General features: G+C 49.0%; 43 protein-coding genes (2 of these 43 only partly in view). 11 read left to right on the plus strand and 32 right to left on the minus strand.

Features of this window, described 5'->3' with window-relative positions:
* The 6 genes from BLQ82_RS14665 to BLQ82_RS14695 all read left to right on the plus strand — a co-directional run.
* Nucleotides 1-334, plus strand: the 3' end of a protein-coding gene (locus tag BLQ82_RS14665; RefSeq protein ID WP_062527397.1) for a bile acid:sodium symporter family protein. It extends 635 nt beyond the left edge of the window; 334 of the gene's 969 nt are visible here — the last part of the coding sequence; its start codon lies off the left edge, out of view; its stop codon occupies nt 332-334.
* A 627-nt stretch (nt 335-961) separates the two neighbouring features.
* Nucleotides 962-2,584 carry a spore germination protein gene (locus tag BLQ82_RS14675; RefSeq protein WP_062527393.1) on the plus strand — a complete coding sequence of 541 codons (1,623 nt, stop codon included), beginning with the start codon at nt 962-964 and terminating at the stop codon, nt 2,582-2,584.
* A gap of 13 nt (nt 2,585-2,597) precedes the next feature.
* Nucleotides 2,598-3,821, plus strand: a complete 1,224-nt coding sequence (locus BLQ82_RS14680; RefSeq protein WP_062527391.1) for a Ger(x)C family spore germination protein — start codon at nt 2,598-2,600, stop codon at nt 3,819-3,821.
* Between the two features lie 33 nt (nt 3,822-3,854).
* A complete protein-coding gene (locus BLQ82_RS14685) occupies nt 3,855-4,973 on the plus strand; it encodes a GerAB/ArcD/ProY family transporter (RefSeq protein WP_062527389.1) in 1,119 nt (372 codons plus the stop codon).
* A gap of 161 nt (nt 4,974-5,134) precedes the next feature.
* Nucleotides 5,135-6,508, plus strand: a complete 1,374-nt coding sequence (locus BLQ82_RS14690) for a helix-turn-helix domain-containing protein (RefSeq protein ID WP_062527387.1) — start codon at nt 5,135-5,137, stop codon at nt 6,506-6,508.
* 445 nt (nt 6,509-6,953) lie between these two features.
* Nucleotides 6,954-7,712 carry a YqjF family protein gene (locus BLQ82_RS14695; protein ID WP_062527385.1) on the plus strand — a complete coding sequence of 253 codons (759 nt, stop codon included), beginning with the start codon at nt 6,954-6,956 and terminating at the stop codon, nt 7,710-7,712.
* Here BLQ82_RS14695 and BLQ82_RS14700 read toward each other — a convergent pair.
* The 7 genes from BLQ82_RS14700 to BLQ82_RS14735 all read right to left on the minus strand — a co-directional run bounded on the left by BLQ82_RS14700 (nt 7,693) and on the right by BLQ82_RS14735 (nt 14,884).
* Nucleotides 7,693-7,899, minus strand: coding sequence for a hypothetical protein (locus BLQ82_RS14700; RefSeq protein ID WP_062527383.1), 207 nt, complete (start codon nt 7,897-7,899; stop codon nt 7,693-7,695). The two genes, BLQ82_RS14695 and BLQ82_RS14700, sit on opposite strands and share 20 nt — an antisense overlap.
* An 11-nt stretch (nt 7,900-7,910) precedes the next feature.
* The gene (locus BLQ82_RS14705) at nt 7,911-8,933 is read right to left on the minus strand and encodes a LacI family DNA-binding transcriptional regulator (protein WP_208810699.1); all 1,023 of its coding nucleotides are present in this window, start codon (nt 8,931-8,933) and stop codon (nt 7,911-7,913) included.
* Nucleotides 8,934-9,002: 69 nt separating this feature from the next.
* Nucleotides 9,003-10,577 (minus strand): DUF3502 domain-containing protein, encoded by a 1,575-nt coding sequence (locus tag BLQ82_RS14710; protein WP_062527379.1) that lies wholly within the window; start codon nt 10,575-10,577, stop codon nt 9,003-9,005.
* Nucleotides 10,578-10,654: 77 nt separating this feature from the next.
* Nucleotides 10,655-11,551 (minus strand): carbohydrate ABC transporter permease, encoded by an 897-nt coding sequence (locus tag BLQ82_RS14715; protein WP_208810701.1) that lies wholly within the window; start codon nt 11,549-11,551, stop codon nt 10,655-10,657.
* A 28-nt stretch (nt 11,552-11,579) separates the two neighbouring features.
* Nucleotides 11,580-12,524 carry an ABC transporter permease gene (locus tag BLQ82_RS14720; RefSeq protein ID WP_425281146.1) on the minus strand — a complete coding sequence of 315 codons (945 nt, stop codon included), beginning with the start codon at nt 12,522-12,524 and terminating at the stop codon, nt 11,580-11,582.
* Nucleotides 12,525-13,455: 931 nt separating this feature from the next.
* Complete coding sequence (locus BLQ82_RS14730) at nt 13,456-13,689, minus strand: KGG domain-containing protein (protein WP_062527378.1); 234 nt, start codon at nt 13,687-13,689, stop codon at nt 13,456-13,458.
* A gap of 145 nt (nt 13,690-13,834) precedes the next feature.
* Nucleotides 13,835-14,884: a zinc-binding alcohol dehydrogenase family protein gene (locus tag BLQ82_RS14735; protein WP_062527376.1), complete on the minus strand. Its 1,050-nt coding sequence runs from the start codon at nt 14,882-14,884 to the stop codon at nt 13,835-13,837.
* A gap of 125 nt (nt 14,885-15,009) precedes the next feature.
* Here BLQ82_RS14735 and BLQ82_RS14740 point away from each other — a divergent pair, with 125 nt between their 5' ends.
* The 4 genes from BLQ82_RS14740 (at nt 15,010) to BLQ82_RS14760 (ending at nt 17,848) form a co-directional block, all read left to right on the plus strand.
* Nucleotides 15,010-15,387, plus strand: coding sequence for a winged helix-turn-helix transcriptional regulator (locus BLQ82_RS14740; RefSeq protein ID WP_062527374.1), 378 nt, complete (start codon nt 15,010-15,012; stop codon nt 15,385-15,387).
* Between the two features lie 189 nt (nt 15,388-15,576).
* Nucleotides 15,577-16,539 carry a sugar-binding transcriptional regulator gene (locus tag BLQ82_RS14745; protein WP_062527372.1) on the plus strand — a complete coding sequence of 321 codons (963 nt, stop codon included), beginning with the start codon at nt 15,577-15,579 and terminating at the stop codon, nt 16,537-16,539.
* Nucleotides 16,540-16,566: 27 nt separating this feature from the next.
* Nucleotides 16,567-16,881: a transcriptional regulator GutM gene (locus BLQ82_RS14750; protein ID WP_062527369.1), complete on the plus strand. Its 315-nt coding sequence runs from the start codon at nt 16,567-16,569 to the stop codon at nt 16,879-16,881.
* A 400-nt stretch (nt 16,882-17,281) separates the two neighbouring features.
* Nucleotides 17,282-17,848 (plus strand): hypothetical protein, encoded by a 567-nt coding sequence (locus BLQ82_RS14760; RefSeq protein WP_062527368.1) that lies wholly within the window; start codon nt 17,282-17,284, stop codon nt 17,846-17,848.
* A gap of 629 nt (nt 17,849-18,477) precedes the next feature.
* Here the strand turns inward: BLQ82_RS14760 and BLQ82_RS14765 are convergent.
* From BLQ82_RS14765 to BLQ82_RS14825, 13 genes are all read right to left on the minus strand, one after another.
* Nucleotides 18,478-19,635, minus strand: a complete 1,158-nt coding sequence (locus BLQ82_RS14765; protein ID WP_062527367.1) for a glycoside hydrolase family 172 protein — start codon at nt 19,633-19,635, stop codon at nt 18,478-18,480.
* 25 nt (nt 19,636-19,660) lie between these two features.
* The gene (locus tag BLQ82_RS14770; protein ID WP_062527365.1) at nt 19,661-20,494 is read right to left on the minus strand and encodes a carbohydrate ABC transporter permease; all 834 of its coding nucleotides are present in this window, start codon (nt 20,492-20,494) and stop codon (nt 19,661-19,663) included.
* On the minus strand, nt 20,491-21,426 hold the full coding sequence (locus BLQ82_RS14775; RefSeq protein WP_082722811.1) for a carbohydrate ABC transporter permease: 936 nt from the start codon (nt 21,424-21,426) through the stop codon (nt 20,491-20,493). Before BLQ82_RS14775 ends, BLQ82_RS14770 begins: the two co-directional genes overlap by 4 nt.
* 81 nt (nt 21,427-21,507) lie before the next feature.
* Nucleotides 21,508-22,944, minus strand: coding sequence for an ABC transporter substrate-binding protein (locus tag BLQ82_RS14780; RefSeq protein WP_062527363.1), 1,437 nt, complete (start codon nt 22,942-22,944; stop codon nt 21,508-21,510).
* 175 nt (nt 22,945-23,119) lie between these two features.
* Nucleotides 23,120-24,907: a cache domain-containing sensor histidine kinase gene (locus BLQ82_RS14785; protein WP_062527361.1), complete on the minus strand. Its 1,788-nt coding sequence runs from the start codon at nt 24,905-24,907 to the stop codon at nt 23,120-23,122.
* Nucleotides 24,908-24,915: 8 nt separating this feature from the next.
* Nucleotides 24,916-26,523: a response regulator transcription factor gene (locus BLQ82_RS14790; RefSeq protein ID WP_062527359.1), complete on the minus strand. Its 1,608-nt coding sequence runs from the start codon at nt 26,521-26,523 to the stop codon at nt 24,916-24,918.
* A 308-nt stretch (nt 26,524-26,831) separates the two neighbouring features.
* Nucleotides 26,832-27,200 (minus strand): hypothetical protein, encoded by a 369-nt coding sequence (locus BLQ82_RS14795; RefSeq protein ID WP_074648255.1) that lies wholly within the window; start codon nt 27,198-27,200, stop codon nt 26,832-26,834.
* A 277-nt stretch (nt 27,201-27,477) separates the two neighbouring features.
* On the minus strand, nt 27,478-28,470 hold the full coding sequence (locus BLQ82_RS14800) for a LacI family DNA-binding transcriptional regulator (RefSeq protein WP_062527355.1): 993 nt from the start codon (nt 28,468-28,470) through the stop codon (nt 27,478-27,480).
* Nucleotides 28,471-28,515: 45 nt separating this feature from the next.
* A complete protein-coding gene (locus BLQ82_RS14805; protein ID WP_062527354.1) occupies nt 28,516-29,604 on the minus strand; it encodes a glycoside hydrolase family 172 protein in 1,089 nt (362 codons plus the stop codon).
* A gap of 15 nt (nt 29,605-29,619) precedes the next feature.
* Entirely contained in the window at nt 29,620-30,453 is an 834-nt protein-coding gene (locus BLQ82_RS14810) for a carbohydrate ABC transporter permease (RefSeq protein WP_062527352.1), read from the minus strand.
* Between the two features lies 1 nt (nt 30,454).
* Nucleotides 30,455-31,330 (minus strand): carbohydrate ABC transporter permease, encoded by an 876-nt coding sequence (locus BLQ82_RS14815; RefSeq protein WP_062527350.1) that lies wholly within the window; start codon nt 31,328-31,330, stop codon nt 30,455-30,457.
* A 100-nt stretch (nt 31,331-31,430) separates the two neighbouring features.
* Nucleotides 31,431-32,765 carry an ABC transporter substrate-binding protein gene (locus BLQ82_RS14820; RefSeq protein WP_062527348.1) on the minus strand — a complete coding sequence of 445 codons (1,335 nt, stop codon included), beginning with the start codon at nt 32,763-32,765 and terminating at the stop codon, nt 31,431-31,433.
* 53 nt (nt 32,766-32,818) lie between these two features.
* Nucleotides 32,819-34,282 (minus strand): glycoside hydrolase family 32 protein, encoded by a 1,464-nt coding sequence (locus tag BLQ82_RS14825; protein WP_062527347.1) that lies wholly within the window; start codon nt 34,280-34,282, stop codon nt 32,819-32,821.
* A gap of 193 nt (nt 34,283-34,475) precedes the next feature.
* Between BLQ82_RS14825 and BLQ82_RS14830 the strand changes: the two genes are divergently transcribed.
* Nucleotides 34,476-35,354, plus strand: coding sequence for an ROK family protein (locus BLQ82_RS14830; RefSeq protein WP_062527345.1), 879 nt, complete (start codon nt 34,476-34,478; stop codon nt 35,352-35,354).
* 369 nt (nt 35,355-35,723) lie between these two features.
* On the opposite strand, the gene BLQ82_RS14835 is transcribed toward BLQ82_RS14830, so the two are convergent.
* The 12 genes from BLQ82_RS14835 to BLQ82_RS14895 form a co-directional block, all read right to left on the minus strand.
* Nucleotides 35,724-38,183, minus strand: coding sequence for an efflux RND transporter permease subunit (locus BLQ82_RS14835; RefSeq protein WP_244280792.1), 2,460 nt, complete (start codon nt 38,181-38,183; stop codon nt 35,724-35,726).
* A gap of 30 nt (nt 38,184-38,213) precedes the next feature.
* Nucleotides 38,214-39,263, minus strand: a complete 1,050-nt coding sequence (locus BLQ82_RS14840) for a putative ABC transporter permease (RefSeq protein WP_062527343.1) — start codon at nt 39,261-39,263, stop codon at nt 38,214-38,216.
* Between the two features lie 116 nt (nt 39,264-39,379).
* Nucleotides 39,380-41,038, minus strand: coding sequence for an ABC1 kinase family protein (locus BLQ82_RS14845; RefSeq protein WP_062527342.1), 1,659 nt, complete (start codon nt 41,036-41,038; stop codon nt 39,380-39,382).
* 13 nt (nt 41,039-41,051) lie between these two features.
* Nucleotides 41,052-41,351 carry a phasin family protein gene (locus BLQ82_RS14850; protein ID WP_062527341.1) on the minus strand — a complete coding sequence of 100 codons (300 nt, stop codon included), beginning with the start codon at nt 41,349-41,351 and terminating at the stop codon, nt 41,052-41,054.
* The gene (locus BLQ82_RS14855; RefSeq protein ID WP_062527340.1) at nt 41,348-42,166 is read right to left on the minus strand and encodes a patatin-like phospholipase family protein; all 819 of its coding nucleotides are present in this window, start codon (nt 42,164-42,166) and stop codon (nt 41,348-41,350) included. Before BLQ82_RS14855 ends, BLQ82_RS14850 begins: the two co-directional genes overlap by 4 nt.
* A 14-nt stretch (nt 42,167-42,180) precedes the next feature.
* Entirely contained in the window at nt 42,181-42,660 is a 480-nt protein-coding gene (locus BLQ82_RS14860) for a hypothetical protein (protein WP_062527339.1), read from the minus strand.
* A gap of 61 nt (nt 42,661-42,721) precedes the next feature.
* Nucleotides 42,722-43,399 (minus strand): hypothetical protein, encoded by a 678-nt coding sequence (locus BLQ82_RS14865; RefSeq protein ID WP_062527337.1) that lies wholly within the window; start codon nt 43,397-43,399, stop codon nt 42,722-42,724.
* 739 nt (nt 43,400-44,138) lie between these two features.
* A complete protein-coding gene (locus tag BLQ82_RS14875; RefSeq protein ID WP_062527334.1) occupies nt 44,139-45,560 on the minus strand; it encodes a glycoside hydrolase family 32 protein in 1,422 nt (473 codons plus the stop codon).
* Nucleotides 45,561-45,672: 112 nt separating this feature from the next.
* Complete coding sequence (locus tag BLQ82_RS32655; protein WP_244280793.1) at nt 45,673-51,057, minus strand: GH32 C-terminal domain-containing protein; 5,385 nt, start codon at nt 51,055-51,057, stop codon at nt 45,673-45,675.
* A 197-nt stretch (nt 51,058-51,254) separates the two neighbouring features.
* Nucleotides 51,255-53,531, minus strand: a complete 2,277-nt coding sequence (locus BLQ82_RS14885; protein WP_062527332.1) for a GH32 C-terminal domain-containing protein — start codon at nt 53,529-53,531, stop codon at nt 51,255-51,257.
* Entirely contained in the window at nt 53,528-56,005 is a 2,478-nt protein-coding gene (locus tag BLQ82_RS14890) for a PfkB family carbohydrate kinase (RefSeq protein WP_074648257.1), read from the minus strand. Before BLQ82_RS14890 ends, BLQ82_RS14885 begins: the two co-directional genes overlap by 4 nt.
* A gap of 102 nt (nt 56,006-56,107) precedes the next feature.
* Nucleotides 56,108-57,671: the 3' portion of an ABC transporter substrate-binding protein gene (locus BLQ82_RS14895; protein ID WP_062527329.1), read on the minus strand. It continues 89 nt past the right edge of the window; only the last 1,564 of its 1,653 coding nucleotides appear in the window; its start codon lies beyond the right edge, outside the window — the gene reads right to left on this strand; the stop codon is at nt 56,108-56,110.

Below are 57,671 nucleotides of genomic sequence, written 5' to 3' on the forward strand. Positions count from 1 at the left end.
TGTTATTTCTCCGTACCTGGCTGACATCAGCCTGTATCTGGTTGGCCTGGCCTTCGTCATTGTGCTCTTGGCTTCCACCGGTTATGCCCTGTGCTTCCTCACGGCGAGGGTATTACGCTGGAATGAAGCAGATGAAGTCGCTCTTATCTTCAATGGAGGCATGCGCAATATCAGCGCCGGTGCTGTCCTGGCGGTGTCCTATTTCCCCGCTCCGGTGGCCGTTCCCGTCGTACTCGGCATGGTGTTCCAGCAGCTGCTGGCTTCGCTTGCCGGCTTTCTGCTCAGCCACCGCGCCAAGGCCAGACATACTGCGGAGCAGACTACAGCGGCGTGAGTTTGGCTACTTATCAGCCGTACACGGATAATTGAAACTAGAATGTATCTTGCATAGGCAAGAGCAGACCCCGATGCTTCGTAATAACGGCACTTCTGCTGTTATTTCGGAGCACACCATCTAACAGCAAGTAGCAAGTGGAAAAAGGAAACTTATTCCTCCTCAAAACTCAACAATTGAGAGATTCAAGTGGAAATAGGGAACTTAATTGGGCGATATTACCTCGTAAGGAGCAAAATGAGCTTAATTAGTGATCCTTTTCCACCTAACCATCTAACGAAGCCCCAGCAGATACTGAAAATCATTATACTTCCTAAATAACGATAAAAAATCCACAACTCGTCAGGTTGTGGATTTTTTATGTGCAGGGCTTTGATTCAAGAGCTGGAATGTCCAGTTATCTGAAGAACCCCCAGAAAATGATTAATGAAATCATTAACGGCCTCCTGGTTCCCTGCGTGCAGGGCATTCCTGAAATGTTCGTCGATGTAAAAATACCCCTTCGTCTGCACTCCGGGGGGTTCATAGAGAAGCTTGATCACACAGCCCGGCGCATTTTTATGGATTCCTGCTATGCATACATTTGGGAATGACCGCAAATAGTATACACAGGAGAGGAGGCTAATCATGCTAAAATACTGGATAAAAAATGTGTTAAAACCATCGAAAGGTTCTAAACAGGATGCGGTAAAATCCAAGCATCAGGCCTTAAATGAACCTATAAATGCATCATTAGCCAGTACCCTGAGCACGCTTAAAAAGAAACTGGGCCAAAGCCCTGACTTTACCATCAGGGACTTCTCCGATGATCCTGAGCATGCCGGACTGCTGGCCGTCTGTTATATTGAAGGGCTAATCGACCCAGGTCTGCTGTCTGATCTTATTGAAAGCTTAGTTAAAGAAATAGCCCATACCCCCTCTGACCGGTTAGAAGAACATCTTGCAGCTTCTTTAATCAAACAAACATTGCCTTTAGGAAATATTAAAAGGATTGATTCGCAAAATCAGATCTATCAAGCGGTCCTTAAAGGCAGTGCCGTCATTCTAATAGACGGTTTACAATCCGCCCTGACAGTCTCTATTGCCGGCGGGGTCAGACGGGCCGTGGAGGAACCCACTTCGCAAGGGGTGGTCCGGGGGCCGAAAGAGGGTTTTACAGAGGATATCTCAACCAATATCACTCTGATCAGAAGGAAACTGCGGACCCCTGATCTTAAGTTTGACAGCCACATTATCGGACAATATTCACAGACCGTTGTCATTGTAACCTACATAGAAGGAATTGCCGATCCCGGGGTGGTGCAGGAGATCACTAAGCGGCTTCAGGCGATTGATACAGACAGTATCCTTGAAAGTGGCTATATCGAAGAATTCATTCAAGATGCGCCGCTTACTCCCTTTCCGACAATGTTAAATTCAGAACGCCCGGACACCGTCGCCGGCAGCCTTCTGGATGGACAAGTAGCCGTAATGGTGGACGGGACACCTTTCGTATTAATCGCCCCGGTAACTTTTTATAATTTTTTCCAGATATCCGAGGACTATTACCAGCGCTACGATATTTCATCTTTTTTGCGGATGATCCGTCTGATATCGTTCCTGGTGTCCTTGCTGCTTCCTTCCTTGTTCATTGCATTGACAACGTTCCATCAGGAAATGATTCCCACCATCCTGTTAGTAACTCTGGCCGCCCAACGGGAAGGGGTTCCTTTTCCAGCTCTGCTCGAAGCCTTGATGATGGAATTAACCTTTGAGGTGATTCGTGAAGCAGGCGTCCGGATGCCCCGTGCGATTGGTCCGGCCATATCCATCGTAGGAGCTCTGGTTATTGGCCAAGCAGCAGTGGAAGCAGGTCTGGTCTCGGGCGCTATGGTAATCGTTGTCTCCTTTACTGCTATATCCAACTTTGTCATTCCATACATCAGTATGGCCACTGCCGTACGCTTATTGCGTTTTGTTCTCATGCTGCTGGCAGGAACCCTCGGTTTATTCGGAATTATGGCAGGGATCGTTCCTATTCTGGCTCATCTGCTCTCTCTAAAATCGTTCGGCGTTGACTATCTAATGCCATACAGTCCCATGTACAAGTCCAACATGAAAGATTTGCTTATCCGGGTACCCTGGTGGGCAATGAAAACAAGACCCAATATAAAATCGGGATCTAACAAAAGCAGACAGGCTCCTCACCAATACCCTACCGGTTCGAATAACATTGCCCGCCGCGCAGACGAGCCTGAACCCAAAGCCTAAAGGAGAGATCTATGTGCACCGACGCCGGGTTATTGCCATTTTGCTTGTTGCAGCTCTAATACTTGCAGGGTGCGGAAACCGAGTTGAAATGACCGAATTAGGAATTACAACGGCAACCGGATTTGATGGGCAGCAGGGGGACTGGACACTCACTTACCAGGTCATTATTCCACCGGCAATGTCTTCCGGTGCAGGCGGATCTTCCGGCGGGGGCGGCTCTCAAGCTGCTGTGCATACCTTCTCGGCACATGGAAAAACCATCAGAGAGGCTTTAGCGGCCAGTAACCGGGAAAATCCGCGTAAACTGTATTTTGCACATACTAATGTTCTTATCATTGGCAAACAAGCAGCAAAAGCCGGAATTGAAGAAATTCTGGACACTTATTATCGTAATCCTGACGCACGGGAAACAGTGAAAGTCTTAGTAGCCAATGGCGAAGCCAGAGATTATCTGAATAAGCTGATCCCCCCGGAGAAGCTTCCCGGCAGAGCGTTATCCAATATCCTGCAAAAAAATAAGCAGTTAAGTTCATATTATCCTTCGGTATCCGTACATGAACTAGCGCTCGGTATCAGTTCCGACAGTGGCGCAGCTGGGGTTCCAGAAGTATCTATCACAGGCACTGACAGCTCAAGTCTGGAGTCAGCAAGTGTATATCAACAGACCTCGACCAGCAGTAAATTAAAAATTTCCGGGTTAAGCGTCTTCCAGAAAGCAAAAATGGTTGGAACCTTGAACCAAAATGAGAGTACGGGCATCTCCTGGCTGACCAATAAAATACATTTGACCACAATAAGCTATAACAGCAAGGATAATACCGATGTGTCGGCATTCCTGGTCCGCAAAGCGAAGGTTAAAGTTACACCAGTAAAAGAAGGCCTGCATTATACATTAAAAGTCAAGGCTAAAGTGGTTGTAGGTGAGTTTTTGGAGACCACTACACATGAAGATCTTTTAAAAACGCAAAGTGTCAAGAAGCTGGAGCAGCAGACAGAGCAGATCATCCGCTCGCAAATTCTGGAAGGATGGAAAGCCGTACAGCATCTAAAAGTCGACCTTGTGGGAGTCGGCAATAAAATTCACCGTAAATCCCCTAAGGATTGGAAAAGATTAAAAGAGGATTGGCCCGGGGATATAGCAAACATGGACATTGACATCGATGTAAAAGTGAATCTGAAACGGCCCGGTTTATTTCAGAGTTCATTTAGCCGGCTGCTCGAATCCGAAGATGAGTAATGAGTACACACACACAAACAGGAGATGAAATAAATGAGCCAACGTAATGTAATCCGGGTATCAGAGCTGGCCATCGCTATTTCATTATTCGAGGTAGGCAGTACAACCTTATTTTTTATAGGAGGGGAAGCAAAGCAGGATGCCTGGCTTGCCATGCTGGTAGGGGCATTGGCCGGCCTGTTCTTGCTCCTAATGCACTTGAGTATTCATCATCAGGAGCCCCATTTAGATCTATTCCTATTGTTTCGCCGTTATATGGGGAAATATGTGGGGACATTCGTGAACCTTCTGTTTGTGGGCTATTTCTCCTATGAATCTTCGCGGAATTTACGCGATTTTGGCGAAATCACGGTAATGACTTTGTTAAACCGGACTTCGCTATGGATTATCATGCTGATTGTCATCCTGGTTGTTTCCAATTCAATGCGTTATGGACATATAGTAATGTTTCGGATATGTGTCATTTTTTTCCCCATTATGTTAGTTAGTTATATCCTAATCAGTATTCTGATTCCTGTCACAGGCCTCTTCCACTTCGAATTCATGCTTCCAGTTTTGGAATCCGGGTGGAAGCCCGTGCTTGATGCGGCTTTACCGGAGATTGTCTCTTTTCCATTCGGACAGACTATATTATTTCTTGTGTTTTATCCCCATGTCCGCACAGGAAAAGGACTCAACAAAGCTGTGATTACCTGTTATGTCATTACTGCACTCGCACTAACATTTATAAATCAACTGAACATTTTTGTTTTGGGTCCAAAGATTGCCCTATACAGCACTTTGCCTCTTCTGGAAACCGTCCAATTGATTGACTTGGCGGAAGTATTTGAACGGATGGACGCTCTATTCACCATGCTTCTTTTTCTTGGATTGGGTGTAAAAATGGGAGCGTTTTTTAATGGTGCCATAATCGGACTCGAAAAAATAACCGGTATTGCTTATAAAAAATGGGTGGTGCCTGTAGCCATTCTAATTTACGGATTGGCCTTCTTATCTCCCAATTACACCCATCATATCGTAATAGGCAGGCAACTTGTATTAAATTACCTTTTCCCTGTTTTCCAGATCGTTCTCCCCTTGTTGCTTTTTATTATAATCCTTATCAGAAAGCGGAAAAAGCGGACAAACCGTTCAGCTTCTGAGAAAACCTGAGGATCTCAAGCGGTTGGATAGAGAAGATCTGATTTTTCGTCCCTTCTTTCCTTGTTCACTGTTTCTACCCATCTGATCTATTGACCATTGGTATATTGTCACATATTATTACATCTATAAAATAAAATTCTATTTACTGGAATTTATTCAGGTGGTGCTTCATGGTCCCTACTACAGCCACGATTCGCGATCATTTAGCGGTGTATCTGTCGCAGCAGGGGATGTCCATTAACCAATTTGCCCGGTTATCCGGAATTAATCCAGGAACACTTAGCCGGGTGGTTGGGGGCCAGCAGCCAATTGCCATGAATCATCTGGAGCGGATTACCAAGGGAATGCATTTACCGGAGGACCATTTCTACAGCTTATATGTAGACGAGTGCTTCCTTCATTCTTCACCGACCTGGCGGCGGCTGCGGCCGTTTCTTTTGCGTTCGGCAGAACTTGGCCGTCTCGACTGTATTGAACAGGTGGTGCAGAATCTGCTTGAGAATCTGACCTACGCTCCAATGCTGTTTGAAGTAGCAGAAGGGTTATTTCAGCAGGGGCAGTGGCAGGCAGCAGCGTTATTATATAAGAATGTGAGCGCCAGTGAGAAATATCAGAATTCGGAGCGGCTCGCGGTATGTCAGTTCCGTTTGTTTCGAATTGCTCTGGGCGACGACCAGACCCTTAACTTACAGGCAGCCCTCCTGTTTGAATGTTATGTGGACCGGCTGGATGAGGCGGATCAATTGGATGGATTGAAGCATCTGGTAAATGTCTATTATTCGCTGCACAAGTGGGATAAAGTAGATACACTGGCCCAGGAGATGCTACATGTGGCCACTCTCCGCTATAATCTCCAGTGCCAATCGAACCGTAGGAATAATAGTGAGAAAACCCCGGAAAAACCGCTTTGCTTCTATATTCTCTACTCCCATCTGATGCGTGCAAGTGTATGCGAAGAGCACCGAGATTACACTTCGGCATTGAAGTTCGTTGCCCGCTATATGGATATAAGCTGGATACAAGAAATTGATGAAGAAGTGAAGCGGACTATAGCTCAATTTCAAGAGTGGGGCATAGCCAACTCTTTGCTCTATCGAGTCATGTCAGGTCAGGTTGGAGCACTTACTGAATATTTGGAACATATCTCATTCCAAAAAGATGAAATATTCGTAGCCCTGTATAATATCCTTATTACAGCCAACCTATATGATTGGAATATCGATTACATTTTAGAACAATTTGCTGCCTATATCCCTTATCGAACATATCCTACAGAATTTGGAGAATACAATCAACAGATTATGACGGACCAATACGCCAAATTCCTTGCTGAATTGGTGATTTATTATACGAATAATAAAAATAAAGAGGGTATTAGCTTGATTCTGCATATTACTAGGTTCGAAAGCGAGAGTATCACAAAATGTATTGATCAACTTGAACAATATTTAATTAAGAGATTATTACAGAGTAATAAATCAGATTCTTTACCGGACTGGCAATTCATCTCTCAAACTATTAACTCAATGCGGGGATTGGCTTAGATTTAAAAGCAACCGTGGTCGATCCCTTTCGTACTTGTCGACAGTATAATCACATCTTGCTTATCTGACTTGCGATGCTTTAATATTCTGGCCAACTCCATTACCTAGACCCTCAGTCCCGGAGCTCGTTATTGAGGCGGTTCTACCCCAGACAGATCAGCTGCGGCAAGCCCAATTGGAAAAAGCGAACTTAATTTACCAACTTCCTGCTTTCCGAAAGTGCTAGTTGGAAAAAGGACAACTAATTCAGCCGATTCACACTCCTACCGGTGAATTTGTCTAAATTAACTCTACTTTTTCCCACTATTCCCTCTTCACGGGGCTCTTTGCATACAATTAAATGTATTAATTCCACTTCGTATCTGTTCAGCAGATGATTAAGGATACAGCATAAGGGTAACTTAATCGTATCGGTGAGATGGTCAATGCTAAAGGGGGGTATACCTTGAAGAATCATGAAATCCTTGCACATACAACGCATCGGCCTTTCCCTTTACCCCAAGGACCGTGGCTGATGAAGCAGACCTGGAATGACCTGCTGTTTGCACACTGGCCGGTGAATGAGGCCCATTTAACGCCTTATATCCCGCCCGGTTTAGAACTGCAGCAATGGGAAGGAACGCCTTGGATCAGTGTTTCTCCCTTCCTCATAGATCCGCTGCGGCTAAGAGGTTGTCCGCGCCTTCCTTTTGTACACCGGTTTCTGGAGCTTAATATCCGGACTTATGTCGTGAATAACGGAAAAGCGGGCGTCTTCTTTCTGAATCTGGATGCATCCAGCCGGTTAGCCGTTGGCACAGCGCGTGCGGCGGCCCATTTGCCTTACCGTTATGCCAAGATGAGCTGTCATTCGGATAGAGAATATATTCAATATAGCAGCCGAAAGCAGATTCCCGGCTATGGACAAGCCGAATTTACCGGGAGCTACAAGGCCAAAGGAGCTTCTGTTTTCCATGCAGAGCCCGGAAGCCTTCTTCACTGGTTAACGGAACGATACTGCCTCTATGCTTCCGGCTCGAAGAACCGTCTCTATGTCGGGGACATTCACCATCTCCCCTGGACATTGCAGGAAGCAGACCTACAGATTGACACCAATACTGCAACCCGTTCACTGGGGCTCATTCATGCTTACGATCCTTTACTGCTCACCTATACGAAACGTTTGGAGGTTCTATTCTGGCCGGTCAGAAGAATAATGCCCTGATTCCCTGTATGCCAAAATAGATCCCGAATCCGATCAGCGAGGCGCCTGAGATCATGGAAATTCCCATCAGCATCCTATCGCTCAAAAAACGCCTTAGCCCCGTAGTAAGCAAAGCTACAATAATATCCCAGAGCGCCAAGCCCAGAAATATCGAGGGAAGCCCTTCATAACCCTTGCCAAAATTCATTACACCGGCCCTTAACGGGCCTTAATCATCTTGCAGGAGCCGCGTTTGAGCAGCACCGCATCATACACAAGATGCTGATTGCCTGAGCGTTCGGAAATGAGGTCAAACAGGACGCCTACGCTTGATAGGGCCATTTCCGTACCCGGCTGGCTGATGGTATCGAGGGACGGATGATAATATTCAGCCATCTCGATCCCGTCAAAGCCAAGAATAGAGATGTCATCCGGGATAGACAGCCCCGCGGTAAGCACGGCTTTGGCCGCGCCAATGGCAATCGTATCGGAGGCGGCAAAAATAGCCGTAAGTCCCTTGTTCTTGTTGAGCAGTCTCCGCGCCGCATTAAATCCCGAGCTGGGACTGTATTCACAATCCTCAACCAGCCCGGCATCGTAGGGCAGACCCTGCTCTTCCAGAGCTTTTTTGTAGCCCAAAAACCGCCGGTTGCCTGTGGTTTCATCCAATAAAGGAGACTTGGCCAGAAAACCGATATTCGTATGCCCGAGGGAGATCAAATAATTGGTGGCCTTATAGGCTTCCTTCAATTCATTGATGATAACACTGGAGAAGATGGCCGGGTCCACCTCCTGTGTTGAAGTAATCGTCGTCAGCACAAAAGGAACCGTCAGCTGCTTGAACTTCTCTTCGGAATGATTATAGGTCCCGCCCATAAAAATAATCCCGCAAAGATTTTTCTCCTTAACCAACTGGATTGCCGCATTGATCTCATCCGTTCCATCCTCTACCTGCTGGATCAGAAACGGGTAACCCCGCAGATTGACCTGCCGCTCTATTTCTTTGATCATATTGGAGAAAAAAGGATTGGTAATCCCCTTGACCATGAGTGCAATGTTCTTGGACTGCGTAGTTTTCAAATTCCGTGCGTTGGAATTGGGAATGTAATTGTATTCCTTAACCACTCTTAGAACTTTATCCCGGGTAGCTTTGCTCACCAGTCCCTTATTGTTGATTACCCTGGAAACCGTGGAGATGCCGACACCTGAAATCCGCGCGATATCCTTGATATTTACGTCCACAATACGCCTCCATTTATGGGGAAAGGAGCTATATCGAACTATAGCTCCCTCACACCTGTTAACGTCCCCTTAGTTGACAGGGACAAATTCAGCTAGTTGTTTCTCTACTTCGGCAATGACCTTGTCAACTCCTGCTTTTTTCAGCTGTTCGCGGTAATCTGCAACTGCTGCTTTGGGATCTTTGCTTGTTTTGCCAAGCATCAGCTGGATGCCAAGCTGTGAATTCACGTTGGAAATGGCGGCGATTTCCGTGCTCACATTCGATGGATCAAAGCTGAAGCCATTGTAAGGGTCATCGATAGCGACTTTGTCCCATTCGGCATACAGGGAGTTGCGGATTGGGTTTTCTGTATCGCTCGGAACTACAAATTTGTCATTCCGCAGGGACCAGGCCGAGAAGCCGCCGGCATCCGTCTTTTCGTTATAGCCCGGAGGATTTTTTCTCACACCGTTATCCATAACATATTGCTTGCCTTCGATTCCGTATTGAATGAGGTTGTAGTAGCTCTCATCGGTCATGAACTTCTCAATTACCATCAGGGAGCGTTCCGGATTCGCCGAGTTGGTGCTGATTACGGTCGAGTTGTCAACGCCCATCTTGCGTTTGATTTTTTTATTGGCTTCAGCAAACGTGAAGAAGTAAGGATCTGATTCCGGCTGCGCCTTCATATCCGCACCATACTGGCCGATCCAGTCCTGGGCATGTGTCAGATAACCTGCCGAATTTGCTGCGCGGAAGTTATCCTTGCCGCCAAGCGTGGCAGACAGCACATCTTTACTCCAATATCCTTTATCTGCCCATTCACGCATCTTCACGGCCCAATCCTCGAACTCCTGGGTGAAGGCCGGATGGAAGACGGTTTTATAATCCTCGGGACTCTTGGTCACCAGGTTAAGCTCAGTTGAAGATATACCAGGGGCATTAAGCCACATATCCGTAGTATCGACCAGCATTCTGTACATATTCTGCGCATCTTCAGCTTTGCCGTTAATCGGAGGGAACGACTCATTGGCAACCACATTATCCATATATTTAACCATATCATCTATCGAGCTGATTTTATCCATACCGTATTTCTTCAGCAAGTCAGAACGGTAGGCATAACCGGTAGGCGTGTATTCGCTGTACAGACTCGGAACGCCATAAATTTTGCCCTTGTACTTGGTATTTTGCCAGACGCTGTCCGGAATTTCTGCCTTTAGCTTGGGAGCTACTTTGCCGAGCATATCTGTAATATCCACCAATGCGCCTTCACTGGCCAATGTAAAATAGGATACAGGCGCTCCTGGAGAGGCATGCGACAGATCAAACTTTTCCCCAGAGGCAAACAGCAGCGGGTACTTGGTCGCCGTATCCGGCCAGTCGATGTACTTCACTTCAATGGTGGCATTGAGATCTGCCTTCAGTTTTTTGTTAATCTCGGCAAGGATAGCCTTGTTGGCAACACCTTCACTGCCCCACAGATAGTACACCAGCTTGGCTTCCTTGGAAGTATCGACTCCGCCTGTGTTAGCAGCAGTTTCCGGTGTTCCCGACGCTGCCGGTGCATTGCCGGACTTATTGTTTTCGGATGAACAGGCAGTCAATACCCCGGTAAGCATGAGGACAGCGATTAAAGAAGACGCAATTTTTTTACCTTTCATTCGATAAGCCTCCCTTTTCTCTTCTATTTATGAGTTCCTTCATTTATAATAAACGCCCTTTGATAAGCAGACGTCCATTAACCCTTTACTGCCCCGATCGTAAGGCCCGTTACGAAATAACGCTGTACAAACGGATACAGGAGAATAATCGGCCCGGTAGCCAGCACAGCTGTCGCCATCTTGATGGATTGCGTTGGAAGATCAGCCGTATTAATGACCGCCCCCGAGTTGATCAAAGCCCCAAGGTTCGTCTGGTTGACCATGCGCTGCAAAAAGTATTGAAGCGGAAATTTATCGGGGCTGTCCATATACAGCATCCCGTTATACCACTCATTCCAAAAGCCCAGCGCTGAGAAAAGTCCAATCGTAGCCAGGGAAGGAACCGCAAGCGGAATAAAAATCCGCCAATAGATACGGAAATCGCCGGCACCGTCAATAGTTGCAGATTCATATAAGGAGTCTGGAATCGCTTTCATGAAGTTGCGCATCAGGAAGATGGACCATGCGCCAACCACACCCGGCAGAATCATGGCGAACAGGCTGTCCTTCAGGTGGAGGTGCTTGACCATGAGAATGTAGGTTGGAATCAAGCCGCCACTGAAGAGCGTCGTGAAGTAAATCAGGAAAGAAAAAAAGTTGCGGTATTTGAAATCCTTGCGGTTAAGCACGAACCCGGCCATCGACATCATAAACAATCCAAGCACCGTACCCACTACGGTAATAAAAATAGTGACCTGGTAAGCGTCCACCAGCTGGGTAGAATTGCCCAGCAGCATGCTGTAAGCCTTGAAGGAAACTTCCTTTGGCAGCAGCTTGTAGCCCTCGCGGACAATTTCCTGCTCGTTCATGAACGAGGAGGAGATCATCAGAGCAAAAGGAAATAAGCATACCAGGGCAAAAAAGGTGATGCTGACATAGCTGATCCCTTTGACAATGAGACTTCCGGAGTCCTGTTTGATGGTTGTTTTTTCCACGGTTATCACCCCTGTTTCGTATCTGAACTTAGAATAACGCGCTGTCCGGTTCGATCTTGCGTACGATAAAGTTGACCACCAGCACCAGAATCAGGCCAAATAAAGATTGGTAGAAGCCCACCGCAGCACCCATGGAGAAGTTGAATTGCCCCACTAACGAACGGAAGACATAAGTATCAATGATATCCGTCTGCGGATACAGCACGGAGTTGGTGCCAATCAGATTATAGAACAGGTCGAAGGAGCCTTTGAGAATGCCGCCCATGCCGAACAGCAGGAGCAGAATGAAGGTAGGCTTCAGTATCGGCAGGGTCATGTAGCGGATCCGCTGCCAGGTGGTGGCCCCATCCATATAAGCCGCCTCATACAAATCATGATTAATCCCTGTGATCGTAGCGAGATAGACAATCATACCGTATCCGGTTCCGGCCCATATTTTGAAAGCCACGATTATATATTTCCAAATGCCCGGATCGGAATAGAATTCGTAGCGGTCCAGTCCGGCGCCCGCAAGCATTGTATTGATAAAACCGGAGTTGAAGTTGAAGATATTGTAGGCGAATACGCCGACGATAACCATGGAGATGAAGTTGGGAAGGAGAATGACAGACTGGGAAACCTTCTTGAACCATCTGCCCGATATTTCAGACAGCATAATGGCAAACACAATCTGAATGATATTTCCCAGGGCGAGGAAAACAATGTTGTAAAGCAGTGTATTTTTCGTAATATTCCAGAGATCACCGTTCTGGACCAGGAACTCGAAGTTCTTCAAGCCGATAAAATCGCTCCCAAAAATCCCCTTGTTCAGGTTGTAATCCACAAATGCGACATAAGCACCAGGCATGACTGCATAGTGAAAGATCAGGAAATATAGCAGTACAGGCAGCAGCATGAGGAAAAGAACCTTGTTCTTCATCACTTCCCGGACAATATTCCGGCCCGCCAGCTTAACTCTTGTCAACAAGCCCACCTCCAATTTGAGCAATAAACAGCGTAGTGAGTGGCATGGAAACGTTTCTATATTCTTTTTGGAGCTCCCCTTGCGAAGAGCATACTCCCGAAATGTATGCGCTGTCAATTGAAATATTTTTTATTTTGCAAGGACTAAAATTACAATTTTCGCGTTAATTCTTGCGAATCAGCTTTTTATTGACATTTTTTTATCTTGCCGCTAAGATCGAGATAAATCAGCAATGAAAACGTTTCTATATCATTTTTTTTGTGAAAGCTCCCCCCTTTTTATATGATCTGACTGTATGGTTAACTTTTAGATTTCAATAAACAGTAACATTTTTCTGCCAAAATCACTGGAGTTACTAAAAATTTTAGATTAATATAATGCTATACTTTTCGATAAGGCAGGTTGAGGCAAGCTGGAAGACCAATTATTTAATCAGACCGTCAATGAGCTGCTAGCCCTCTCAAACAGCAAGGTACAGGTAATACTAGAACCCAGGTTCCAAGATAACCGGTTAGTTGGCGGCAAATATCATTTAGCCAGCCATACCATTTTCCTATATAAAGAGGAGATTGTTAGACAATGCTGTGAACTGTTCGGTTCATCTCTCCGGCTGAAAGAATACATTGCGGTTGTATTAGCCCACGAGCTTGGGCATTCCGAAGATCAGGAGCTGGAGCTGCTTGCGGCAGCACTGGATAGGCCGCTGACAGAAAGGGAAGAAGCCGAAATCAGATTAAGAATCGAAGAAAATGCGTGGGCATATGCGGTATCCTTGCTTACAGAGGCAGACCCCTCTTTTCTGCAATTCATTATGGAGGAGTCTCTCTTCAGCTACCGGAATCAACTCGACCGGTTCAACATTGCCTAAACTAGTGAATAAGGCCAAGTCCTCCTGAGAGAACCTGGCCTTGTACTTATACTATATTAATTGGGTGTTTATTTAATTGTCACGTTGACGGGCCCGGGCTTCTCCGCCTTTGCGCCCCGCTTCCTCACGGCTCATCTTGCCGTCATTCTCGCTGCTGCCTGAATTATTGCGGCTGCGGGCCTCTCCGCCCTTTTCCCCAATTTCCTGATAAAACTCACGGTCATGATTTTTTGCCGTGGCTTCGCCACCCTTACGTCCCGCTTCTTCGCGGCTCATCTTTTGGTCATTCTGGTTGTTCTGTGCCATTTCGAATTCGCTCCTTTTCGGGTATTGAGTATTTTTGTTGCACTTTTAATTTACCCGCACCCCGGAGCCTGAAACATAGATTCCGAGAATTTCCCGCTCGATTGCAAAAGCTATAACTACTTCCATAACACTGGATTAGGCACGTTCAGAAATTTTCCAGAACAATCTTTCCTATCGATCTTCCTGTTTCCATTTTTTCATGTACTGCACGCAGGTTTTTTGCATTAATTGGTTCTAACCGTTCAGTTAAAGTGGTTTTTAACTTGCCATTATCGATTAATTCAGCCAGTTCATTCAGCAGTTCGTGCTGTTTGATCATATCTTTGGTCTGGAACATTGATCGGGTAAACATAAGTTCCCATACAAACGTAACACTTTTAGAGAAAAGCAAATCCATATCCAAGCTTCCCGTCCATGAAGTCTTATCTGCAGGAACGATTGAACAAATCTTACCTTGAGGGGTTATAACCTCTGCCATATTCGCTAAATGTTGTACCGTGTCATTTAAGCAAAATATATAATCCACGGTCTCATATCCAATATCCTTGAGTTGCGTTGCAAAATGGCTATTGTGGTTAATTGTAAAATCTGCCCCTTGATTTTTAGTCCACTGGATTGACTCTGGGCGTGAAGCAGTACCAATTACGGTTAGCCCTGCTAATTTGGCAAGTTGAGTAGCAATCGACCCTACTCCTCCTGCTGCACCAATAATGAGTATGCTTTTATTTGTGTTTTCTTCTGCGCTATGATTGATTCCCAAACGGTCAAACAGACCTTCCCAGGCAGTAATTGAGGTAAGCGGTAAAGCGGCTGCTTGTGCGAAATCCAAACTCTTCGGTTTGTTTCCCGCAATTCGTTCATCCACCAAGTGAAATTCACTGTTACCCCCTGGTCGAGCCACACTCCCTGCATAATATATCTCGTCTCCAGGTTTAAACAACTGACATTCGGGTCCAACCTGCTCCACGATCCCGGCTACATCCCAACCCAGAATTTTAGGTAATCCTTCTTCATAATTGTTATTCTGTCGCATACCCAAGTCGGCAGGGTTGACAGAGATGGCTTTTACTTCTACCAATAGATCACGGCCTGTGGGAAGCGGTTTTTCTATAAACAGATCAACCAGACTCTCCGGATTGGATATTGCGAGATATCGGTAAGCACCGACTGCTTTCATTTTTTGATGATTGTTCATATTTTTCTTCCCTTCGAATTGGGTTATCGTGCAATTGAATTATATGTTGTATACTTACTTTAGGAAAGTAGGCATAATTTTATTATATAGTATTAAAAATCATACCATTGTAAGGAGAGCGAGTAATGGGAGACCGAAGAAACAAATACGGTGCTAATCCAAATATGGAAGGATGTCCTGTGGAGACAACTCTGGATGTGATCGGGGGGAAATGGAAAGGGATCATTCTCTATCATCTCATCGACGGAACCAAAAGATTTAATGAATTCCGCCGTCTCAATCCGGGGATTACACAGTTTATGCTGACACTCCAGTTACGGGAGCTTGAACGGGATGGCATCATTCATAGAGAAGTTTATAAAGAAGTTCCGCCCAAAGTGGAATATTCACTAACTGATTTTGGAAGGACGTTAGAACCGATCATAGTATCTATGAAGGAATGGGGGGAGATCTATAAAATCAAACTTAAAGAAATTAGAACACCACAAGAGGAAGAGGCTTGAATGTTCAGCCGATTCAATAAAACAGCGGCAGTCTGGACTTTATTTCTCGTCTATGGCTGCCGCTGTTTCCTTTTATTAGTGATATTAACAGTAATTAACTGTAAACGTATACTAAACCCAAGATATGCACTTTTGACGAAACAACTAAGCACAATTGTGCAAGATGATAGGGAGAGCGAGGCCAATCAAATGAATGAAGACGAGAAAAAATTATTGATTCAGGTCGCAAAGATGTATTACCTTGAGGATTTGACCCAGAGCGATATTTCTAAACGTCTGGGTATCTACCATACTTCAATCAGCCGGCTGCTGAAAAAGGCAAGAGATGAGGGCATCGTGCAGATCAACATTATAGATGAGGACAAAAATCACTCCGAAATGGAGAAACGCATGAAGCACATGTTTGGTCTGCAGGAGGTGATCATCGCCGCTTCCAAAGAGAGCATGTCTGGCAGCGACAAAACGAAATCCGTCGCAAGAGCCGGGGCCGGACTGCTGAACAAGATTATTAGAGACGAGGATGTTGTCGGGTTTGCCTGGGGAAGAACGATAGGAAGCCTTATAGGAGAATTCGCCGACTGTCCGCAGAGAGCGGCGCATTTTGTGCCGCTTGCCGGCGGCCCTGGAGACATGGATACCAAATATCACGTCAATGCGATCGTATACAGCATCGCCCAGGATTTTGGCGGTGAAGCACATATGATTGATGCGGCGGCTGTTCTGGAACGCAAGGAAACCAAGGATGAAATCGTCCACTCTAACTACTTTCGGAAAATCTCCGGTCTATGGGAGAAGCTTACAGTCGCGGTAGTAGGCATTGGCGCCCCCATCAACAACTCCAATATGATCTGGACCGGTTTTTTTGGAGATAAGGAAATCAAGGATCTGAACAGTCATGATGCCGTCGGCGATATCTGTTCCCGGTTCTATGATTCACAAGGAAATGCGGTAAATTCGGAGCTTGCTGAGCGCACAATCGCCATTCCTCTGGAACGTCTGAGAGATACCCGTTATACAGTGGCGCTGGCCGAATCCGTGGAGAAAGCGCCATCGATTCTCGGAGCCATCCGCGGCAAATATATCAATGCCCTGGTCACCAATGAGGAGACCGCTGCCGAGGTGATCCGGCTGGCCGAAAATGCGGCTGTGTAACCAGCACCATAAGAGGAGGAAAATCGGATGGCCTTTCTGATCATCACCGCAGCTCTCGCATGGCTGCTGCAGGGAATGCCGGGACCCCTGCAAATCAGGAATTTCAATAAAAAATATACAGAGCTTAGAAAGCTCGGACGCGTTGCCATCGGCAAAAAAACAGGAAAAATCAAAGCCGGCACTGTGGTTATGTTCGCCATTGATTCGAACGCCAGAATTTTGCAGGCAGCTCAAATGCAAGGGGTTACAGTCTTTTCAAGAGTACAACGTAATACATCACCACTTTGTTTGGAATGGGCACCCGGTGTTCTTCAAATGTATCTCTCATGCCCAGAATGGTAATAAATTCTTCGACAATCTTCCGGTTCATATCCGGCAGGACGAGATATCTAACCTTTTTAGCACATTCTTTGGGTGTATAGTAAGTACCCATATCGATTCCTTTTGCTCTTGGAAGACGCTGATTGACGCTGCTTTTGTTCATGGTTTACAACAAACCCCTTATAATCAAGATGTATTAAAATTTATTAGTAATAATTACGATTAACACATCATATATTATCTTTTGATTCCCGCAATGTCAACGCTATTCACACTGGAGTTGATCAATATAACGTCATATGAAAGCGCTATAATTTCTCCCATAATCCAAAACCTCTCCTATAGCTTTCCCTCTCTGGTTCTTCAATAATGAAGGAAGGCACTGCAGGCCGCTAATCCACCACCGTAAAGGAGAAGATCCATGCCGCATCCTTTCATTACGATCAGCGAGGCCCTATCCCAGCCAAGAAGCAGATATTTCGGAATTGTCTATAAGGATGGCAAGTTTACGGCAAATGATCCGATGAGTTTTTTCGGGCGCAAGCTGCCTGACCCTGAGCTGACCTTCGATACCGCGAACAATAAAACATTGGTGAACGTTCACATGAACGGCTCGATCAAAAACATCACAGTGTATAACGGCAGCTACTATAGTGATAATATGATGCCTCCGCCCGGGCGCTGTCCTTCCGGACCCTCAGTCCAAGCAGCTCCTTTACCTGGGAACAGCAAGCTGGGCAGCAGAAGCTTCAGTGTGGCCTACCGGAAAACGGAAAACGCTGTGGAGGCTTCCATCCTGAATCTTTGCACGGAGACGATCACGGTATTCGTCGAGCTACGGCATGATAATGCCTGCGGGCTTGAGCCTTTTGCCCGCACGGGAGAGAAGGAGCTGGCTGTCCATGAAGAGTTGGCTGACCGTTCGGACTCCCGCCTCTTCAAGAAGACCCTTGAACCAGGGAGGGCGATCACTTTCGGATTGCGTTGACCTGCATTGGCTTGGGTCGACCTGGTGACTTGGGATGACCTGGGTCGCCTTGGGGGCTTCCCCTTTACCTGCTACCACTTGCCGCCAGTAACGGTCAAGTGGAATCATCCTTAATCCCCGGCGAGGATGAACCAACGCCAAAAGTGCCCCTGCTCCATAAGCAGGGGCTTAAATTCATTACACTATGATTTCCTCAAGTCTTCCATTATTGCTATAGCGCAAAAACCCACCGAATCTGGGAATCTCCCCGTTCGTTGCGCACACAGAAGACCCTATTTCCCGGAATCTTCCTGTTCAGCCAAACTTACGGACTGAGAATACACTATTTGTCCTCATTCCCCCTCATATACCTCGTTTGAGCCCAAATAACGTCTCCTGAGTCCGTATTCTCCACCAATTTGAGGTTTTGAGGTAACATAACGACTCTGGAGTCCGGATCGGGCGGCAGGACTGCAGGCAGGTGCGCAGCCAGCGGGCGGCCAGAATGTTGATCTGCGCACGGTTCTGATGCCGTGTTCTGACTTTGTATTCTGACGCTTTGTCCTTAGCACTATGTTCTAAGCACTGTTCCACCATAATAAGGCTGCTTGGGGCAGTTTTCCTGCTTCAAGCAGCCGCTGGCTTAAGGCTTAGAACGTCCGGTAGAACTGCTTTGCGCTATCCTTCTCGGGCAGCGGGAGCCGCAGGTGAACGGGCAGCATCTCCGGGTAAGATTTGTGGGGCTCGCGCTGGTACCAGTAGGCTACCGAAGAATAATCATTCGACTGGGAGTTTCCATGACCGTGCTCAATACTGAACCGCAGGGACTCCCGGAAAATAACGGGGTCGACGATATGGAAACGGTATTGTGTCATTTTGCCGGAATAATCATTGAACAGAATCGTATTGCTCTCTCGCCAGGCATCCCCGTTGCCGCGAATCGGGGCATACAGCGATATCCCGTGATACGGGCTGTCATATTTGCCGGACGGGTAGCCCCACGCGGCACAGAAATAATCCTCTGTCCCTGTGCCATGCAGGCGGGGCGGCCACGGTTCGCCGTCGATGAAGAACATATCATCCCCTTCGCCCGGCCAGCTGAAGCCCGGCATCGGATTCAAGTGATCAATGCTGAGGTTGCAGCCGACATAATGCCCTTCACCCACGGCATCCATAATCACATAGTTCTCGTCCCCGGTCAGATTTTTAAGCTCATACACTTTCTGGTCGGCATAATTGGGCTTATCCTGGCTGTCATGCTCCAGCTTCAAGGCCGCCAGGTCGACCGTCCCCTGCGTGGGATTCTCCCTGCGCCAGGAAGCGTGAAAGTAGAAGCTGTCCTCCGGGATCTGCTTTTCCACATAGTCGACATAGAAATAGAGGACCATTTCATCTTCGCATTCATTGACTATCTCGATCCGCGCACCGCTGCGGAAAGGCATTTCAAAAAAACAGTTCATCGCCGCCTTGTCCTCAATCACTCCCTGGGTCGTAATCATATTCAGCGGCATGGAGACATAGTGGCTGGCCACCCCGTGGCCGACACCGAAGAAATCGCCTACCGGCGATTCCACACTGGGCTCCTCCTCTCCATCCCAGAACATGCGGACCAGCACTTTGCGGAACGCATATTTATTCCGGGCGGCTATCGTCATCCAGATATGCTGGATAATGCCCGAGCCTTCAATTTCAGCGATGGCTGCCGTCTGCCCGGCTCCGATAACGATGAAATCCCGGTTGCCCCCCGTCTGATCCCAGCTGGACAATCTGCGGGATTGCCCCTCCTTGCGCAGATATAATGAATTCATCACAGATCCTCACTCCTTAGGTTATTCAGGCTTTGATGCCTGTTAGTGTAATGCCCTCGATAAAGTACCTCTGCCCGATAAAAAAGACGACAATCGCCGGAGCCAGCACCACCGTAGCCGCGGCCATCATCAGATGCCATTCTGCTGCGTACATGCCTTTAAATTGCTGCAGACCCAGCGCCAGCGTATATTTGGATTCGCTGTTCAGATAAACCAGCGGCCCCAGGAAGTCATTCCATGAGGCCAGAAAGGTGAACAGGCCTACAACGACCAGCGCGGGCCGCGTCAGGGGAATGATAATGGAGATAAAAATCCGCCAATGGCTTGCACCATCCACATAAGCAGCCTCGTCCAGGTCGCGGGGAATACTCAGATAGAACTGGCGCAGCAGGAAGATATTGAACGCGCCTCCGCCGAACCAGGCCGGTGCGATCAGTGGAATGAACGAATTGGTTAATCCCAGCTTGCTCCAGCCGATAAAGGTAGGAATCAGCGTAACCGCATAGGGAAGCATCATACTGGACAAAAGCAGGCCAAACACAAGGTCCCGTCCTCTCCAGGACATGCGGGCAAAGCTGTACGCACTGATGGAGCAGGTCACTAGGACACCCAGCATCGTAAAAATTACAATAACCGTTGTATTGATAAAGTAACGGCCAAATGGCAAAATGGTCAGTGCTTCGCTGAAATTGCCAAACCGGAAGGGATCGGGTATCCAGATGGGCGGCAGCTCAAAAATTTGCCCCATATCCATCAGGGAGCTGCGGATGAGCCAGATCAGCGGCAGCAGACTGAAGAGGCCTCCGGCCACAAGCACCAAATACACCAATCCCTTCTCGACCCATGCCCTATTCCTCATCTGGCTTCATCTCCCTCGTAATACACCCATTTTTTCGATGTCTTGAAGACCATATAGGTCAACAGCATAATGATGATGAACAGCACCCAGGCAATAGCGCTCGCACTTCCCATCCGTGAGAACTGAAAGGCTTCCCGGTACAGATAGAAGACATAGAACAAGCTGGCATTGTTGGGTCCGCCGCTGGTCATGACATAGGCCTGGGAGAACACCTGAAACCCGTTAATGATGCCCATAATCAAGTTGAAAAAAATCGTCGGCGTCATCATGGGAATCGTGATATTCCGCAGCTTATGAAGCTTCGATCCCCCGTCTATCTCAATGGCCTCATACAGCGAGCGGGGAATATCCTGCAGGCCGGCCAGGAAGATAATCATCGTCCCTCCCGTTGTCCACAGGTTCATCAGCGCCAGCGAGGGGACCACGGATTTCTCTCCAAAAATCCATTGGCTGCCGGGAAGTCCAATAGCCCGGAGCATCTCGTTGGCCAGCCCCAAATCGGGATTCAGGAGCCACAGCCAAATGAACGAAATCGCGATAATCGGCACGATGGACGGCAGATAGAAGACCGTCCGGAAGATGGCTTTTCCCTTGATGTTCCGGTTCAGAAGGATGGCCAGCAGAAAGGAATAGATAATGCCGGTTGGCACACTGAGCACCACAAAGTACAGGGTAACCCCAAGCGACTTGTAAAAATACTGGTCTTCTCCACTGAACATTCTGGTGTAATTGTCCAGTCCGATAAAGGTTGGTGAATTGGAGCCCGAATAGTCGGTAAAGCTCATATACAGGCTGTAGATCATGGGACCCAGCGTAAAAATCAGCAGCCCAAGAATGGCCGGCAGGGCAAACAGGATGCCGAGCAGCTCATTCCTGTAGGAGCTGCGCTTAGTCTTTGCACGGTTCACACTCAGGGAAGAGACGGGTTCCATACACATGCTTCCTCTCTTCAGGCTGCCGCCGGCAGCGGCCCTGCCCGTGAATCCCGCAGAGCCGCCTTCCGGCAAAGCCCGTTATTTCAAATACGTTCCCTTGACCAGCGGCTTCACTTTGGCTTCTACTTCTTTCATTGCCTCTGCGGCGGTTTTGGTGCCGAGCCATACCTGGTCCAGTCCCGCCGTTACCGCCGCGTCGATCTCCACAAAGTTTCTGACATTATTCTCTGCCGAAGGCTCTGCATGCTCATAAGTGGAACGCATAACGGCATCCTGGAACCCGGCCGGGCGGCCCGGAAGCTCCTCGTTGGCCCAGCTGTCAACCAGCTTCGGATCCTCATACCATTGCTTCAGCTGCGGCATCCACAGCCCTTGATGAAGCTCCAGCACATTCTCCGGGTCTGTTAGGAATTTAGAGAATTCCCAAGCTTCCTTCGGATGCTTGGAGCTCTTAAATATAATTAGGGAACCTCCAAGGAAGAAGGTCTTGTAGTCCTTCAGCACCGGCAGCACACCGACCCCCCAGTTAATGTTGGCTTTGCTCAGATCCAGATGGTTCCAGCTTCCGTCGATGACCATAGCGACCTTTCTGGACTGGAGCGCGGTTGCCGGTGCCGGAATGCTGCTGGCTTGAACCGGTGAAGGAGCAACATGGTATACATTGATCAGATCTGCGATCTTCTGGATAGCTTCGGTCGCCTCAGGCTTGGAGAGTCCGAACTCTTTGCCATCCTCAGTCAAATAGTCCCCGCCGTTGGACAGAACCAGCGGCATGTAGGATAACCAGCTGAGGCTGAACTTAACACCGTATTGCTTAATATTCTTGGGATCAAATCCCGGATCATCGGGATGCTTGCCGTTCCTGTCAAGCGTGAGCTTCTTGGCCGTTTCAACGAATTCATCCCATTGCCAGGCTTCTTCCGCTTTGGTTGGCGGCAGCTCTACCCCTGCTTCCTTGAACAGATCGGCATTGTACATGAGGGATGGTACCACAGAGGCCTGATAAGGTCCCGCACTTTTATCCGTATCCCAATTCCACCAGGCGTACTGGAGGTAATCCTCCTTCTTGATGCTGGGATCTTCCTTCATCAGATCGAAGAAATTGTAGATCAGGCCTTCTTCCCCCATCTTCAGCTTCCATGCGGCGGAGTAGCTCAGATCCGGTGCTTCATTCCCGGCAATCATGGCATTCAGCTTCTGTAAAAAGTCTGTGCCCGGGATATGGATGGAATCAATGGTGACGTTGGGGTTCTTCGCTTCAAAAGCCTTAATGGCATCCTCCACCGCCTGCTTCTCCTGCGGGCTGCCCCAGAACGTGAATTTCAGTTTTACTTTTTCTCCTGCAGCTGTACCTGTATCTCCAGAAGCGGGACTATTTCCCTCCTGGTTATTTTCCTGGCTTGTATCCGCCTTTGTATTCGCATTGTTCCCGCCCGCTCCGCAAGCGGTTACAAGTAACGCCATAATCAGTAGGAAGAGTAACATCAGCCTGGTTCTGCCGGTATTTTTTCTCATTGTTTATCCCCCTTGATTTCGAATGTAAGCGCTGCAGTCGCCTATACCCAGTGTATATGGACCCGCCGCAAAAGCCTATGGTATGATCTTTCGTTTCCTGTACGATTTTACGATCATATATAAAAAGATAACCCCACAAGCCATGGGCCGGGGGTATTCATCATAAACCGGTCTTTCACTCTGATCCGGGATAGGGTATAACCAGCTTCACCCGGGTGCCGAACTCGGGGACAGACTCAATCTCTATGCCGTGCTTGCTGCCATATAGCAGCTTGATCCGTTTATCCACATTTTTCAGTCCGATATTGGGACTCTCTGCCTTCAATAGCTGTTCCAGACGCTCCGGCTCGATTCCGCTGCCGTTGTCCTCAACACAGAACCGGATATCATCCCCCTGCCGCTGTCCGTAAATGGTGATTAACCCGCCGCTCTCCATATTTCGAAAACCATGAATAATGGCGTTCTCCACCAGCGGCTGCAGGAACAGCTTGGGCACACTCACTTCCAGCAGCTCAGCTTCTATATCGAAATCCACACGGAACTTATGCTCGAAGCGGTTGGCCATAATCACAATATAATCTTGAAGCCAGGCGATATCCTCCCGCAAAAGCATCAGATCTCTCCGGTTGTCTGTAGTGTAATGCAGCATACGCGACAGGCTGATCAGCATATTGCTGACCTGCTCCTTCTCGCCATATACAGCCATCCAGTTAATAATATTGAGTGTGTTATATAGAAAATGGGGATTGAGCTGGATATTCAGCGCGAGGATTTCTGTCTCCCGCTCCCGCAGCTTGACCACATAATTCTCATGAATCAGTTCCCTGACCTGCTCATTCATGCTGTTGAACTTCAGCAGCACATGGCCCAGCTCGTCCCTGCCTTCCACCTTGATCTGCGCATTGAAATCCCCGCCGCCGACCCGCTTGATCGCCAGCAGCAGTTTGCTGACCGGTGAAGAAATGCGCGCGGAAATCACATAGGCGAATATAAGCGAAAGGGCAAGCAGCGGAGTGCCCAGCGCCATAATAAAGAACAGAATAGTATCCGCAATATCATGGGTTAAAGCGCCTGGGGGAATCAGCACCACGGATAACCAGTTGGTCACCGGAGATAAGGCGAAGCAAGCGATCATCCGCTTCCCGCCGACAGTCACATAAGCCGTTCCGCTGCCCTTGCTCCGCAGCTCCTCCAGCCAGGCTGCCGATTCCACGGTCCCCAGGCGCGTTTTATCCTGATGGGAGATCATTGTGCCGTTCTCACTGGCCACCAGGAACACTGATCCCTGAATCGGAATGCTGCCCCTGAATATATTGGCATATACATCATCCTTGAAATTCATCACCAGAACCGGTTTCTCAGACCCTGGGTTTGCCCGGACAATGACGTCATTCCGGACACAGGAGGGATTGATCTGCCGGACAGCCGAGAAAACATAACGGTAATCGATATTGCTCCCGGCAAGCTCAGGCAGCGCATGCATCCGGGTATAATCATACGTGGGCACCCAGGCGATACGCCCTTTCCCCCCGGCTGCCGCCCGGTACAGTTCCGAGCTGTAGAAGTGGTCCGGAGGATAGGTATTCTTGTTCTTGCTTCCATACACGAACGCCTGCGTGACCAGTTCAGCGGAGTACAGGTCGGCAGATTGTGAAAAGTACCGCCCGAGGATCTCCGTCACTTTTTTATTGGTTGCAAGCAGTTGTTGTCCTCCAGCCGGCCCATGCCCGTCAAAAATCTGATACAGCTGGCATTCCACCATCAGCGAGAGGCTGTTATCCTGTATGATTTTCAGACGTTCGTTGATGATCTGGTTGTTCTTCAGCACAATCTCACTGACGTTGTCACGGGCCAGCTTCAGCATTATTTCCTTGCTTGCATAATAATAACCAAGGCCGAGGATTGCCAAAGGGAGGGTGATCAGCACAATATAGGACAGAACCAGCTTATTCTTCAGCCTCATAGTCCCACCTACAATACATCTTTCTTCCGGAATTCCTCCGGTGACAGTCCGGTTTCCCGCTTGAATACTCTGGTAAAATAACCGGCGTCTCTGAAGCCCACGCTTAAGGCAATGGCTGAGATTTTCAAGTCTCCGTTCTGCAGCAGCGCTTTGGCTTTGTCCATACGCAGGCGCAGCAGATATTCGGTAAAGGTCATGGAGGTGTGCTGTTTAAAAAAGCTGCTGAAATAAGCGGGGCTGAAAAAAAATTGCCGGGCGACATACTCCAGCGACAGATCCTCCATATAATGGGCTTCCAGAAATGCTTTGCACAGGCTGATCGTCCGTCCGCTTTTGTTATCCTTGCGTTCCTCAATGCTCTCCATAATCCGGTTCAAATAATAGATTGCCCTTTGTTCGACTTCATCCAGACTTTCACAGGCCGGAATTTGAAATTCCAGCTCAGAAATGAAGTTGCTTGCTTCCTCCTGGCGGAGAAACACTTCGCTTCCTTTGACTTCGTTCACCAGAGCGTACAAAACACAGTCTTTGAGATGGGCCGGGGACGGACAGTCCCCTTCGAGCAGCCTCTGAATCAGCGCCTTCAATGCCTGGGCCACTGTATCCCTGTCCAGCCGCGCCAAAGCGTCAGTGATGCCTGTATCGGCAGGAACCATTTTTAAACTGGGCTTGTCCGGATTGTAAGCGATTTCATCGTAGAGAACAAGCTGGCCTGCACCCGTATAAAAGGTGTACTCCAGCGCTTTTTGCGCCTGTTCAAAAGACTGCGGAGCCCCGCTGTACAAATCCGCCATCCAGTTCCCTGCACCCAACGTGAGGGTCAGGCCGAATTCGTCCCGGACCTGGCGGATGAATTGCCGGAACTGCTCCATGTCCCGCTTCAGCAGCCATTCCAGGGAATGCGCCGAGGTCACGATGGACCCGATCATCGGGTCCGCGCCTTCCAGATTGAAGGAAACCGAAGGCCCCACCGTCTGATAGATTTCCTTCATCCAGTTTTTCACACTGGCCTTCAGTTCCTCGAAATCCTCAAGTGTATAGGATTCCGCGATCTCCCGCTTCCGGAACTTGGCCAGCATGACAAAACCTCCGCTTATCGCAGGGAAAAGCCTGCGGATTTCCTGAAGCTCCTCCTCGCTTGAAGAAGAACGCATCCACCGGTTGAGCAAATGCTGCTCATAGACCGGGGCTGCCGAGCTGAGCCGCTGCCGGAGAACCGCCCCATCCTGAAGACTCAGCCGTTCTTTCTCCATCGCCGTATCGAGCTTGTCCAGGATCTCGGACAGCTCCTTGAAGGCCAGCGGCTTCAGCAGATAATCGAATGCCCCGAGCTGTAAGGCCTGTCTTGCATAATCAAAATTTCCGTAGACGCTGAGAATCACGATTTTGACCAGCTCTCTGCGGCTCTCCATTTGTTCAATCAAAGTCAACCCATCCATATTGGGCATCCGGATATCGGTGAGAATAATATCGATCCGGTTATCCTCAATAATGCGCAGAGCCTCCAAACCATCCTTCACCATAAAAATCCGGTATTCCGGCCGGAGCTGCTTAATCATGTCCGCAATGCCCCGGCGGTGACGCGGTTCATCATCGGCGACAAGCACGTTGTACATCGCTTCCTCTCCTCTCTCAGAACAACCAAATTGTAAGTAAGATAGTAAGGCAGCTTGACCAGCCTGTCAATCTTCAGGTTCTGCCCGTACTTGTAAATTTTTCATTTGGGATTTGACCGTGACTACGGAGAATGTTTGGACTTCCGGCCGCTGCCCATCTGCAGATTTCTTGATTGTACACCGTTTTTAATGGTTGAAATCCGCAGACAGCTTATGCTGAAGATAGCGAGCTTTCCTGCGGTAAGCTTTCAGGCGGACGCTACCGCTCCGTAAGTATCCAAACTTCCCCTCCGTCACTTTTCCAAAAATTAATGTTCAAGTTCTTTATTTAGCTCGCTTCGGACGAAATCAAAGGTACTTTTACCTTTCATTTCCTCATCTAGCTCGCTTCGGACGAAATCAAAGGTACTTTTACCTTTCATTTCCTCATTTAGCTCGCTTCGGACGAAATCAAAGGTACTTTTACCTTTTATTTCCTCATTTAGCTCGCTTCGGACAAAATCAAAGGTACTTTTACCTCTCATTTGCTCATCTAGCTCGCTTCGGACGAAATCAAAGGTACTTTTACCTCTCATTTCCTCATTTAGATCGCTTCGGACGAAATCAAAGGTACTTTTACCTTTCATTTCCTCATCTAGCTCGCTTGGGGCGAAATCAAAGGTACTTTTACCTCTCATTTGCTCATTTAGCTTGCTTGGGGCGAAGTCAAAGGTACTTTCTGCCGTTATTTCTGAATAAACCACCCTTCGGACGTTACCGTTTCAGCGAGAAATAGAAGGGTAATGAATTGCGTGAAACATATAAATTCTGCCCTGAAATAACCTCTTTTTATTTCATTCCTCTGTGTGCCGCACAACGGCACGGGTGTCTTATATTTTCAGAAAAAGACTGCCGAAAACGCTCGACAGTCTCTCTCCACTCTAATCCTCACGCATTTCTTTCTAGTATCCTTGCTCAGCTGGTATGCCTTGCCATTAATTCAATGGGGAACATCCGGTCAACAGGCTGGATAGGTTCCCCCTTCGTTTCAATGGATTCAATCATTAGCTCGGAGGCGTTCAATGCCAGCTCATTGATCGGATGCCGGATGGTTGACAGACTTAGCAGCTCCGAAACGGTCGGCATATCATCCACACCCAGTACCGCAAGGTTCTCTGGTACAGACAGGTTCAGATCCTTGCAGGCCTTCAGCACCCCAATGGCAGAGATATCGTTCAGGCAGAACAATGCCTGCGGCAGCTGGCTATTTTTGTGCAGCTGCATCACCGTTTCATATCCGAAGCTTTCCGTCATATCTCCGGTAATGACCGTTGTGAGATTGCCCTTCTCCTGCATAGACTGGGAGGCACCGTTCAACCGGTCGTCGAATCCGGGGACCTGTCCATGCGGATAGGTCAGAATAATAATTTTTTGATAGCCCCGGGACATTAAATGGTCCACTCCGGTCTGGCCGCACTGATAATCGTTCACCCGGACGATATGGGCTCCGTAGGACAAATTATGCCGTCCGATGGTGATAACCGGAACGTTGAGATCCATAAGCCTCGGCATGAACTTCTCCGTCTCCAGGGTCGCTTTTACAATAATTCCATCCACCATCTGGATATTCATGAAGATCTCATCAAAGTCCAGAAGGATCAGCTTGTACCCCATAGTCTTCAGCTGCTGCTTCAGCACCTTGGCGAAGTGCAGGAAATATAAATCTTCGAAATATCCGTCATAAGTGCTGTTCGACAGAACGAGTCCGATGGTATGCATTTTGCCGGTAATCAGGCTTTTGGCAACGGGGTTTACCTGGTACCCGAGCTTTGTAATCGAGTCGCTTATCTTCTCCCGGGTCTCCGGGCCCATCCGGTGAAAATTGCCGTTCATGAAATGGGAGACCGTTGCCGGCGACACGCCTGCATCTTTGGCGACCTGTACTAAAGTAACTCTTTGTTTTGCCATGTGCTGCACCTCTGCGAATTTACTTGGAAGCCTGTACCTCCGCGCTTACCGCGGACGTCTGTCCATCACTGCCGGAAATTCCGGAAACGCCTGATGCGGCTCCGTCTGATACCAGTAGCTGATCGAGCTGATATCGTCGCTGCGTTCAAATAAGGCTTGGCCGTCATGTCCTATTTGCTGTACAGTCACCTTCAGGTCCTCTTCGAACAGAATCGGATCAAGGATATGCCAGCGGTAGAAGCCCCGCATCGGGCAAGCCGCACCGTCATATATGTGGGACCGGGTGTTGTCCTTCGTTGCAAAATAAGGGAAACCCATAAATGGGGTTGAATAGGTCTGCTCCTGCACCGGGTTCCCGTTATCATATTTCACAAAACCCCAGGCACCGCCGAAATAATCCTCAGCCCCGGTGCCGCAAATTGTCGGCCAGTCCCGGTCACCGTCGATATAGAATTTCACTTCTCCTTCACCATACCAATAACGGGATAGAGAAGTCCAGGACATATAAGTGCCGATAAATTTGCCTCTTCCTTTAATTCCATCAATCAAGGTGTAATCCTGCTTCAGCACAGTTGGATTTTCTCTGCGGAACTGGGCGTGAAAATACTCAGTGTCCTCATCCAGCTCCTCCACCAGCATATAGTCGAATTGGTAAAAGAATGCCTCAATGCTCTGCGGATGCTCATTCGTAATGGTTACTTTGGCCGCTTGGCGGAAGGGCATGGCAAAGTAGCTGTTCATGCCGCCGACCGGATTCACCACTACCGGCAGTGAATTGACAACCGCCCGCGCCCCAAAGCCGTTGCAGAAGAAATCGCCCAGCGGTACTTCTACGGATGGTTGTTCTTCATTGTCCCAGTACATGCGCAGCACCAGATCGCGGAGGACGAACCAGCCCGATTCGGTCTGATCGGTAACGGTCATCCAGATATGCTGAATGATTCCGGGCCCTTCAATATCCACAAGCGTCGCGGTTTCTCCCTGCGCAAGCGAGATGAACGCCTTGCCTTTGCGGGCAACGCCCAGAGGGCCTTCCGCCTGTCCCCCTTGTCCCTTAAGACCTTGCGGATTCTCCGCTGTAATCGCTCTGCTCTTGCCTTTCATTCTGCCAAACAGCTGATTCATCGATTGCATGGTTTCATCTTCTCCTTATCCTTTGACTGCACCGTCAGACACGCCGGCCATCACATATTTATTCAGGAACAAGTACGTAACAATAATGGGAATAATGCTGATGCTGATTGCCGCGAAGGTCTGGCCCCAATCTGTAGCCCCGAAGGCACCGATAAATTCCTGCAGCCCGACGGCAATCGTCTTGTAGGCTTTATCATTCGTGAACGTATTGGAGAACACGAAGTCATTCCAGATGAAAATAAAGTTAATGGATGCCACCGTAATGGTTGTATTGATCGTAAGCGGTGAAACAATGCGGAAGAACACCTGATAGATGTTGCAGCCGTCAATCACCGCAGCCTCAAGGAGCTCGCCCGGCACATACCGGTAGAAGCTGGTGAAGATCAGAATGGACAAAGGCAGCGCAAAACCAACCTGCGGCAGGATCAGGGCCGGATACGAATTCAGCAGCCCGTAATCTTTGTACATAATGAACAGCGGAATGAGCGTAACCTGAATCGGAATCATAATGCCAATTGTAAAAAACAGCAGCAGCTTCGAATTCAGCCGGTTGATCATTTTGACCAGGGCAAAGCCTGCGGTCGCGCTCAGGAAGATGATCAATGCCAGACAGGCAAAAGTCACAATGGCCGTATTCTTGATATACAGCAGCAGGCTGCTCTCCCGGAATACACTGGCATAATTTTCAAACGACCAGGACGAAGGCATGGCAAACGGCTGGGTAGTCAGCTCGATGCTCGATTTGAAGCTGGACAGCATCAGCCAGACTACCGGATAGATTTGAATCAGCAGAATCGCAATGACCAGGATATACAAAAGAGAAGAGGAGAGCTTTTTTGTCGCTAGCATGTCAGGCATCTCCTTTCCTTGAATTAAAAATAGCCCGGATGAGCAGTACCGCGAGCAGACTTTCGATCACAATGAACACGGCAATCGAGCTTCCGTATCCATATTGGATAGTCGAGAACGCTTGCTTATACATATAGGTAGTAACCAGTTCTGTGGCCGACCCCGGCACACCGATAATATAAGGAATATCGAAGCCCCGCAGAGCCCCTGTGGTACACATAATCAAAGACAGGCTCAGCACATGCATAATGCTTGGAAGCTTAATATAACGAATCAGCTGCCAGCCGCTTACACCGTCAATCGTAGCCGCCTCTTCAATTTCTTTGGGGATCGCAATCAGCGCCGCATAAAAGATAACCATATACATCCCGATAAACCGCCACCCCTCGGGGATGGACACGGCGATCAGGGCCGTATGGGGATTGGAGAGCCAGGCGGACTGAAGATGGCTGAGGCCCACCCAGTCCAGGAACATATTCAGCAGGCCTAGAGGCTGAAGGGAATAGAAATTACGGAACATTTGCGCAATCGCTACGGTTACCACGACCGCCGGCAGATAATACAGTGTTCTGAAGATTCCTGCGCCTTTGGTAACATAAGAGAGCATCAGGGCAAAAAACAAGCCGATGAACACCTGCATAAATACTACAATGACCACGTAGACCAGGTTGTTTTGCACAGAATTCCAGAAATAGCTGTCCTTGAACATCGCGATATAATTATCAAAGCCGATGTAAGCCGGCTCCTGAATGCCATTCCACTGCTGGAAGCTGTATTTCAGAGACTGGATAATGGGGACGAAGACCGTACCGAGATAAAATATCAAAGCCGGCAGGATGAAAATCAGCCATGCTTTTTTGTCTTTAAGCACATTCATATAGGGTCACCCCGCTTCTGTAATCACGCTATTGTTGAAGGTCTCCACCAGGCCCTTAAGGGCCGGGCGGAGGTTTATCAGAATATAAGAATTAATCCACTTATTTGCCCGCTGTGTTCTTGGCAATGGCATCATCAATCTGCTTGGCAAAATCCTCTGGAGTCACAAAGCCCATCGTCAGTTTAGTAATGAGATCACTCATCACCGAGTTGGTGTTCGGATCAAGCAGAGTATCCCAAGGCTTGGCAAACTCTGAGCCGTAGTTGTCCATATCCTTTTTAATCCGCAGGAACAGCTCGGAGAATTTGGACTCGTCATCAATGGTGAATTTAAGCGGTGACATTTGTTGTTTGGCCACATAGACATCGCTGTAATTTTTCAGCACATAGCTCAGGAATTCCTTAGGCAGTCCATCGAATGTTTTCGCGGATGCTCCAAGTCCGATCCCGCTGTTGCCGAAGAATTCATTTTCCGGTGTGACCGCATTGCTGGTGGTTGGCAGATAGAAATAATCCACATTGCCTTTGAGTGCTTCCGGGAGACTTTCTTCCACGAAGGATGGAATCTCCCAAGTGCCCATATTGTACATGGCAGCCTGACCGTTCAGGAACAGATTTTTGGCTGTCGTATAGTCGGTTGTAGCGAAACCATCCTGAAAGTATTTCCCGATTTGCGAAGCAAAGTCAGCCGCCTGCATGCCTGCCGCATCGGACATTTTGGCTTTGCCCTGGCTCAGATCGCGGATGAACTGATTGCCCGTGGTCCGGAACGGGTACATTGCCGCATAACGCAATACCGGCCATACATCAACGCCGTCTACAGCGATAGGCGTAATTCCTTTGTCTTTGAGCGCTTTGCTGACCGCAAGCAGATCATCGAGGGTTTTCGGCACCGTCAGGTTGTTGTCGGCAAATATTTTTTTGTTATACCAGGTCATTTCCATATGGTATTCCATCGGCAGGAGATACAGGCTTCCATCCGGCAGCTCCTGGTATTTCAGCGCAGGCTCATAGAACTTATCATACAGCCCTTCGTCCTTCAGAAATTTCTCCATGTCCACCAGTAAACCCGCATTGACGAGCTCTTGGGCAAAAGGGTCGGCATCGCTGTCAATGAAATCCGGCATCTGCCCCGAAGCGACCAGCGTTCTGAGCTTGGTCAAGTAAGAGGGTCTATCCGCGGTCACCTGAAGATCCAGCTTAAAGCCGGGATGATCGGCGGCAAACCGGTCGGCAAGCTCCCGGACCGTCTGGACAATGGCCCCGTTCTCCGGTCTGGCCGAGAGCCAGGTCACCGTTTGCTCCTTAGGCGCATTCGATGAACCGGCGGTGTCTGTGTTTTTGTTATCCGTTGAGCTTCCGCAGCCCGCAAGAGCGGCCCCGGCCAGGGAGAAAACTGCAAGCCCAGTGAACACCTTTGACAATTTCTTTGTCATTGTAAACCCCTCCAATATATTTATCTTATAAATGCCGTGAAACCATCCTGTGATCAAAGCGCAGCAACCGTTTTTAGGGTAATGTTCTGAACGCTTACAGTACCTTCATTGGCAAAAAATCCAAAATGGCCGTCTTTGAAGTTATAGACCCGTGTAGTCATTGCAACTTCGTTATTGACGTAGAGGCATAAGATGTCTTCTTCCAGAATCAGCTGGAAATGAATCCGGCTATGGTTTGCAAAATGAAAAGGACGCTCCAGCTCAATCATTTGCGGCTTGTCCCCGGCAATTTGCCATTGAAAAAATCCCGGTTCTCTTCTCGGCCACATATCAAAGGTGATCCGGTTGTGAAAAGGATCAAACTTGATGAAATAACCATTGTCCAGCGCCTTGTCCGTACGAACTGCGATGCCAAAATCCTTTACATGCTGCCAATCCGTAAAGACGGCCTCAAGCATGACCTGAGCAGGCAGTGGGTTTAGCACACTATAAGCCAGCCCATCCGGGGAAGAGAGCTGCAGCCCGTCCGCCTGCCGAATGCAATTTTTCTCCGCTTGCGGAAGAATTTGTTCTTCCCTATTAAAATGTCCATAGATGGAAGACGGCATTCTCACCAGCAGTTCTCCCTGTTCGTTCTGATGCAGCTCATGGACAACGAGAGTACCCGCCCATTCCCAATCCCCGTAATCATTCGAGCCCTTCTTCGATGGAACCCAGCCAAAGGCGTACCGCTTCACACCATCCGAGGCTGTTTTGGCTGCATAAAATCCTCTGCCGTCAAAAGTGTCCAGCACCGGTGAGGTGTATAAGCCATCGATTGTTTTGCTCTTTTTATAATGGGTGACGAACTTCTCACTGAAGGTGGAGTAGACCAGGTAGTGCCATTCCCCCATCTTGAAATAATCGGGACATTCCATCGTGATGTACTTGTCCGGGCTGTAGAAGGGTTCACGGTATTCCCAGTTCACCAGGTCAGCAGAAGTCAGCAGCGCGATGCACCCGCCTCTTTTCTCGGAAGAGTTCATTTCCCTCGAAGTGACCAGCATCCAATATTCCTGCTTCTCTTCGTTGAAGAACACGAAGGGATCACGCCAGTCATATGGCTCATAGATCACTTCATCCCCGTACAGCTTGAAGCCGCGATCCTTCGTCCAATGAATCCCGTCGGTGCCCGTGGCCCGCAGCACCACTTGTAAGGGCTTACCGTTCTTGCAAAACGCAGGGTTCGGGTTATGGCCCGTGTAGAAAAGATGGTACATGCCATCCTTGTCTTTGACCACAGAGCCGGTGTACGCATTCCGGTCTGGAGCGCTTTCATCACCGTTCGGCAGAACTTCTCCGTAATCCTCAAAGTCAAGCCCATTTCTGGTGGCCAGCAAATTCCATGAGGTATGGTTGCCATAGTCCCCCCCCACTCTCTCGTCGTGAAGATAGTACAGCTTGTACTCCCCTTGGTCATAAAACGGAATTACGTCACCGACCCAGGCATTCGGGGGTCTGTAGAATACTTTTTTCATTCGTATCATCTCCATTAGTAAAACGTTTTACAAACATATAGTAACATAATTTTTATTCTTGTCAACGGTTACATTTATTTGTATAGTGAGTTTATAAGTAGATGACACACTAAGTGAAATAGGATTTGGTAAAACGTTTACCAATAATTTAAAAGGGGGAGGGCATCCTTTCCTGCCAGGAGGAGAACAGATCATGATCATTGGGGCGATTGAAGCAGGCGGCACAAAATTCATCTGCGGAGTAGGTAATGAGGAAGGTGAAATTCTGGACCGGATCAGCTTTCCGACGGAGACTCCAGAGGAGACCATTCAGCAGGCGGTTGCTTATTTTAAGGATACAGGGGCTATGGCTATCGGGATCGGTTCGTTCGGGCCGCTGAATATGGATCTTTCCAGCCCCTTGTACGGGCATGTGACCACTACGCCCAAGCGGGGCTGGGCAGGCTTTGATTTCGTGGGTTATGTGAAACGGCATTTCCCAGTGCCGGTCGGATTCGATACGGATGTGAATGCTGCTGCCTTTGGAGAGGTGAAGTGGGGCGCGGCTCAAGGATTGGACAGCTGCGTCTATTATACAATCGGGACAGGTGTCGGAGTGGGTGTGTATGCAGAGGGCAAACTGGTCCACGGGCTTGTTCATCCCGAAGGCGGACACGTGCTGACCCGCCGGCATCCGGGAGATGACTTCGAGGGGCTATGTCCATACCATGGCGACTGTCTGGAAGGTCTGGCGGCAGGACCGGCCATTGAGAAGCGCTGGGGTGTCAAAGGCTCGGCGCTGCCGGCGGATCATTCGGCGTGGGAGATCGAGGCGTATTATTTGGGCCAAGCCATCGCGGGTGTGATCCTGCTGTTGTCTCCAAAACGTGTGATCCTCGGCGGAGGCGTAATGCACCAGGAGCAGCTGTTTCCGCTGATCCGCAGGGAAGTCCGCCAGGCTCTGAACGGGTATGTGTCTGCGCCGGAAATCCTGGAGAGTATGGATGCTTATATTGTTCCTCCCGGCCTGGGCGACAATGCGGGCTTGTGCGGGGCTCTGGCCCTGGGGATCAAGGCCCTGCAGGAAGCTTAAGGGTCAGAAACGGCAGGAATGCAGCTGCAAAAAGCCGGAGGCTGCCCGGTATCAGATACGGGCAGCCTCTGGCATAATCAGAAAGCCTGGTGCTCTGTGAGATACCCATCCGGGTGAAAAAGTCCTGTTGTCTCGATAACAAAAAAGCCTAGAGCCGCAAGAGTTTTTGTCCTTGCGGCTCTAAGCTTTTAACCGAATTTCCCAAAAGTACACCAATTAGTACACCGATTAATTAATTGACGCTAAATTCTAGAAAATATGGGCTTTTAGATCTTTCACCTGATACGCCGCCGAATTCCATCAGACTGTTATAGGCTTACTCGTCCCTGACTGGCAGTCCGATGATGTCCGGCTTATTAGTCGTATAAGCTATTCCTTTGTCGGCGAGGCCACAAACAAGCGCTTATCGGCATTGACTGTCTCTTTTTCTTTATCCAAAAGCACGATGATGGCAGGCAATACGATTAAAGTGCTGAGCAAACATAACAAAGTGTCCATGACGGTTGATACTCCAAACAGTTTAACGACCTCAAAGTTGGTAAACAACAGGGCGCTGAAGCCACCCACGACTGTAAGCCCTGAGGCTGAAATGGCGCGGCCGACTTTGGTCATCGCCGTAATAATGGCTGTCTCGGTATCCATTCCGTTCGCCTTTTCTTCCAAATATCGTTCCATCAGTAATATAGTGAACTCTGTTCCGATTCCAAGTACTAGCGCACCAAGCACCGCGGTCAACGGATTAATGTCAATTTCCAGCATAAAGAGCAAAGCGGTTGACCACCCGTTGACCAGAATGATAGGTAAAAGCGGAAAGAACGCCCTTTTAACATTCCGGTAAACAATAAACAATCCGATCAGTATGGCCAGCAATCCAGAAATGAGCGAGGTATGCCGGCTGTCTGTCAGGCCGTTCAAGCTTTTCACCTGCAGCACCTGAATGCCAACCGGATTCGCACTTACACCTTCAGGAAGATCCATGTTTTGCTCCAGCTTACCCAGCAGCTTCTCCTGCTCCTGTGTGCTGATATTTTCCAGGTTAAAAACAATATGCCCCATTCGCCGATCTGCCGACAACAGCGGGGCGGTCATCTCGGAAGGCAGCTGCTCAAGCACACTCCCGATCACAGATGAATCTGCGGCGGCGATATTGGGCTGGACCGCCGACATGGCGCTAATGATACTTGAACTGCCTGTAATCTCGCGATTTTCCGTAACGGCACGTTTTTGGAAGGTATCCATCCACTTTATAACTTCAGGACGGGTCACGTCCTCTGCCTCAACCATCCAATCCAGGGTTAGCGTGCTGCCCAGAACCTGGCGAATCTCATTCATTTCGATAAGCGCCGGTGCATTCTGCGGCATCAGCTTCTCAATATTACTCTCCACATTCAGCTTGTGATCCACGGAAAATCCAGCTATTGCGATAACGACTGGAATCACCAGCATCAGCTTCGGCCGTTGAATGACGTTCTTCGCCAATGCGCCAAGACCGCGTTCAACCGCATTCCCCTTTTTCCCTTTGCGCAGTTTGATACCTTTACGGTCTCTCAGCACCAGCACCGGGAGCAGGAGGAGTAAGCTCACAGTGTACATTATGCAGACTCCCACCGCCAGCATCAGACCGAACTCCTTGATCATCGGCATTTCCGACAACAACAGCGTCATGAAGCCCGCCGCCATAATAATGACCGCGATGCCCACCGCCGGCGCCATATGTTTTACGGCATGGGTTACTGCTTTGGAGGAATCCTCTGTTTTAACCAACTCCTCTTCATAGCGGTTATGGAACTGCAGCGCAAAATCCGTCCCTAAACCAATCAGAATCGGCAGCAAGGCCATTGTCGCAATGCTCAGAGGCATGCCGATATAACCCATCAAACCAAAAACCCAGATCATGCCGGTCAAGACAACCGGCAATGAAAGAAGACGCCACCGGACGGGAAATACGACCAACAGCACAATGACCATCAGGACAATGACTGTGAGCAGCATCGTCACAATATCTTGCGCAATGAAGTCCTCTATTGTCTTAGAAATGGCCGGAATACCCGAAAATAAGGAATTGGAATGCTCTATCGGATGCTCCGCGATGATCCGCTCCAATTCGTCGGTCACCTCTGCCATTTGCTGCATCGTAAGTCCGCTGTCCAGCTGTATATTATATAGAACGCTTTGCCCGTCTTCGGGCAAGAGCGGTGCTACAGCTGATTGAGGAGTGCCGGACTCATCGAACAAGGCGTAGCGCACAAACGCCGTATTGGTTGCGGCCAACTCGCCAATCTCATTCATTTCCCGGATCTGCTCTCCATATTGAGCTGTAACCGCCTGTTCCACTTGCTGCTTCGCGGCATCCGCCGCCTTGGCCTGCTGTACTTCATCGCCCCCGCTTGCTTTCGCAGCCGCGGCACCCTCCGTCATCGCTTGCTGCACTTGCTCTGCAATCTGCTGTTGCATTTGCGTCATTTGCCGCTCAGCCTGTTCGGCAAACACGCCGGCCAAGGAAACCGGACTGGTCACCGAATATACTTTTTCAGCGGCAGCAAGCTCCTGCTGCAGCGCGTTCATCTCCCGAAGCGCATCACCATTCAGCAGCAGATTGCCTTCGCCGCGCAGGAGCAGCACCAGGCTTTCCCCTCCAAACTGCTTCTGAAAGCGCTCGTTATGAATCGAAACCGGATCATCCTTGGACAGCAGCATATCTACACTTGTCTTTACCTCAATACGGGTTAGTCCGTAAGCCATTCCCCCGGTAATCAAAGCCAGAATGACGAGCAGCAGAACCGCACGTTTGGAAATCAGTTTTCCGGCTTCCGAAGTTACATTTCTCAAGAACAATTCCCTCACTCCATTTCTATATATTTAATCTGTTTTGTAAAGCTTTTTTCCATTGTTCCAATGTTCGTGTCTTCCCGTCACCCCCTCCATAAATTCATGGCAGGTCACAATCTTGTCGGCCAAGCACACCACCCAGGTTTCCCTGAAGCGAGGGACGGCTGGTGTTAAAGGCCACATATGTTTGACAATAATATCCCGCTCGATCCTGTTGAGCGACAAGATGTCCTCAGCATTGCGCAATGCAGCCTTGGGGTGAGTGAAGCCATGCCATCTTCCTCCGGCAGCCGGATCATGCCAATCATATAAAAACAAATCATGAAGCAACCCGCCTCTGGCCGCCGAGCGATAATCAAGCTTACACTTCCGGCAAATTCGATAGCTCAGAAAAGAAACGGCCTGGGAATGCTTCAGACAGGTTGCCCGGCCATGCTGAATGAACATATCCATACGCTGCACCTGCTCAAGTGCAAGCAGGTCTGCAACGCAAGCGGAATATTCCTCGGCATCGGAGTGCCTGAGCGTAGACCGGGCCGCTGACTGACAGCGGAACCATTCCACGCTTATGGAAATTGCAGCGTCCAAAATGAAATACACCAGCACGCACCATGCTGCTGCCGTGATGATCCCCGCCGGAGGCATTTCAAGCATCCCCAATACAGCCGGATGCAGGAATTCCGTCAGCAGATAAGCAATCAAGCCCCAGAGCAAGGAATATTCCATACACACATATCCGCCGAGATTCCATTGATTTCCGCTGTAATCCCACCATTTTCGCTGAAAGACCTTATCCAATATCAGACCTGTGATATACTCCAGCCACGTAACAAGTACTGCTGAAACACAAATGAAAGCTATTCCGCGTACAAACGGATCGCCGATTCTAGCCCCCGTCCATTCCGCGACATGAATGATCAGCAGTGCACCGAAACCGTAAATCGGGCAAAAGCAACCAAACATAAACCCTCTATTCACAAAATGCTGTTGTCTTACACTGGCATATACGGTCTCCAGCAGCCAGCCGCCCAAAGCATAGACGGCAAACAATAAAAGTTCCGTGGAGAAATCCTTGCTCATCTGCCCCACTCCCATTTGAAAAAGAAATCAAAATACACAAAAGACCCAAAAACTATCAAGAAAAAAAACTCCACCTGCTGGAAGTAACTCCAGGGACCAGATGATGATGACCCGGCTTAGAAGCGGCCGGAGCGGAAAATAGCATACAACAGCCAGGCGAACATCAACAGTGAGATTACAGTGCCGATTTCCAGCATCGGCAGCCTCCACAGCATCGTTTGCGCCCCGCTGATGGAGGAGCCGATAATCAGGCCGAGCAGCACGAGGCTAAGCGCAAGCAGCACAATGCTGAAGGACATCTGATTGCTTATCCGATCCAGCTTCTTCACCAATTGCTCAAGCTGCGGAGAAACCACTTCCACTTGCATCTTTCCCTTGCGCAGCATTGCACTTAACCGGCCCATAGTTCCGGGCAGTTCACTCGCGATCTGGAAGTATTCCGGGACATCCTCCAGCATGTTCTTCAGAAAGCTCCAGGGGTTCAGGCGTTCCAAAAACAGCCTTTTCCCAATCGGTTCTGCGACATCAAACACACTGAAATCCGGATCAAGCTCAGCTACCACCCCTTCGGTAGTGAGAATGGATTTTCCAACCATGGTCAGCTCGGAGGGAATACGAATCCGGTGCTTAAAAGCCACACCGAATAAATCATTAATCATTTCTCCCAAACGTACCTCTTTTAGAGGAACATCGTAGAACTTGGTCCGCATCTCCTCTACATCCGCGTACAGCTTCCCCCGGTCCACTTCTGCAGGGATCATACCCAAATGCCCGATGGCACGCATCACCCCCTTGGAGCTTCTGTTCCGTAAAGCGATAATAAAGGAAGCAAAATGTTTTTGTGTATGAGCGGATAGCCGCCCCACCATCCCGAAATCCAGAAGTGCAATCTCTTCCCCGGGGAGAACCAGAATATTGCCGGGATGGGGATCGGCATGAAACACACCGTCAACCAGTATTTGCTGAAAAATAGCATCTGCAATCCGTTCGGCCACTACACGGGTCCGTATGCCCTGCTTCTTGAGCTGCGATGTATCCGATAGGCGTATGCCTTGGATATACTCCATGGTCAATACTTTTTGGCTGGAATAAGGCCGGTAAACAGCTGGAATGCGTACATGCCTCATTTTGTCCGCCGCGCGGGTAAAGCGTTCCAAATGAGCAGCCTCCTGCCTGTAATCGAGTTCAGCAAGCAGACCCTGGCCCAGCTCCTCCACCACCTCGGTCAAACGGTAGCTTGCCGACCAACTGCCCCGGCGGTCGGCAAGCCGCGCCAGATCTGCCAAAATATCCAGATCTGTTTCGACAATTGCGGAAAGCTGTGGCCGCTGAACCTTGACTGCCACTTCCTTGCCATCAGCCAGAACAGCACGATGAACCTGCCCGATTGAGGCGGAAGCCAGAGGTAACGGCTCAAAGGTTCGAAAGAGCTGCGACATGGGAGCCCCCAATTCCTCTTCAATCACTCTGGATACGTCGGCATAAGGAAACGGAGGTACGGCATCCTGAAGCTTAGCCAATTCCTTTAAAACGGGCTGCGGAACCAAATCCGGCCGGGTGCTTGCCAGCTGTCCCAGCTTGATGAACGTGGTACCCAGTTCTTCCAGCAGCAAGCGGATACGCTTGCCTGCGTTGTCCCAATCCATTGCACCATTTGCGGCAGCAGCGGCCTCCCTGCTATTGCTGTAGACGATAAATTCGAATCCGCTGCGGGCAAGTGCCGAACTGATCGTCCGGTAGCGCTGCAATTGTCTGAATTTTTTTTGCGCCCCCAATCCGGCACCCCCGTTAGTTGTTTAGACCTTTACTTTGTTCAAGCGCAAGCACACGAAGCTTTAACTGCTTAAGCTCCTCCAAGGCAGCCAAGTTTTCTTCCGACAAAATCGCCTGAACCCGTTCGGTAATTCTTCCCTCCATCCGCTGCTCTTCTTCTTTGCGATGGATAAGCTTCTCCGCCAGTGCGCGGGCCTCCAGACGTCCCACCTCTCCTTTTTTCACCAATTCACTCACGGTTAGTTCGATTTGTTCCTTACCCGCAGCCGCGAGGCCAATCCCCAGCATTATCGCTTTTTCCAACGCTGTTTTCATTTGTTTCCAGCTCCTTTGATGAGATGATTTGCTTTTGCTATACGGATTTGCCGCTGAAGCTCTTCTATACTTTGTTCCGCAGCGTCCTCGCCCGCCTTGATGCATTCCTGTGATTTGGTAAAGTCAAAGGCCGCGAAAGTTCCAACGTCAGGCCGGATCACAAAGTCTGCCAGCTTCAGACTGGCATGCTTGCGTTCCGCCGTCATCAGGCTGTACGAGCGATACACCACTTCGACCATATTGCGCGGCGGCTTTTTCTCATGTTCTCTCGCCACGTCTACGGCAATGACAAAGCAGGTATCCTCAGCCAGCGCTTCCTCCACCGGCAAATTGTTCAGTACCCCACCGTCCACCAGCATCTGATCTCCATCCATCAGCGGCGCAAAAACACCCGGAAATGCGGTGGTTGCTCTGAGGACAGTGCCGAGATCCCCTTGATCCAGCACCACCTGCTTTCCTATCATCAGATCAACTGCGATTGCTTTGAATTCAACCGGGAATTGTTCGATCGGCAAGTCGTGTTTGCCGTGCCTTTGCAGCAATTCGTTGATCGTATTATGGACCGCATTGCCGGCAAGCAAGCCACGGTGACGGATACCAAAATCGATCAAACGATATTTTGGTGTACTGAGCAACAATTGTTCAATATCTCCAGCGGAAACACCTGCTGCGTACAAGCCTCCAATTGCCCCGCCCATGCTTGTGCCTACAATACGGTCTATCCGGATTCCATGTCGCTCAAAAGCTTTCAATACGCCCAGATGTGCCAGCCCCCTGACTGCTCCGCCGCCCAGAACAAGTCCTGTTTTCCCCATATTGCACTCCATTTCTACTCGTTTGACTTTATCCCAGAATAATTTGTATGCTCATTACTGTCCGCAGACGCTGTTCCCGGCATAATTGGACGATGCGCTACATAATGCCGCCATTGCGCATAAAAGTGGTACAAAAAGGTTCCGGTAAGCATTGCAGTGCCTATGGACAAATCGCGAACCACCAGCCACAGCAGGATCGTAAGAATAAGGCAGTACATCAATCCAACGCTGCCCGAAAAAAACAAGTGCTTGATATTCTCCGGGTCCTGATGATGCTTAAGATGCACCTTCTTCAACACAGTTAATGCGTAATGATGATGTACATAACGGTGCGCGAAATGTTCAAAAACAGCGAACAGTACGGCCCCGAGGATGAAACCAATAGACGTCCTAATCCAATCGAAGTAAATGCAGGTGAGCGCAATCCCTATAAAGCTCATATTCACGTTGAAACGGACAGTAGGATGGTTATAAAACTCCTCGTAGTAATTCACAGACAACCCTCTTTCAAAAAAACATAAAAGACCCAAAAACTAATGAAAAGCAGAAGCTTTGTCAAGCTAAAGCTTCGTGCAGCATATTTGACAACAATCTTTGGTCCTGATTCGACAGTTGATTCATGATGCGGAGAAATTCGGATACCAGTTCTGTAAACTCGGTACCAAGCTCCTCATTGATGGCTTGAATAATGGTGCCGAGAACCGTCCCCACAAACATCAGGGTTCCATTCTCGCTGCCCGGTGTTTTGCTGACCACCAGACGGATCAACGTTTCTGTTTTGCCGCCAAGCTTCTTTACATAAACAAGCAGCAGGCCGAGAATATAGCCGCAAAACTCAATGCTGGATGCCTTCGAAGGAATTTCGTTCATCACTTTTCGGATCAGATCGTTAACATTGCCATTCTTTACGTTTTGCAGCAGATCGCGGATATGCGCCACCGTCTGCTCCCAGTCCGCCGGATGAAAGGAATCGCTTCGGTTCTGCTTGAACAGCTCGGACGCCTTGACCGTGGGCGAGAACACTACCTGCGAACGGCCGGTTTCCTTGGAATTCACTTCATAGCTTCGTGTTACAAAGCCAAGCTTTTCAATTTCCTTCAGCATGTCATAAGCAGTCCATTTACTGACTCCCAATGAACGGGCCAGTGTCTCATAATGAATAGGCAAACGGGTTCGCTGATACAGCTCAACCAGTTGCCCCAATAATTGCAACCGTCTTTTTGTAAGCGCCATGGATGTTCACCTCAAGGGTTTTTTGGTTTTTTGTGTATTTTAATATTACCACTCACTTCCTTCGCCCGTCAATCTGAGACTAAGGTATAATTATGTTTTTTAGTTTTTTGTGTCCGAGAAGGATTTCCTCGTTTATCTTCAAAAGCCGCATATCCCTCTTGCCGATATTGTCTCATCCAATGTTTAACTCGATCTTTGTCATACACTCCGAGATGCTCCGGATAATATTTAATCTCCTGCCCCTTGATTGCCAAGCAATGGTATAATTATGAGGTTATGCTTAAATGGTTCTCTTTTACGAATATTGTGATGGCTATCGGTCCAGGCTTTCTGTGGAATGAACGAAAAAGTCGGAACGGAAGCTCGGTGGGGTTGGCCATTGTCATTTTACTCGGGACAATTAATACCTTCTTACCAGCAGGTTAGGGCATGTTTACAACAGCGTTGCCACAAACCTTCGATCATATCTGGTTTTATCTGACTGGAATGATCGTATCAGCTTTCGCCCACCGAAATTTGATCATGATTGCAAAATTCCCAGCCAAAAAAAGTTTGAAAGACAAAAAATGATCTGGTGATTAACACAAAGCTGCTAAAGATCAGGCGGAGCTCTACTACCAGTTGCTCCACCTGAGTACTTTCCATTTTTAAAATTATCAGCTACATAAGCGATGTTTTTATTTAGATCGTATCCATATTGTAAGTATTGAGAATAGGGTTTCTGAAAGGCTTATAACCCCTAGAGAGTTTCTATCTTCACCCGTTTAAACTCCGCCACACCCTGACTGACGAATATGGCAAGCTTTCCTTGCTGAATATCATACATTCTGGCACTCATCGCCACATCTCCGCCAACATAAATTTCGCAAATCGTGCCGTCAATAAACATCTTCAGCTCATATTCCTGTTCCGGCAGCAGCTTGAGCGGACGTTCCAGCTCCACATCATAAGGGAAGGTTTTACCGCCCTCTTCAGATTGCATAATCGGCCCACGGAAGGTAATTCGGCTGCGCTGGGGCTCCAGCGTGATATAGTAGGCATAATCAAGACTTTCGCCTGCCCGAAGCATGAAACCCAACCCCTGGGTCGACCCTGAGAAACGTATGGTTGTAGAAATCTTGCATTGATCGGGCAGCTCTTCCTGTGTGATACAACCTGCAAAGGCATAAGGAGATTCACAGAGCAGCACATCGTCCGTGATCGACCAGTCTCCGGTGATTCCCTCAAAATTCGCGGGTACCTGTTTGTCAAAAGCAGAGTCAACCGTTGCGGGAACGTTCACACCGAGCGTTCCATCCGGACGTTGAATAATTTCATGCACAATCATATTGCCGCCCCAATCCCAGGTGTCATAATCTTTGCCTGAGGCTTTAGGCGGATTCCAGCCGAACAGGTCGTCGTTCTTCGTCGGATTCCAGCCGAACAAATACCGCTTCTCTCCATCGGATACTGATTTAGCCGCATAATAAGCCCGTCCATCAAAAGCTTCTTCCGGCGGTGTAATCCATGGTCCGTTCAAGGAACGACTCATCCGGTAAAAAGTACCGAAACGCCCCGTATAGGAAGAATATATCAGATACCACCAATCTCCCATCCGGAACAAGTCCGGGCATTCATGTGCGCCTACATGCAGGTTCGGTGCATACAGCGGCTCACGGTACTCCCAATGCTTGAGATCCTTGGACGACAGCAGACCGGTGCAGCCTTTACGGTTCGTCGGTCCTTTTGCCAGGGCTGCAATCAGCATCCAATACTGGCCTTCTTCTTCATTCCAGAATACAAAAGGATCACGCCAGTCCGCCAGCTCATAAATTTCGCCATCCGGACCAAAAGTGTCTTCAGGAATCGGCTCCCATGTTCGCAGATCCTTGCTAACGGCATGGCAGGCGTACTGTTTCCCTTCGGGAAAGATACAATAGAACATATGATAGACATCGTCCACTTTGAGAATATGGCCGGTTCCGCCTTCGATCTTGCAAGCTCCATCTTCTCTGTAATTCACGAAATCTTTCGTGCCAAGCAAATGCCAGCCATGATCAAGACCTTCCCGGTAGTTGTCTCTCCACCCGTGCAGATAGAACAGCTTAAACTCTCCATCTTCGTAATAGGGAATAACGTCCCCTACCCAAGCATTATCCGGACGATAAAAAAATTCCTTCATTAATTATTCCTCCCGTTGCTCTAAGTGGCTAAGCATTCATTTAGTGAAAAAGAGAAAGCCGGAGTCATGGCCAACGCTGACATCACCTTGCTTCTCCGGCTTTCTTTTGCAGTTATTTATTTATTTTGATCTTCGCATGCTCCAGCTCGCTGCCCGTAACCTGTGCCTGCAGTTCCTTTAATACTTCTGCGGGGACTTCGATTTCCACATCTGTATTTTTAATCTTCAGGGCATTCTTGCCGTCATTTGCAGCAGTGGTCACAGGGAACAGCACCTGCCGCTCTCCCTTTGCCATTTCAAATGACAAGCTGTTCTGGCTCTCCGGTTTGTTTGCCGGAATCACAGGGCTGCTCGGAGGACTAGTTGGGACAGCTGTTCCGGTTGGACCAGTCGGTCCAGTTGGGCCAGTCGGATTCTGCACCTTAACCGGTACATTGAAATCATCGACGTTAATATGTCCGAAGCCGCCTGTGGATTGGTCAACCACCTTAATATAGAGCTCCTCGCCGATATACTGTGAAGCATCCCAAATTTTCCGTTGATACTCCTCGTAATTGGTGGCAGTCTCTTTAAATAGCTCTTTGCCGTCCGATGCCCGGACCAGCGCAACATAGAGCTTATCGATATCACGCCCGCCGCTGACCAGGAAGTTGAGCTTGCCGTTCCCGCCTAGGACAAAGGGCTGCGACTTCAGCGTTCCCGTTAAGCTGTCACCGCCGGCTGCCTCGTTGAAGCCCCACAAATGATAGCCGCCCGGAATTTTATGCGACGGATTGAAGTAGATCGTGTCCCAGAAGAACTTGGCATCGGTCACATGGACATCCTGGAAGGCGTTCCCTTCCGTAATCCAGCCTGTTAAGTCGCCTGTGGCAAAATCATGGTTAGGCAGATCCGTAATATCGGTGTACACCGAGTTATCCCAGTTGTCAGGAACATCGACCGGAGCAGCCGGATCACCCGTCAAGGCATTCATATTCCATACTTCCATCGACTTGACCGTTATATCTTTGTCGCCCCAGACCTGCAAGCCCAAGGAATCGTATCTTCCTACATAGACGCGGGTTGTCAGCTTTTTCTTGTAATTGGCAAAGGCTTCAACAACCGAACGGTCGAGGAAAATATGCAGCTTCAAGTTCTCTCCGTCCAGATCCACGTATCCGCCTTGGATGCCGTCCACGCGCACATCCGGATCAATGCTGCTCTTGGTCCGGTCCACATTGAACGTCCCATTCGTCTTGTCATAGTAAATCAGCGTTTCCTCCTGGCCGTTATCGGAGCGCCGCACTTTGAGACCGAACTTCTGGGCTTCACCCGGATCAATTTCCATCACGATCTCCAGCATGTCGCCTTTGACATTGTGGATCAATTGATTGGCAGCAGCCAAATTTTTGTCCGTGAAATCAACTACCTTATCTCCCCGGAGACTCTGCAATTCTTGAATGGGCTCAATGCGCAATTTATCATGGCCGTCCAGGCTTAGGGAAACTGGCAGTGCCAGATTATGAGCCCATCCAGCCTGATATTCAGCCTGCGGCGTTCTTACATTTTGCACCATAGAGTATACGACCGTTCTTCCGTCAGGTGTAACCATCCCGCTCTCTGCGGTCAAATAACCATCCCCCACATCCATTTTGGAGGGAGCGTCCTGATCAGGTATAAACTTGAAGTTATCTCTATCCCAGGTGCCTATCCAGTAAAAGACCTCAACATCTCTTAGCACATCGTTTGCCGGCGGAACCTGCTCCGGTTTCTCATGCGGGTTGATCATGAAAATATACTTCTGCTTGCCTGTGCTATCCTTGCCTACCGGCAGCAGCACCGGCAGTTCCCATACCGTGCCAAGCTCCGGATACAGGCTTCTGTCACTGACGTATAATGGCCCCTTATACTCCCAGTTGTACATATCGTCGGATACGTATACCAACGCTGTACCGCTGCTGAAATCTTTAAGACCAGAGGTTACCAGCTGATACCACTTGTCTGTCTCTTTGTCATACCATACAAACGGGTCTCTGAACTCGTTATGAATACCGTTTCCGTTCTGCTCTGTAACCGGTTCAGGATATTTCTCCCACTTCTCCAGATTAGGGTCCGACAAATCAGCCGGCGTTGCAAGCCCTGTTCTTTGGTTCGGTGACAGAGAGTCATTGCCGGCGGTGTAGAACAGAACAGGATTGCCGTCACGGTCATATGCTGCACTGCCTGACCATACTCCATCCGGGTCAAGGGTGCCTGCTTCAGGCGCAAGTGCAGGTCTTACATTCTCCCAATGCACCATATCGTCGCTTACCCAATGTCCCCAGTGGATTTGATGCCAGTATGGACCTTGCGGGTTATGCTGATAAAATAAATGGTATTTGCCGTTATAATAAATCGGTGCATGCGCTTCATTCATCCAGTTTTGCGGAGGCATCGCATGGTACTGAGGACGGTGCTGATCACCATCGAATACACTAGGGTCCTCATCAATATCGCCGTTTGGAATTTCCGGAACCGAACCGCCATGAAGTGTCTTTACACTCTCATATTCAGCAAGGATCTCCTGACTCGTAAGCGCTTTGTTCTGGAGTTTCACTTCATCGATGAGTCCGCTGAACATATTGTAGGAGAACAATCCCGCAAACTCTGTAGATCTATTGTTTTTTCCGATAATCAGGTTTTCCGTAGAAGGGGTAATCGGAACGTTGACAGGGGTTGCCCCAGAAGCTACTTCCTGACCATTTAAATATAATTTAATGATTCCGTCCTTTTTGTCGAACGTAGCTGCTACGTAATTCCATTTGTATTTTTCGAGCGGATGGTCTTTGACCCATACCTGAATCCACTGTCCGCTAATTCCGACCTGCATTGACCATGTGCCGTGCCGGTACATCCCCAAAGCAAATCCTTCTGTCTTATCCTGATCGGACTGGTTCACGATCGCAGACAGCTTGTTTCCGTCTCCCCATTCATAGCTGCGCGGAGCGACCCAAGCTTCAAGGGTTAACGCGTCACTTACTGGAACGGCATCCTTTGCGTTGACCTCGATATCATTTGAGTATCCATCGAATAGCAAGGCGCCGCCTTTTACTCCGCGCGGAGTCCATCTTGGATCTTTGGAGTCCATATATCTGGCGTTATTAAATACGTAGTTTACATCATGCTCAAGATTGCTTACTTCCTCAAGCGCCTTTTTTCCTGCGCCTTCATCCAGATTCATGTAGAAAATGGTTCCCGTACTATTCGCTTGAAAAGCGTCAACGGAGATACGTGCTTGATTGGATTGATCGATAACTTTGACATAAAGCTTCTTATTGTAGTGCTTCTGCATTTTCCAACTAATCTTCTCATTCGCATGGACATCCCCGGTCTTCTCAAGCAACGTGTTAGTGCTGGCATCATATAATGCGACGTAGGCTTCCTGCGGATTGACGATGTCTACAACAGTGAAGTTAATTGTCCCGGTCCCTCGAAGCGTAAAGGTATTGGAGGTAATCGAGCCCTGTCCTTCCAAGGAGGATTTGGCATAATAGTTACCTTCTTTACCAGCTTGGGCATCATCGTTCACTTGAAAAGCATTACCTTCAACGGTCCAGCTCGCTAAGTTCCCGGTTTCAAAACCAGGGTTCTGGATTTCCGTCGGCATAATGTTATCTGCCATGACTCCTTCTTCCGGTACGAGTTCATTGAAGGTGTGGAAGGCGTCCGCAAAGATTACTCCCCAATCCGCGTGCCCATTATCGACGATCTCCACATACAGCTTCTTCCCGATATACTTGGAGAGATCGGCTTTATACTGCTCCATATTCGCAAGTCTCAGACCCTGTGCTGGATACGGGAACCCGGACTCGCTAAATTCGGTGTTGCCGTATCTGGCAATTAAGTCTCCTGTATCCGCATTGATGATGTTCACGTACACTTGATCCGTATGCTTGCCTCCGCCCAGTCTGAAGGTAATCCAGCCTGTTCCGCCCAGCTCGAAGGTGCTGGAACGAAGCTTACCGGTCGCAGTCTCGTTATACTTCAATCCGTTTAAATGATAAGTGCCTTCCTGGTTATACGGGATTTGTTCAACCCAATAGGTGGTTTCGTCCGACACGCTGTTCGGACCGAACGCATCGCCTTCTACAACCGTCCAGCCTGTTAAGTTACCGGTTTCAAAGCCGGGATTTTCGATTTGATAGCGTTTGAAATCCGGCTTGATATCCGTGGCGGCAATTCCTTCCGCAGGCTCGGATTCATGGTACATGAAGAAGGCGTCCGCAAATACCACTCCCCAATCGTTGGTTGCATTATCGACGATTTCCACATACAGCTTCTTGCCCAAATATTCGGACAGATCCGCCTTATATTGCTCCATATTGGCAAGCCGCAAGCCCTGATCGGGATTCGGGAAGCCAACGTCAGCGAAGGCGCTATTGCCATACCGGGCAATCACTTGACCCGTCTGGGCTTCCACGATATTTACATATGCCTTGTTTGGATTTTTGGCACCGCCAAGCTTGAAGCTGATCCAGCCGCTGCCGCCGAGCTCGAAGGTGCTGGAACGAAGCACGCCGGTCGCAGCCTCGTCATGCTTCCAGCCGTTTAGATGATAGGACCCTTCCTGGTTATACGGGATTTGTTCCGCCCACCAAGTGGTTTCGTTCGATACGCTGTCCTGACCGAACGCTTGGCCTCTGACAACCGTCCAGCCTGACATATCCCCAGTTTCAAAGCCTGGGTTTTTGACTTCATAGGGACTGTTTGATTCAATATCCGGCTTAATATCCGTGGCAACAATGCCTTCCGCAGGCTCGGCTTCATGGTACATGAAGAAGGCGTCCGCAAAGATCAGTCCCCAATCCGAGGTTGCATTGTCGACGATCTCCACGTACAGCTTCTTGCCCAGATATTCAGAAAGATCTGCCTTATATTGCTCCATATTGGCAAGCCGCAGGCCCTGAGCGGGGTTTGGAAAGCCAACGTCGGCAAAAGCGCTATTGCCATACCGGGCAATCACTTGACCCGTCTGGGCTTCCACGATATTTACATATGCCTTGTTTGGATTTTTGGCACCGCCAAGCTTGAAGCTGATCCAGCCGCTGCCGCCGAGCTCGAAGGTGCTGGAACGAAGCACGCCGGTCGCAGCCTCGTCATGCTTCCAGCCGTTTAGATGATAAGCACCTTCCTGATTGTACGGGATTTGTTCCGCCCACCAAGTCGTTTCATCCGATACGCTGTCCGAACCGAACGCTTCACCTTTGACAACTGTCCAGCCCGTCATATCCCCGGTTTCAAATCCCGGATTCTGGATTTGATAGACTGTATCCGTAACTGACAACCCCCCGTCAGCCTTGGGAATTTGATAGACCGCATCCGTAACCGGCAATCCCATGTTCACCTGTGGACTGAGTGCTCCCTCAACATCAGCCTTGGTTTGGGCTGCGGCCGGGATTCCGGGAGCTACAAGCTGAAGAACCATAACCCCTATAACCGTTCTGGAGATCCATGCTTTACTTCTTTTGGCTTCTCTCATCAACGAGCCTCCTTCGTCTTTTCTTATTCATGCAAACATTCATACGTAATTTTGAAATGTCTCTCCTTATACAAGGATGCATAGTCATGAAGTAAGAGAGGAGTGAAAGAAGCGTTTCCATTCCGAGGGGTGCAAAGTGGCTTAAGTGTTAGTTACATTACCCATAGGGTATAGTAAGGAGCGCCTAGGCGCTCACGTTACCATATGGATTGCATATCCCATATTTCCATGGACTTAACCAGCAGTTCCCCATCACCCCAAATCTCAAGTCCCAGTGCATCCTTACGGCTCGGGTACACCCGGGTCGTCAGACTTTTCAATCCGTTGGCATACGCTTCGACCATGGAGCGGTCCAAATAGACGTGCAGCTTCAGATTTTCTCCCAGCAGCTCCAGCTTACCACCCTGAACCCCGCTGCATTTTTCTCCCGGATGTTGGGTCGTTTTTGTCCGGTCGGCCAAGAGCATGGTCTGCTTGAGATCATAATACAACAGGGTTTCTTCTTCCCCATCCGGTGATTTTCGGACCTTGATTCCGAATTGAGTAGCACTGCCTGGCTCTATCTCCAGATGAATCTCAAGCATGTCGCCTTGTACATCCCCCAGCAGCACATTAGCTTCAGCCAATGACTTGTCACGGAGGGATAGCCGCTTGGCGCCCCGCAGCGATTGAAGCTCCTGAATCGGCTCTATTCCCAACCGCCCGTCTTCTCTTAAATACACGCTTAACGGCAATCCTCCGTTATGAGCCCAACCCGATTTGTATTCCAGCTCGGACGTACGGTCACCTTGGGCAATTGTGAACACAATATTTCTGCCCGTTTTCGGATCAACCATACCGCTTGGGCCGGTAAAATGAAAATCGCCGACGTCAATCAACTGCGGCTCCTCTTGATCTGGTATGAACGATAGGTTTTGCTTGTCAAGCTGCCCCATCCAATAGAACACCTCGACATCTGCTCCTTTTCCCACAGGGCTGACCAGCAGGAGATACTTGCTCACACCTTGCTTGTCACTGCCCAGAGGAAAAAATACAGGGAGCTCCCAGATCGGCCCAAGATAAGGAAACTTCTGAATATCCGCTTCAAAAAATGGCCCTTTATACGTCCAATTCAGCATATCCTGCGAGGCAAACGCCAATGCTGCTCCGCCTCCGCCTTCGATCCCGGACCCAACCAGAGCATACCAGCCGTCGTCATCCTTCCACACAAACGGGTCCCGGAAATCCCCGAACGCACCTATACCCTTCTGCTGTACGATGAGCGGCTCCGGATGTTTGGTCCACCTAACCAGATCAGGATCTCCATCTGCAGAATAGGTGCTTCTGGCAAGCGCCACACTCTGATTCGGCGAAGCACTGTCATTGCCCGCTGTAAAGAACAAGACAGGCAGACCGTCTGCATCATAGGCCGCGCTTCCCGACCAGATTCCGTCCGGTGCAAGCTGATCCTTCTCGGGTGCCAAGGCCACAGGCAGATCACGCCAATGCACCAGATCCTTACTTACCCAATGTCCCCAATGGATCTGATGAAAGAACGGCCCAAGCGGGTTATGCTGATAGAACAAGTGATATTGCCCGTCAAAATAGATCGGCGCATGGGGTTCGTTCATCCAATGGGCCGGCGGGCTGACATGATATTGCGGTCTGTGCCGGTCCGCCAGCAGGGGTGTACGATCCAGCTTGATGTCATCGTACTTTAATTGCGGCCGCACGCCTCCGTGGGAATCCAGCACTTGCCGATATGAAGCGGCCACCTCTTCAGCGCTCAGGGCCTTGTCATAAATCTTCAGTTCATCGAGCATACCACTGAACATGTGAAGACTGAACACTTCCGCCAGCAGGGTACTGTGATTATTCTTGCCGATGAGCACATCAGTGTCCGCAGCTTCAGCCAGGCGGGAACCGCGGGGCAGGTCAGCCGAAGCGATTTCACTGCCGTTCAAATACAGCTTGATTTCGCCTTGATCCCCATCGAATACGGCATTCACATAAGACCATTCATTTTTGGGAAGTTCATAGCCTTCCGGAGACCACAGCTCTTTCCAGTCCCCTCCCTCCAGTCCAACTTGGAAGGACCATGAGCCGTGACGGAACATGCCGAGCAGATACCCCTGCTTGCGATCCGCGTTGTAACGGTTCACAAGAGCGGCCAGTTTGCCCCCTTCCCCCCATTCATAGGAGCGGGGTGCAACCCATACTCCGATGCTTAGCGCAGAAAGATATTTCGGCCCGCCATCCGAAGCTCCCACATTAACCGGATGGGCAATATAAGTCGAGTAACCGTCGAACAGAAGCCCGTTTCCCATTGCTCCTTGTCTCCACTGCGGAGGGGAGGGTTCGGTAAACTCCGCTTGGTTAAATACATACTGAATGTCATCCTTGACTTGGGATACGCTCTCCAGAGCGGTTGCTCCGGTTCCTTCATCGAAGGCCCAGTACATCATTAGCCCGTGATTATCGATGATTTCGCTCATACATTGACCCTCCTGGATACCTGCTCTGTGCTGTTCCCGGGCTTATAAATGGAATTAAGCGTATGGATATGAAGCGAGTTCAGTTCAGCCCTCCCTGACTCCGTGCTTATCCAGACACTGTCGATCGGGTTATCCGGGAAAATCTGATCTGTCAGCGCAACCAGTCCTTCACCCGCAAACACTTCAACAGCGCTGCGGTCCAGCCAGATACGCAGCTTGATGCTCCCATTCTCCGGAGCAACTCTGGCACCATGCTTGCATGCAAACGACGGGTTGAAATCAGTCAGACCCGATTTCGACCGGTCGATGAACAGCCATTCGCGGACAGGATCATACCCGATAATGGTCTCACTCTGCCCGGAGGACTTTAATTGGATATGAACCTCGTCTCCGGAGCGGATATCGATGTTCGCTTCAATCTCCAGCAGATCATTGTTAGTCTTGTGAATAAACGGGACCTCCGGTGTAACCGCTACACCATTCCAGGAGAATGACTCTTCACGCAGTCGCTCTATTTCCTGGACAGGCATTTGAGTAAGAGCTACACTTCCGTTCCGGCTGGTCAGCGACAACACGCGGGGGAGAGTTGCTGCACCCCGCCAGGAAGCAGTAGGCGTCTGGTTAGCATACCTCCAGTTGCTCATCCATCCAATGATCACGCGCCGTCCGTCCTCTTCCGGAATGTCTGACCAAGACACTGCCGCGTAATTATCCCGTCCCTCATCCAGCCACAGCACCGTATCGGGAGCATTCTCATTTACAAATTTCCAGCCGTCAAAGCTTCCAATGTAATATTGGGTTTTGGAGCCTTCCGGATAATCCGGGTTGTCTCCGATACTGACGATCAATACCCACTTTTTCCGATTGGACCCGTCTATTGGTAATTCAAATAAATCCGGACATTCCCACACACCATAATGAGAACCATCCGACTTCCCGAATTCGCTGGCAAAATCCCAGTCCTTCAAGTTAGCAGACCGATAAAAACGGATATGATCGCCACACGCAAGCACCATTACCCAGACGCCGGCTTCCTCCATCCAGAAGACTTTGGGATCGCGAAAGTCGGTGATTCCGGTGTCGGACAGGACCGGATTTCCCGTGTAAAACGTCCAGCTTCTGCCCTTGTCCTTACTGTACGCCAAGCTTTGACGCTGTCTCGGTCTGTCTGAATCCGGGTATATATCCGCATGGGTGAATATAGCCACCAAGCCGGACCCGCCATCAAAGAATCCGCTGGTATCCTTCCAATCCACAACTGCGCATCCAGAGAAGATGGCACCGTTGTGATCCGGTGACATAGCTACAGGAAGTGTCTCCCAGGCCACCAGATCCTTGCTCACCGCATGTCCCCAGTGCATAGGCCCCCATACGGTGCTTTCGGGATGGTGCTGGTACATCAAATGGTACTCTCCTTCAAAGTAGACCATTCCGTTCGGGTCATTTAGCCACATAGCTGGTGGTGAGTAATGGAATTGAGGCCTATAAGATTCTTTGGAGTAATCCGTGCCGGCCGACTGGACTAATGCAGCAGCCTGCTGATAGGTTGGAATGGCAGGTATGGCTCCTTTTCGTGTCGTCACCAGAGCACCTACTGCATTAGCGAAGTTTACAATGGGAATCCAGTCCTGATCTCTGATCTGTTCGATACTGCATCCTCTCTCGAGCAGCTGATACAGGAAACCGCCAAGGAACGCATCTCCCGCTCCGGTGGTGTCCACGGTATCTACTTTGTAACCGGGAACATCCGCCCATTTGGAGCCGGGACCGAACCGGACGAAGCACCCTTTTTCAGCCTTGGTCACCAGGACCACTTTCACCTTGAACTGGGCCTGAATTTGACGGGTACCCTCTTCCAAATCCGTGATTCCCGTAATAAACTGAAGCTCCTCTTCGGAGATTTTAACTATATCCGCAAGAGCAAGCCCTTCTTTGATCCTGGTCTTCGCCTCCCCCAAATCCCGCCAGAGTGCAGGTCTCAGATTGGGGTCAAATGAAATCAGGGCTCCATTCTCTTTTGCATGAATACACGCTTTTAGGGTTGCGCTTGCCGAAGGCTCATGGGTCATCGATACGGAGCCGAATTGAAAGATTTTCGTACCTTTGATCTGTTCCAGGTCTACATCATCAATTCCCAGAAGCATATCGGCACCAGGGTTACGGTAGAAGCTGAATGAACGGTCGCCGTCTTCTTTGAGATGGACAAAAGCCAGCGTTGTTTTAGCACGGCTTTCCTTCACCAAACCTTTGGTACTCACGCCATTATCCCGCAAAACCCGGGTAAGATACTCCCCAAATTGGTCTTCACCGACCTTGCCGATAAATGCCGTGGATTTCCCAAGTTTGGCCAACACAACAACCACATTCGCAGGGGCTCCGCCGGGATTGCATTCAAACAGCTGCTCTCCCTTTTCAGACAAGCCTGCAGGAGTAAAATCAATCAGTACTTCTCCTATTGCTGTAATATCAACCATATGGTTCTCCACTCCTAGTCCATCATTTATATATAAAAACATATGTAGCAAGCCTGACTGAAGCCTCTCATTCATGCTTGCTACATGCCTTACCATTCCAATTTATTTTAGGGCTGCGAGATAACGGTCGTATCCATCTTGGTATACCTTCATCAAATCGTCCAAGCCCATATTTTTAAGCGAGGCCAGGTAATCGCTCCACTCGGAGTCAGAAACCCCCTTCAACATGAATTTGGCGCGCATGGAGTTAGTATAGGTTTGGATCTCCGGTTTCAGCTTATCGATAGTCTTCAACTCTTCTTCTGTGAAGAAGATATTCGGGTATTTCTCCTTCTGCATTTGCGGTACAAAAATATTTTTGATATCATCCAGTCTTTGCTGTGCCCGTGCTTCCGGAGGTGCAATGTTTTCGAAGTCTTCACCAGTGAATACGCCGCCGCCACCCAGTGATACTTTTTGACGGAACTCACCCGGATTGCTGATATCCGATTTCTGTACCAGCTTGCCATCGGCAGATTTCTCAAACCATTCGCCAACTGGGCCCCAACGGACTTCCGCGGTGGTTTCCGGTTTGTATATCAAATCCAACCATGCGGCAATCAAGGCAGGATTTTTTGCTTCTTTCGTAATAACAGAACCTCCTCTAGAAAGTGCGGAACCATTGTTCCATTTGACAACCATATCTTTAAACGGAGGAACGATCGGATAATGTTTGTCACGCTCAGGACCCACTACGTCCGTATGATCCCACCAGAGAAAAGAGCCAAGGGTTTCCTGCTCCGACTTCCCTTTTGCATAATATTGCGTATATTCTTGAGTGAAGGATTCCTGATCAACAAGCCCCTCTTCCACCCATTTCGCAATTTCCCTTACAGCGTCTTTATATCCATCTTGAATAGCTGCGTAGGAAACCTTGCCATTGTCCACATTTAAATGTTCAGCGTATGCATTGTTGGCAGGTTGATAGGTTTTGTCTGGTACACCGAAGGCTCCGAACAGATAACCGATATCTCCCGTCCAGAAAGCATTGACGAAGGATAGCGGAATTTCATCTGCTTTTCCGTTGCCATTCGGATCTTTGGTCTTAAAGGCAACCAATACATCATGATATTCTTGAAGAGTGGTTGGCATTGATAAACCTAGCTTTTTCAGCCAATCTTCATTTATATAGAGGAAATCAGGGTTGGCACCAATCTCTTCTTGACCAGTTCCTAGCTCTTCACCCGCAGGAAGGGAATAAATATTTCCGTCTGGGGCAGTAACCTCAGCTTTGATATCCGGTCTTTTGTCAAATAATGCTTTCAAGTTGGGCATGTGTTTGTCAATCAGATCATTTAGAGGTATAATAGTGCCGTCCTTACCATATTTCATCAACTCTGTATCTGTGAACCCGGCTCCGAAGAACATTTCAGGCAAGTCGCCACTTGCTATCAGCAGATTCTTCTTCTCGTTGTAATCTGTCTCGACAATGGTGTTCCAATCGATATGAACATTTGACATTTCCTCAAGTTTTTTAGCCATGGTCATTTCGTTATAATCGCTTGGCGCCAGCGGAGCTCTGCGTGCAACCACCTTTAAGGTGGTTTTTTCTTTCAGCGGAAACTGAATGGATGCATTGCCATCCGCTTTATTCCCACTATTCTCTGTATTTGTACCTGTCTTTCCA

It is taken from the genome of Paenibacillus jilunlii, assembly GCF_900102965.1.
Lineage (GTDB): Bacteria > Bacillota > Bacilli > Paenibacillales > Paenibacillaceae > Paenibacillus_AQ > Paenibacillus_AQ jilunlii.

Excerpts from the sequence above, each read along its gene's own strand:
- BLQ82_RS14675 (WP_062527393.1), top strand. The coding sequence starts at position 962 with ATGCTAAAATACTGGATAAAAAATGTGTTAAAACCATCGAAAGGTTCT.
- BLQ82_RS14685 (WP_062527389.1), top strand. The coding sequence starts at position 3,855 with ATGAGCCAACGTAATGTAATCCGGGTATCAGAGCTGGCCATCGCTATT.
- BLQ82_RS14690 (WP_062527387.1), top strand. The coding sequence starts at position 5,135 with ATGGTCCCTACTACAGCCACGATTCGCGATCATTTAGCGGTGTATCTG.
- BLQ82_RS14700 (WP_062527383.1), bottom strand. The coding sequence starts at position 7,899 with ATGAATTTTGGCAAGGGTTATGAAGGGCTTCCCTCGATATTTCTGGGC.
- BLQ82_RS14710 (WP_062527379.1), bottom strand. The coding sequence starts at position 10,577 with ATGAAAGGTAAAAAAATTGCGTCTTCTTTAATCGCTGTCCTCATGCTT.
- BLQ82_RS14730 (WP_062527378.1), bottom strand. The coding sequence starts at position 13,689 with ATGGCACAGAACAACCAGAATGACCAAAAGATGAGCCGCGAAGAAGCG.
- BLQ82_RS14735 (WP_062527376.1), bottom strand. The coding sequence starts at position 14,884 with ATGAACAATCATCAAAAAATGAAAGCAGTCGGTGCTTACCGATATCTC.
- BLQ82_RS14740 (WP_062527374.1), top strand. The coding sequence starts at position 15,010 with ATGGGAGACCGAAGAAACAAATACGGTGCTAATCCAAATATGGAAGGA.
- BLQ82_RS14745 (WP_062527372.1), top strand. The coding sequence starts at position 15,577 with ATGAATGAAGACGAGAAAAAATTATTGATTCAGGTCGCAAAGATGTAT.
- BLQ82_RS14750 (WP_062527369.1), top strand. The coding sequence starts at position 16,567 with ATGGCCTTTCTGATCATCACCGCAGCTCTCGCATGGCTGCTGCAGGGA.
- BLQ82_RS14760 (WP_062527368.1), top strand. The coding sequence starts at position 17,282 with ATGCCGCATCCTTTCATTACGATCAGCGAGGCCCTATCCCAGCCAAGA.
- BLQ82_RS14765 (WP_062527367.1), bottom strand. The coding sequence starts at position 19,635 with ATGAATTCATTATATCTGCGCAAGGAGGGGCAATCCCGCAGATTGTCC.
- BLQ82_RS14770 (WP_062527365.1), bottom strand. The coding sequence starts at position 20,494 with ATGAGGAATAGGGCATGGGTCGAGAAGGGATTGGTGTATTTGGTGCTT.
- BLQ82_RS14775 (WP_082722811.1), bottom strand. The coding sequence starts at position 21,426 with ATGGAACCCGTCTCTTCCCTGAGTGTGAACCGTGCAAAGACTAAGCGC.
- BLQ82_RS14780 (WP_062527363.1), bottom strand. The coding sequence starts at position 22,944 with ATGAGAAAAAATACCGGCAGAACCAGGCTGATGTTACTCTTCCTACTG.
- BLQ82_RS14785 (WP_062527361.1), bottom strand. The coding sequence starts at position 24,907 with ATGAGGCTGAAGAATAAGCTGGTTCTGTCCTATATTGTGCTGATCACC.
- BLQ82_RS14790 (WP_062527359.1), bottom strand. The coding sequence starts at position 26,523 with ATGTACAACGTGCTTGTCGCCGATGATGAACCGCGTCACCGCCGGGGC.
- BLQ82_RS14795 (WP_074648255.1), bottom strand. The coding sequence starts at position 27,200 with ATGAGAGGTAAAAGTACCTTTGATTTCGCCCCAAGCGAGCTAGATGAG.
- BLQ82_RS14800 (WP_062527355.1), bottom strand. The coding sequence starts at position 28,470 with ATGGCAAAACAAAGAGTTACTTTAGTACAGGTCGCCAAAGATGCAGGC.
- BLQ82_RS14805 (WP_062527354.1), bottom strand. The coding sequence starts at position 29,604 with ATGCAATCGATGAATCAGCTGTTTGGCAGAATGAAAGGCAAGAGCAGA.
- BLQ82_RS14810 (WP_062527352.1), bottom strand. The coding sequence starts at position 30,453 with ATGCTAGCGACAAAAAAGCTCTCCTCTTCTCTTTTGTATATCCTGGTC.
- BLQ82_RS14815 (WP_062527350.1), bottom strand. The coding sequence starts at position 31,330 with ATGAATGTGCTTAAAGACAAAAAAGCATGGCTGATTTTCATCCTGCCG.
- BLQ82_RS14820 (WP_062527348.1), bottom strand. The coding sequence starts at position 32,765 with ATGACAAAGAAATTGTCAAAGGTGTTCACTGGGCTTGCAGTTTTCTCC.
- BLQ82_RS14825 (WP_062527347.1), bottom strand. The coding sequence starts at position 34,282 with ATGAAAAAAGTATTCTACAGACCCCCGAATGCCTGGGTCGGTGACGTA.
- BLQ82_RS14830 (WP_062527345.1), top strand. The coding sequence starts at position 34,476 with ATGATCATTGGGGCGATTGAAGCAGGCGGCACAAAATTCATCTGCGGA.
- BLQ82_RS14840 (WP_062527343.1), bottom strand. The coding sequence starts at position 39,263 with ATGAGCAAGGATTTCTCCACGGAACTTTTATTGTTTGCCGTCTATGCT.
- BLQ82_RS14850 (WP_062527341.1), bottom strand. The coding sequence starts at position 41,351 with ATGAAAACAGCGTTGGAAAAAGCGATAATGCTGGGGATTGGCCTCGCG.
- BLQ82_RS14855 (WP_062527340.1), bottom strand. The coding sequence starts at position 42,166 with ATGGGGAAAACAGGACTTGTTCTGGGCGGCGGAGCAGTCAGGGGGCTG.
- BLQ82_RS14865 (WP_062527337.1), bottom strand. The coding sequence starts at position 43,399 with ATGGCGCTTACAAAAAGACGGTTGCAATTATTGGGGCAACTGGTTGAG.
- BLQ82_RS14875 (WP_062527334.1), bottom strand. The coding sequence starts at position 45,560 with ATGAAGGAATTTTTTTATCGTCCGGATAATGCTTGGGTAGGGGACGTT.
- BLQ82_RS32655 (WP_244280793.1), bottom strand. The coding sequence starts at position 51,057 with ATGAGAGAAGCCAAAAGAAGTAAAGCATGGATCTCCAGAACGGTTATA.
- BLQ82_RS14885 (WP_062527332.1), bottom strand. The coding sequence starts at position 53,531 with ATGAGCGAAATCATCGATAATCACGGGCTAATGATGTACTGGGCCTTC.
- BLQ82_RS14890 (WP_074648257.1), bottom strand. The coding sequence starts at position 56,005 with ATGGTTGATATTACAGCAATAGGAGAAGTACTGATTGATTTTACTCCT.